Genomic DNA, 57,671 nt, shown 5'->3' with positions numbered 1-57,671 from the left:
TTTACCACAAGTACTTCAATTCAATTTTATCAGTTTGGATGTTTAACACTTTATACATTGAACCTTTTATTTCAATTAATGTACTACCTTCATCAATATCCAACTCTTTTTTAAAATCTGATTCGTTTTCTGTTTCAAATGTCCAGCGATAAAATCCGTTAATTTTTGGTTTGCTCTTTGTTGTTCTTGTAAGTACTAAATTCCGATTTTTAAGGACTCCATTTTCCCAACCAGAAACATCCCAAGTTCCATTAAAACTCTTTGCCAAGGAATCAGCAACGATTTTTCTCTTTTTCCTTAGTTCAACGAATTTGTGTTTGAAAATTTTGCTTTCTAAACTGTCATAGTCTATTCCATTCCATTGGCAATTTCCAACTATTTTTATTTCTTTTCCACTAGTTTTTATATCGTAATAATCGATTGAAGAAGAATTTAAAGAACAAGTGTCCTTAATAGATTTTGCTTTATCAATAAATTCAGTTATTAATTTTAAGTCAGATTTCCCGATTTCAGTTACCCAAGTTGAATCAGTTCCAGAGCCATAATAGTAAAACGGACTTTTTTTAATTGCTTTTATTTTTTCTCCGCTTTTAATAATGTCCATTGAGTAGAATTCAATTCTTTCATCTCCAGTTCTAAACCGAATTTCAATATCCGAAAAGTCATTTAATTTCGTTTTGTCAATTTTGTCAGAATTGCAAGAAGTTAAAATCAGAAATAAAATTATTAAATGGTTTCTCATTTTTCTCAAATGGCATACAACAATTGTATAACTACAATAAATAGTGATTCTATTGTGGTTATATCGTTTATACATGCAATGTATTACTTTTTAATAAAGCATCCAATGAACTTATAATGGTCTTATTGTTAATTTCAATAGTTTTGGTATAAATTTCTGTCGTTTTTGGCGAACTATGTCCTAGCATATTCTGTAAATGACGAATATTTATGTTGTTTTCAATACAATGCAATGTGTAGCAAACCAATGGCGCAATGTATGTACTGTTGCCCATGGGTTCAAATTAGTATCGTTCACGACTTTTCTATATATGGCTCTTATGCTAGTGGTACTGTATTTACATCTTGTTTGTCCTTCAAATAGCCCAATAGCACGGATTTTTAATCCGTGATTCATTATCTTAAACATAACCCATTATATGAAGCTTTCACCTCACTACAAAAGCCTTCTTTTATTTATTTACAGGCACGGAAAACAATTCCGCGCTAGCGGGGGAAACTGCCTTAGAAGGCAGTTATAGAAGTCTGTTTTTATAATTTATTGGCCTGTGCAACGGTTACCGGTGTTGTGCATAGTTATTTTATATTTATTTCGTTCAGATTCAGCTCAAATAGATTTCCAAACTTGTCATCGTCAATTTTACTAATTTGAATATTATCCCAAGTCAATTCTATCCGTATTTCTTTGTTTTTTCCATTCTTGATGACTGTAATTACGATAGGAATATTTTCTCTTTTGGCTTTATATAATTTGAATAAGCTTTCCGATTTTTTATAGAGATGAGAAGTCAGATGCGAACCTAATTTGATATCAATTCTGTTTTCGATTGGTTTAATTTCGATAAATCCCTTTTCCGAATTTTCTTCTTCTAATCCGTGTAGAAATTCAATTGTCGGAAGTTTTATTTTTTCAATTTTTATTGATTCTGAATTTATTTTTCCGACATATTTTATCCTGTATATTCCGCAAGCTTGTCCAAAAGAATATTGGATTGAAAGACTTAAAACTAACAGTATAAATATTCTTTTCATTCGTTCTCTCTAATTATGCACAACGTTTAGAATAAGAGCAGTAGCGGATTAAAATGCACTTATCTTTCAAATAGCAATATACTTAATAAAATGCAAAAAACGGCTCAAGTCTGTACCTGAACCGCTATTGCTTTTATACATTGTGGCTGTTGCACAACTCAAAATTTTTAGGAAATCATGTGTTTTTAATTTTTAAATAATTGTTAATCTGTTGATTATCAGTAATTATTTCTTTTGGAGTTCCCAGAAACAACCTAATTCAGTCAAAAAAAGTAGTTGTGCAACGGTTACCATTGTTATGCACTGCCTTTTTATTTTTATTTTCCACAAACTATTGATTTACAAGTTCCAATTTTTTTAATTCCGCAAGTGTTGCTTGTCCAACTCCTTCGGCTGATTGTGGATTTTGTCCTGTAATCAATCTTTGGTCAACGGTAACGTGTTTTTGCCAAAGTCCTGATTTTTCAAAAATAGCATCCCTTTCAATCAACTTACTTTCCAACAAGTAAGGAACTACTTTTTCAAGTCCGACTGCAACTTCTTCTTCATTCGTAAACGCATTTACTTTTTTACCATCCACAAGATATTTTCCATTAGTCAATTTGATATTGACAAGTCCCGCTGGCCCGTGACAAACTGCACTTACAACACCTTGGTTTTCATAAATCTTACTTGCAATTGAGGCGATTTGTTCATTTTCTGCGAAATCCCACATTGTTCCGTGTCCGCCTGCATAGTGTATAGCTACATAATCTTTTGAATTTACTTCGCTCGGTTTCATAGTATTTTCAATTTTGTTTCGGTACGTTTCGTTATCCCAAAACTTTTTGTTAATCGGGTCGTTCATATTGAAACCGTCAACAGGTGCTTTTCCACCTTTCGGGCTTACAAAGTCTATTTCATAACCTGCAGAATGTAATACTTCCCAAGGATGTGAGACCTCACTTAAATAATAACCTGTTTTTTCGCCTGTGTTACCTTTTTTGTCGTGACTCGTCACCACAAATAAAACTTTCTTTTTCATCTTATTTTGATTTTTAGTTTGTGCAGTTACTTTGTTTGAAACAGATAAAATGATGCAACCTGCAATGACCATTAAACCTGTTGTAATTGTTTTTGCTAATATTTTCATATTACTTGTTTTAAATTGATGATACAAAGTTGCTAAACCTTTACAGGTTGACACAGGACATAAATCACGAATTTTTTGTGATGTAAATCACATTTTAGGAAAGTCGGCTCAATGTTTCTCTTGAAACTCCAAGGTAGGATGCCAATATGGTTTTCGGCACTCTTTGTAGTAAAGATGGATAAAGGGAAACCAATTCTTCATATCTACCTTTGGCGTCTTGGTCAAGAAGCGACAAAATCCTTCGTTGTAGTGCTATATAGCCAAAATTAGATTTTACTCTAAAGAAATGTTCGATTTTTTGAAGTTCTGCACAAAGTTTATCTCTATTGTGAAGCGATAGACAAAGTACTTCGCAGTCTTCCAAACAATCTATGTTCGTTGTTGCTTTAATTTTTTTGAAATACGCTTGATAATCGGTAATCCACCAATCTTCCTTTGCGAATTGTAAAATGTGTTCTTTTCCTTCGTCATTTGTATAGTAGGCTTTTAAAAGTCCGTTTACTACAAAATGGTCATCCTTGACCAAATTCCCATTTTGAATTAGGAATTGATGTTTTTTTAATTTCTTTACCTTGAAATGAGAAAGGACATATTCAAATTCCGAATCGGAAATTGGTGTAATCTCTTCAATATGTTCTCTTAACTTAATACTCAATTGTAGTTACGCTTTTTTTTAAGGTTTTGCATAACGTTTAATGTAAAAAGGCGTTTTAATGCTTTTTACATAGTGTTATGTACTTTAATAAATTATTAATTCCCAATCTTCAAATGGTTCTGAAGGTTCATAGCCTCCAAGGATTAAAGTTTTATACATTTCAATTGCCCTAGCTATCGCATGAGCTTTATTCTTGACTTTGTTGTCCTTTTTGTCAATATCTATATTACAAGCTAGAACTGCATAGATTCTTTCAATAGGTGTTCCAGTATTTAATAGGGTTGAAAAGCCCTTTTCCTCATTGATTATTTCTTTAGTTAAGTCAATTACTACTTGCTGATACGGTTGTAAATTCGCGTAACTAAAATCTGGCAATTTGAAATCCAATGAACTATTGAATCTCGCATCTATTTTTTCCGTTAACCATTGTTCATCATAGTTTTCGAACATTCTAGCATCATCACACCCCCAATTTGAGCTTGCATAATATATTATTAAGAGGTCTACGATTGTATTAGGTGACTTTATTAAAAAATCCCGATATTCCATTTCTGAATACCTTAGAATATGATTCCCATTTGCTATGGAAAACATATATTTTCCAATATCCTGAAGATCGTCTATATCAAGCTGGTTAGGTTTCATTTGTTCTATTGTACATAACGTTAAATGTAAAAAGTCGTTTTAATACTTTTTACATAGTGTTAGTAGTTTTTTTTATTTTCTTTCCAAAATATTTTTCTCTAGCGTCTTTATAATCAAGATTATCGTTCTTAATAGACCAAGCAATTTCAAACAATTCAACTAGGTTAGACATTGCAACCTCTCTTGTTGGGTCTCCAGGTGAAGCATGAAAACCCGCATTTTCAGAAACTGCATAGCCTTTACCATTATCTGTTAAGGTCACATAAACAATGGTTTTCGAGTTAGCACCCGTCTCGACTTCATCTTCCATATCCCACCTCCATCTTTCATTGTCAGTAGCTCCGACAAGAATCTCTTCTTCTTCTATTCCTATTTCGTTAATTACTAGGTGTGTTATTGGTCTATCTATCATTTCAGTTTAAATTGGTCATTGCTACTAACGGTTAATGTAAAAAGTCGTTTTAATGCTTTTTACATAGTGTTATGCATTTTTATTTAAGCGTTTGAGCAAGGAATTCTAAATGTTCCAACACTTTAACAGGTTCCATTTTAGAGATAGATTTTGAACCTCCAAGTGAAATAGAAGGAACAAATGCATAGCATTCATCCCATGTAATGGAGTTACTTTTTTCTATTACTTTCAACTCCACGCTTCCAAAGCAATCGTTTTTCCAGAAAAAGGTTGCAGGTAAATTCCATTCAAATAGCATGTCAAACTCATTTGCAATAACTTCACTTGTTCCATAGTGAACGTTTAAATGCATAATTACTTTGCCAAATGAATATTCTTCTAATATAAATAAACATCCAGTAGCAGATTTTGCAAATACCAGTGCATTATCTGAAATGTCAGGGAACTTTCTTGCTATATCATTATAATGATCTGGGTTTACTAAACTGAAAAGTCCAGATTTATATGAACAAAGTCCATCCTTTCTCCAGATAAAATTAATAATATCAACAGTATCATTGCTTCCCATAAACTTTTCTTTGTACTTATTGATGAGTGCTTTGGATGGTTTTTCATAAGAAGTGGGATTCCCCATGAATTCTAAAAAACTATTATATATTTTTTGTTCCATATTTCTTATTATGCATAACAATTGTATAACTACAATAAATAGTGATTCTATTGTGGTTATATCGTTTATACATGCAATGTATTACTTTTTAATAAAGCATCCAATCCAATGGACTTATAATGGTCTTATTGTTAATTTCAATAGTTTTGGTATAAATTTCTGTCGTTTTTGGCGAACTATGTCCTAGCATATTCTGTAAATGACGAATATTTATGTTGTTTTCAATACAATGCAATGTGTAGCAAACCAATGGCGCAATGTATGTACTGTTGCCCATGGGTTCAAATTAGTATCGTTCACGACTTTTCTATATATGACTCTTATGCTAGTGGTACTGTATTTACATCTTGTTTGTCCTTCAAATAGCCCAATAGCACGGATTTTTAATCCGTGATTCATTATCTTAAACAACCCATTATATGAAGCTTTCACCTCACTACAAAAGCCTTCTTTTATTTATTTACGGGCACGGAAAACATTTCCGCGCTAGCGGGGCATAGTGACTATTCTTTTATAAATGTTATGACTCCTTCGGGAAAAATACGGTTTACTGAAATTAATTCCTTCCTTTTAAGAATAAACTTAAAGTTTGTGAAATCTAAAAAATTAATATATCGGAAATTGAAAGAATTCACTTTTTCCTTTCTCATGGCTATATCATTTATTCTAAATTCTGATAAATTAAGAGTAATACAACCTTTTAGAGCAACTCTTTCTTTGTCGGAACAAATCATTAAATACTTACTTTGCTTAGGTAGCCTCAAGAAATAAGAGAAATAAAGATCTAGGTCTTCGTATGACATTAATTTATTGAAATCAGATATAGGTATAGTGTCATAGGGAACAATATTTGTTCTTTCATTAGCACTGTCGATAGAAAAAAAAGAAAGACTATTTACGTTAGCATAAAAATTATTACCTTTTTGATGGAATGATATTCTTAAAGAGTCTTTCTTTTTATAGTTGTTACTTGTTGGATAAAACAGTACATCTTCATTGTCTGGAAGAGGAGAAACAAAACTTATTGTATCCTTGTTTTTATAATACTTCCCCAACGACACCAAAATCGTATCCCCGGAGTTATTATCTCTATCTATTTCATATAGTTTGAATGTCATATTTTTCATCAGATACAATCTTAACTCGTTGTAGCTAATAACATCACCTCCAGAGTCAAAATGGTAATTATATATTCCCTGTGTTTTTTGACTATATCCTTTAATGGATATTATAATAAGTAATATATAGATTGGTATTCTCATGTATTTTGCATTATGCCCAACGGTTTTGTGTATGATTAGTGGCGTGTTTCAGCACCTAATTTAGCAAATAAAAACCGAATAGAAAATCCGCAAGGATTTTCGTAAGTAGGCGAGAACCAGCCATTAATTATACACGTTGTTGTAAGCTGGCTTTTCATTCAGATTCCTTTTTTTTCTTGTATTTGTCAAGTTTAGTTTTGTCGTAATAATCATTGTCAATAGACCATTTTTTTAGAACTTCTATTCGATTTATCATTACTTCGCTAAATTCTTTTTCATTGAATAGTTTAAGTAAATCATTTTGTTGTTCAAGCCACTTCTTAAATCCACAGCCTTCGATAGTCAATTTCTCAATAAACAGAACTTGTTCCTCAAGTTCTTCCTCTGTTTTGTCTGGAAAAGACTTTATTTCTTTAATAGTTTCTTGTGTTGAAATATCAGTTTCAGCAATTTTTTCGATACTCTCTAAATAGTGTTCAGGAAGAATCTTCCTGATTTTCTCGATGTTAAATGTTTCTAATCCACCAAAACTTGGGATGTCGATTCCGAATTTTCTTGAATAGTCATATTTCACTACTGCTATTGGGTATTTTAGTAAATGAAGTGAACAAACTATTGAAGCAATTTTTTCATAAGTATTCAGCCAAGAATCGATTAAGTCTGGCTCAAAAGTTTGAGAATTACTTTTTAATCGCCCAAGTTTATTTGAGTACTTATTACCTTTAGTATGAACGTAATTATGTAAAAATCCGAGTTCCTCAAATTTCTTTTTTAAATTATGCTCTTCGTTAAATTTCTGAATATTATTATTTGATAATAGTACTTTCCAAATAGCACCTGCTCTTGGTGTATTTGCATCATTGGAATCTTTTGATGAAAGCCAATCTTGTACCATTTTATGTCCCTCATCATTGATATTGTAATAGACAGATAACATTCCTAATTCGAGTGCACTTCGTAATGAGACAAAAGCTTGTTTGTAAAGTCCGAAACAAACTAAATTAAATGAGATTTGAAGTTCTTCCCAAGATTCCGAAAATGGAAATATGTGTCCAGACCAAAAATTATCCCAGTTTTGAGGAATTGTCATTCCAATTATGTGATAAAACCAACCTAATTCTTCTACCTTTTCTTTTATGTTAGGATTTTCCAATAAGTATTCAGAAGTTTTCTTGTAAACTTCAATACTTTTTTCGGGTTCAAATATGTATGGTGTTATGTTCAATGTTGGTTGGGTGTTCTGCTTGCCTATAACAATTGTATAACTACAATAAATAGTGATCCAATTGTGGTTATATCGTTTATAGATGCAATGTATTACTTTTTAATAAAGCATCCAATGGACATATAATGGTCTTATTGTTAATTTCAATAGTTGTGGTATAAATTTCTGTCGTTTTTGGCAAACTATGTCCTAGCATATTCTGTAAATGACGAATATTTATGTTGTTTTCAATACAATGTGTAGCAAACCAATGGCGCAATGTATGTACTGTTGCCCATGGGTTCAAATTAGTATCGTTCACGACTTTTCTATATATGGCTCTTATGCTAGTGGTACTGTATTTACATCTTGTTTGTCCTTCAAATAGCCCAATAGCACGGATTTTTAATCCGTGATTCATTATCTTAAACATAACCCATTATATGAAGCTTTCACCTCACTACAAAAACCTTCTTTTATTTATTTACGGGCACGGAAAACATTTCCGCGCTAGCGGGTTTCGTAAGTAGACTCGTACCTAGCAATTAATTTTATTTATCTAAAGTCAAGAATTTTTCAAATAACACTATGTCAGTTGTGTATCCTTGTTCTTTTATCTTGTCGCCATTTTTATCAATTATGACAAAATATGGTTGAAAGTTGTTTTTGAATTTATCTATTTGTAATTCTGAATGTTTTTGTCCAACGTATTTAATTAATTTTCCGTTTCTTTTAGATTTTGTCTGTTCATCTTCAGGTAAACTCTTTTTATTATCAACATATAGATTTACAAAATAAAACTCATTTTTCAGTTTTTCCATAATTGAATTGTTCGAAAGAACATATTGTTCAATTTTTCTAGCATTTACACAGGCATAGCCTGTAAAATACAAAAGCAACGGTTTTTCTAATTCAATGGATTTATTTAAAAGGTCGTTATAATTTACATTACCAGCATTTTTAAAAATTCCACCGTGCTCTTTTTCGCTTGGTTTTGGTTCTATACTCTTTGTTTTTTGAAAATCTGTAAAAACCTGTTTATATGTTTTTTCTGGATTAGAATGTTCTTTTAAATAAGTGTAGAATTTATCTATAAAATCCGATGGAACTTGTAGTTTTTGCAAAAGTACTTTGTCTTTTTCCCAATTATCTATGTCGGCTGGTCGTTTAGATAACTCATTAGAAACAAGAATAGTCGTTTTGATTAATTCGTATTGTTCTAATTCTTTGAATTTCAATATTTTATCATATAAAATTTGAAATGTCAATTTAGAATTACTTTCTTTATTTGATGTTAATTCCACTAAAATTGTTCCTAATATTGGACCATTTGAGAAAACTTCGATATCGCCATCATCAAGTCCACAGCTTTTAAGTAGCGAAAAATCTTCGATAAATTTTTTCAGGTTTTCTGTGTCATTTGGAATTAGATTTATTTCTTTCATTAGAATTTTATCACAATCTATTGTAGATTGGCTAAATCCATTAAAAGACAGAAGTAAAAATAATAGTAGCGAGGTTTTTTTCATATGTGTGGTAACAATTGTATAACTACAATAAATAGTGATCCAATTGTGGTTATATCGTTTATACATGCAATGTATTATTTTTTAATAAAGTATCCAATGAACTTATAATGGTCTTATTGTTAATTTCAATAGTTGTGGTATAAATTTCTGTTGTTTTTGGCGAACTATGTCCTAGCATATTCTGTAAATGACGAATATTTATGTTGTTTTCAATACAATGTGTAGCAAACCAATGGCGCAATGTATGTACTGTTGCCCATGGGTTCAAATTAGTATCGTTCACGACTTTTCTATATATGGCTCTTATGCTAGTGGTACTGTATTTACATCTTGTTTGTCCTTCAAATAACCCAATAGCACGGATTTTTAATCCGTGATTCATTATCTTAAACATAACCCATTATATGAAGCTTTCACCTCACTACAAAAGCCTTCTTTTATTTATTTACGGGCACGGAAAACATTTCCGCGCTAGCGGGGTTCGCAACTTCTCGACACCTCTTCAATGGTTCACTTTCGTTCATCTCCTTTATCCATACCTGCTAATCTCTTGGATTAGATTCTCCTAAACGCTCAATACCATAACTATTAATTACAGCACCTTTAGGTGGTTTAAAGCCATCGCCTGTACAACGACTTTGGTGGGCCGTCTTTCTAAAAAAAAAGATTCCACCATCTTATTTACAACATGCAATAGATAATTGTTGCCGTCTATTGCTTCTCGGCACACTATGGAAAGTTGCGTGTTTGTTTGCGAGGATTTTCCGAAGAAAAATCAGAAGCTAGCAAACGAGCAACTAACATTGGTTAAGCTAAAAATAGCAATTTTTTATATACTTTGTTGTAGCACGTTTTTTTATTCAATAACATAATATTCTCCTTCTGTAAAAAATTCATTTTCCATTTTTCTAATGGAGTCTTTATGCGGTTTTAAATATACTATCTCTTTTAATTTAAGAAAGAATTTTCCACCTCCTTTTTTGTTCGGTATAAAATTAAAGTCAATCGAAAAAGTGTCTTTCAATTTGGTTTTTTTTGATAAAATTGAATCGCATTTTGAATCGAAATTATTTTTATTGTACTGAGCTTTATCCAATGAATTAAAAGTTATGCAGCCATCTAGTAGTTTGAATCCGAGTTTTTCTTTGTCAAATGTTGAATAATCTTTGGAACTTATAAATTTAAAAGATAACTCATTTACTTCATTTAATTTTAGTGTATCAAAAGGCGTTTCTAAGTAAGCCTCTAAAACCTCACTATTAGCTGTTGTTTCTTTTTTTTTATTGCAGGAAATGAACACAATAAATAGTAATGGTAAAATGATTTTTTTTGTCATTAATTGGGATTCGGTTAATGTGCTACAACAATTGTATAACTACAATAAATAGTGATCCAATTGTGGTTATATCGTTTATACATGCAATGTATTACTTTTTAATAAAGTATCCAATGGACATATAATGGTCTTATTGTTAATTTCAATAGTTGTGGTATAAATTTCTGTCGTTTTTGGCGAACTATGTCCTAGCATATTCTGTAAATGACGAATATTTATGTTGTTTTCAATACAATGTGTAGCAAACCAATGGCGTAATGTATGTACTGTTGCCCATGGGTTCAAATTAGTATCGTTCACGACTTTTCTAAATATGGCTCTTATGCTAGTGGTACTGTATTTACATCTTGTTTGTCCTTCAAATAACCCAATAGCACGGATTTTTAATCCGTGATTCATTATCTTAAACATAACCCATTATATGAAGCTTTCACCTCACTACAAAAGCCTTCTTTTATTTATTTACGGGCACGGAAAACATTTCCGCGCTAACGGGGATTAATTATATGAGCCAGTTAAGTGTGGATACTGGACACCATGTGATTACGGGTATCAAGGCTCATCATGCGGATGGTAAAGACAGTCAGTGTTTGCCCGATATATGTAACCGCTTAGAAAAACGTTTGCACAAACAGGGACTGTTATGGCATAACTGTATTGCGGATACGGGCTATAGTAGTGGAGAGAACTATGCTTATTTAGAAGAAAAGGGACTGCGCAGTTATATCCCTCCACACGGCACTTACAAAGGCGGGCCTGATGGGTTTGAGTATCACAAAGAAAACGATTGTTACACCTGTCCACAAGGAAAGACCATTCCTTTTAAAAAGGTGTTTTTTGAGAAAAAGAACAATACTAAGAAGAAAGAATATAGGGCGTTAAAACATGTTTGTGTTGATTGCCCAATACGCTCGCAATGTCTAGGTAAATCTGCTCAGGAGAAGAAATTTACAGTCACTTTCTATAGAGAAGAGTATGAACGTAATAATGCACGAGTGAACAGCCCTAGAGGCAGCTATATGAAAGGCAAACGTCAAAGTACGGTCGAACCCGTATTTGGAACGCTTACGCAGTTTCTAGGGCTTCGAAAAATAAATACATTGGGAATAAAACAGGCAAACAAAGTCATGCATCTATCCGCCATTGCTTATAACCTGAAAAAGTACCTGAAATTCACCCAAAAAAGGGTGAAAAGTGGAGCAGGGATGCTTGCTTTATTATTTTTAATAAAAAATAGTGTGTACAAGCTCGAAAAGTTGTTTTTAAGGAGCCTTAAAATAGCTAATTATAAAGCGATCTAAAAAAAGAAACTGCCTTAGAAGGCAGTTATAGAAGTCTGTTTTTTATAATTTATTGGCTTGTGCAACGGTTACCGTTGTTGGCAGTAGTAATTATTTCCATTCTTGACTTGTTCGCAGATTAGCAATCATATCATAAATCTTTATAAGTCCAAGAGTTCCAGTTTTGCCATAGTCAGATATAACTTTGATCTTGCCTTGGTCATATGTTATTGTAAGCTTTGAACCAGGATTGTCTGTTGCAGAGACCCAATAATTTTCTTCAAGAGAGGGGAAATTCAGATAATTTAATAAATCGATTATTTCTTGATAGCTTTCTTTGTCAATAATGGTTTTAAATTTTCCCTTTAATTCCCGAGAAATCTCATATTCCCATAAATTAGGTTCTAATGAATTGAATTCAATTGCATTTAACGAGGCAGTTCGGTTATTGCCTATAGTTAATTCAAATATTGGACAACTACCATAACAAGGTTCTGTCTCATATTCAATTTTTTCAATTGAATATTTTTTAGGGTTCTCATTATATTCTACAAAAGTTCCGTTTTTATATGCTAATTCTATTTTTTTTAAGTCAGAGATTTTCTTTTTATCTCTCCAAGAATATTGTGGTGGTTCAAATATCATCAATGTAGTCCAACCTTTAATGTCTTTTATCTTTGGGATAACAGCGTCTCCAACAGAACCACGTCGCATTAAATCGATAGGGTTAATCGAGTCATTTCCAAAATTCATTAGGGCATAAACACTATAATCACAAGACCTTGTTGAATTAGGCTTAAGAGAACCTCCAGAACAACCTTTGTCATCTCCGATAATGACTAAATCTGAAAATCCGTTATTGTCAATATCTGCTTTGTAAAAGCTTTCAGTTATTTTTAAAGAGTCGGCTATTATTTTGGTTAAACTATCAATGTCATTTCTGTGACTTCTATCAAAATCCTTTATTTTTTTTAATTCAAATTTTCCTAAAGGTTTATGGATTCTTATCGAGTCATTGTGTTCCCTATATCTGACAAATGGATAATCCAATTTTTGAACGAATACCTGAACTTCTTCTTTTGTTGCTAAACTGTCAATTTTAGTAGGTTTGATTTTAGTTTTTACAAAAGTAGTTTTTGGTGAATCGTTTATAATTTCTGTCTTTTCTTTTTTACATCCAATGCAAAATAGCAATCCTAAAATTAAAAGGTATTTCATATGTTTAAATGGGTAGTTGTTATTACTGCCAACGTTTAGTATATGCGGAGTGCGACCGATAGGAAGCATTACGTATATACATTGTTCTCAGCTTTTTTCAATTTTCAATATTCTCAAACTGTTTTTCGCCATCTTTTAAATGATTATACATTTCTTCCAAAGTTTTTGGTTGTTTGAGTGTTTTGTATGCTTTCTTCTTTCTCGCAAGGCTAATTTCCTTTTCCATTTCGGTATATGATGCGTTAATTGAACCAAATAAATCTTCTGGAATTGCTGTTCCCTGTCTGAATGACATTAAAATTGCTTCCATTGAACTTAAAGCATATTGAGCATTTTTATTCAATTTAGACACTAAAATTAGAAGTGAGGCATCTTGATAATGAGGGCTGAATAATTCAATTACCGAAGAAAATCCATTGATTTCTTTTTCATAAGAATTTGAAAATTGAGTAAACCAATTCACATTTTCAGTTCTATATTTTGAGATGTTTTCTTGAGTCAGATTATGCTTTATTCTTTCCTCCTCCGTAAGAGCTAAGTAATTTTTTGAAGTATTGTTTAGTCGGTAAGCAACTTGGTTAAACTTTATCATCAAGCTTCCACCAACTTCCATTAATTCATCGATGGATTTCAAGGTTTGAGTTACCAAATGTTTATTTTTCACCCTTTTCCGAACTGATAAAACAATTGGGATTAAAATGATTGTCAGGATTATATCTAATCCGAAGAATAAAGCATTTCCTAATAAACTGTCGAAATTCATATTTCTGTTTTCTTTTTAATTGCTGAGAACGTTAAATATATGGCAATTTGGGCAGAAAATAAGCGATTACTTTCGGTTTAACCACAAGCCAAACTTTTGCATTTTGATTTATCTTTTTTATCATAAAGCCAAATCAAAAGATTTGGCGAACTCGTAAATAAACAACAACTTTTGGATTAAACACTAAATCGCCCTATTTGCTATATATAGTGTTGTAGTGCGTTTTATATTCAAAGTTCAGTTATCAATTCATCAAGATATTGCTCATTTTGATATTTTGAATTATCAGCATTATAGTTATCATTCGCAAACTTCAATATATCCTGTATATTATCAGATTCAAATACCTTTTTACCATAAATATCATCTGGTTCAACATATGAATATGAATAAATAGATTCAATTCCTTCATCACTTTCATCAAATACCAAATGGTAACTAAGTAAGAAATTAGATTTAGTTTTATTTATCTCAATCCATTCAAAAGTATCATAATTGTCATTTTTTATTTTACCTAAAAATTGTTCTATACCTTTTCCTCTATTTAATGCGCTTATGATTTCTCCTATGCTTAAAAATCTCATTTATAAAATAATTGTTTTGTAGGATAAACATTTGTCAACAATACTTTCAATTTTGGGATTATAATTATTTAAGTCGTCTTTTCTTGCATTATAATTTTCAGGATAATAGAACAAATTTGCTCCATCTGGATATGGAACATTTTTATTGAAAAGTTCATATAAATCTTTAAGCTCTTTTTCTGTTCCTTCTGCCTTTATAATTCGTTTTCCTATGTATATTAATTCCTCTCTTGTCATTTTTAGATATGCACTACAACAATTGTATAACTACAATAAATAGTGATTCTATTGTGGTTATATCGTTTATAGATGCAATGTATTACTTTTTAATAAAGTATCCAATGGACTTATAATGGTCTTATTGTTAGTTTCAATAGTTGTGGTATAAATTTCTGTCGTTTTTGGCGAACTATGTCCTAGCATATTCTGTAAATGACGAATATTTATGTTGTTTTCAATACAATGTGTAGCAAACGAATGGCGCAATGTATGTACTGTTGCCCATGGGTTCAAATTAGTATCGTTCACGACTTTTCTATATATGGCTCTTATGCTAGTGGTACTGTATTTACATCTTGTTTGTCCTTCAAATAGCCCAATAGCACGGATTTTTAATCCGTGATTCATTATCTTAAACATAACCCATTATATGAAGCTTTCACCTCACTACAAAAGCCTTCTTTTATTTATTTACGGACACGGAAAACATTTCCGCGCTAGCGGGGTTTACTTTTTTCTTTCTAACACCAAATTGAGAAAACATTATTGATAGTGAAAAAGAATATTAAAATCGTGAAAACTGCCTGTTTTAATTTTAATTTGTTCAATCAAAGATATTAATAAAAACACTTATAATTAATAAAATATAATCAGTATTGTAATGACAGTTTTATATAAGTATTTTTGGAATTATAATGACCTCAAAGTCGGGAGAATTTGCAGAACGGATTAAAAAAGAGATTTCCTAAACAGCTATCTACCATTAGATTTATCTGATAGCTTTTTATATTTATTCATATCAAAATTGAAAAGTTCATTTATTGTAACCTGCAATTCTTTTGAGATAAGTAAAAGAGTTTCATATCTTGGATTTGTATTTCCTCTTTCAATCTCACCAACAGTTTTCTTTGCATGACCAGTCCTTAGGCTTAATTCTTCTTGGGAAATATATTTGTTTGTATCTGGGTTTATAACCTTACTTCTAAGCTCTCTTATTCGGTAACCTAAAGCCTCTTTTTCTCTTTTGAAACTTTTCTTCTCCATAAGAGTAAATTTCTCATATTAAAATCAAAAAAAAGGATACTTATATGTATCCTTTTTGAAGTTATTTTCTTATGTTTGTAAAAGAATTACATTATTAATGTAGTTTTGCGATTCTTCGTATTAAAATATTTGAAGCAATTGCTTAAAGTCTCAACTTGAAAACTGGTAATTTTTAAACCGCGAGATGATAAGTAGATTGGCTCACGACCTAGGCGTGGGCTCTCTTATCGTGGTAAGGTATGCCAGTACCTCAGGTTGGTAAGTTGAGTTCCATGCCTTTTTGTTTCCACTCATTAAGGCCTTAATAGAATGCTATCTCATTTTTAAGGAAACTTCAACTTTGTAGAATATTATAAAGTAAGCATTTCTAACTTTAAATAGTGATGCGCTATTTTTTATTTAAAGTGGGCTTGTGGTAAGCAATCACAAGGATAAAGGAACATCTAAAAACCGAATCCATGGAAAAAAACAACGTTAATAATTCTCGCGAAATTTTGATTATGACACACAATGCTCTTTTTAATTCCCTAACACTTTTAATCAATCAAACATCTCTTAAAAATGACGTAAAAAAACATTGTAGACTGGGCTTGAAAGTCATTGGAATCATTTTAACCGATTTAAACTACAATACGGGAACTCATTTGTTAATGGAGAAAGAATTCGACCTATTCTTTGCTCGTTTTCCTGCCAAATACTATAACGAAATAAAAGAGAGCAGAAAATGGATTTGTGTTTATACAGTGGCTAAAAATATTGAGGCTTGTATTAAAGCTAATGCGATTGTAACCACCCCAGAAGATATAGCCGTTAAAACTATAAATATTTCAATTATTTAAAAAGTAAACAGTGTTAGAAACCTATGAGAAGTAAATGCTTTGAAATAAGTACGACACTTTTTAAAAACATCTTAACTGTAGTATTTAAAGTCTATGATATATAACAATAAAAAACTAGGTGAAAAAGCTAACAATAAGAAAATAGGTAAAGCAACTATTTCTAAAATAATTGAAATGGGGCATGGCGATATAGGAGTAGCTGCTTTCCCTGAAAAGGAGAAATTCGTATCCGTTTGTTTTACGCAAGGCAAAAAGGGTGAGATTGGTAGAAAAATATACAATATTTGTGAATTTTCAAATAATCGAGAAATACCCGATACTATGTTAATTTTTAAAGATGAAAAAAGTATAAATGTTGTAATAAAGAGATTGAAGCTTGCTAAATTCATTCTAAGAAAGCAATCGAAAAAATCTTATTAAAATATCCTTTTGGTTGTGAGCAATCAAAATTGACTATTCAATTTTATTGAGGGAAAATAGTCAAATATCAAGCCTCCCAAAAGGAGGCTTTTCATTTCTATTAATTCTATACTAGGATAAAAACCCGATTTCGATATAACAAGCCTATTTTAGGTATGAAACCAATATTATAAAGTGTTTGTCTCCTTGAACTCAGTCAAAAGCTCTTTTTAACGTATGAGATTAACATTAGTTTTTCTTCCCAAATGTAAAATTACAATCTAAAACAGATAATAACTATTAAAATAATACAGTACTCTTTTTTCTGTTTGACGAGTGGTGTTGACCAATCACTTTGATAAGGGCTAGATATAAAAATTAACTAAAATTGACCAATTTGTGCGGTCGATTGACCAATTTGTGATGTTTTGGTTTGGTAGTTTTGCACATTAACATAACAAAAAGAAAGACAACGAAACAAATGAAAATTAAAAACCTACTATTCACTTTACTTATCGCATGTCTGGCACATCCAACTATGGCTCAGATACAGTTTTCTACAGACTTATTTTAAACCAAAAACATATCAAACCCAAATACTATATCAAACCCAAACACTGTTAGCAACTCGTCTTGAGTAAAAGATGATTGCTGACGCTATTAAATTTAATAAAAAATAAAACAAGGTTAAACTTATAAAAACATAAAATATGAGAATTCTAGTATTAATTATTATGATTATTGCTTTTTTAATTGGAGGAGGACTTTCTTTTCTCATTAAAAGTAATATTGATTCACGCACAAAAAACATTGATTACAATGAGATAGCTGCGGCTCATAAATTTATAGCCAAACTAAAAAAAGAAGGCGTAGATTTAGAGAAAACGGAAGATTCAGAGATTAAAAATACATTAGAAATATTAAAAAATGCTCCAGCAAAGTGGAGAGTAACCGCTTCAGGAATTCTAGGTATAATCCTTGGTCTTTCAGCTTTAGGTATGGTTGTAATTGCGTTCATGAAAAAAGAACTTGTAAAAAAAGTAAGTATTGCAGTAGCTTCAATGGCTGCTGTATTATGGCTTTTAGCCCCAAGTATTAAAGCCGGTATGCTTTCTGGTTCAGACCCTAAAACCATTGCACTTGTTATACTTGTTTCTTTGGTGATATCATCTGCCTGTGCATTTGTTAGCTATACCATGCATATAAAAAAATCTGTTACTAATTAGTAACAGATTTTTTTATATGTAAATTTCGGGTTTGATATCCATGAATCCCAACCTTACAAGGTTGGGGTTTTTTGTTTAAGCCAAATTAGATGGTGTCTCTTCAATTCTACACTGGAAGCTGGAGCTCTTCAACTTTTCCGAGAAGTATGCTTTCACCCACTTTATCAGGTTTATAAGGCTAGATATAAATATGGGTATGGATAACAAGCTCATAAAAGATCTATAGCGCAGTATAGATGTAGCTGTCTTTCATCAACATTAAATTTTAACACCTTGCAAAACAAACAGTTAGAGTCAATCACGAAGAATATTTACGGTCTTTTACTTAATTTAAGTAAATTCATTGTGGTATACTTAACCAGTATTTTATATTACACTGTTTTCAGTATTTTATATCACTATTTTAAAACATGCACACCTATTTGTACACTAAAACCATAAAAAGAACTCTAAAATATAATTTGCTCTTCTTTAGTACAATAAAGGTACAAATTATATAAATATTAATGAACTTTATTCAGCATAAGGAGCAATTTCCAATACAGTAAATTAACTTAAATTGATTTTCAATTAGTTACATCTTTTAAGTACAAATAGGGTACATACTTAAACCCTACAACTGTTTTTGTATTAGATGAAGAGTAAAAATTGCATTAAAGCCAAAAACAAAATTCCCATCATCAGTATTGAAATTATTTGGTGTTTGCAGAATAAAACCATCTTCAACCATACTACGTGCATTTGTCATCTGGAATTGCAATAATAAAAAGCGAACATCCCAATTAACACCTATTGCAAACGCACCGTATGTATCACGAGATTTTAATGGATTGGCAACATAATAATATTCTGAAGTAAGAGATACATGATTTGCTATTCTGTACCTTCCTCCAAAACCAACGGCAAAATGATTACTAGGATCCACTTCATTAAAAGAAAAGCTTCTATGAATAAATGTTGGTGAAACTTGTAATGAAAACTTTGGTGTAAATTTATGTGCTATTAAAACTTGACTTGTAAAGGCTAAACGATTTTTAAACCCAATATCAGAATTAGGCTCCGACCTATCTCCTCTATAAGAAGCGTTTTGAAATAATGATATACTTAATGGCGCTTTTTTTGCATCCTTACGCTGGCGCAAAAGCGTATATTTTAAATTCACATCTGAAACTTCCTCTAAGCTTGTCCACCCTGCTCCTATAGTTAAATTATCACTTATTCCATATTCAAAGGCTAATCGAGCACTTAATTTATCGGCAACAAAACTTTGAATTTTAGCATTTGGAAGATTCCAATACCTATTTAAAGCAGCAAGTTGCAATACGCCTTTTTTTCGATTTTCTATAGATTGACCTATAGCTATACGTGTTCCTTTAAATGTTGATAATTCGTATTGAGGAATATTTGGGTACTCTTTATCTACTGCCTCTAGCAAATCTTGTGCGTTTAAAGACATAGTGGTTACTAACAACACACATAAACTCAGAATGTAAAACAGATTATTTTTCATAGGACTGATATTCAAATCTAAAACTAGTTGATATAATTTTAGCAATATTAGGAGCTACAATTGGCGGAATTTTGATATCAAAATCTTCAACAACAAGTTCAAAATCACCTGTTAAAATATAATTCCCATTAATATTCTCAATTTTTGTTTTAATATTAATTTCCTTAGATATGTTTCTTATAGTGAGTGTTCCTTTAATAATTCTTGTTTGAACGGTTGTAGCTAATGGATCAAAATCAACAATAACACCTTTAAAAGTAGCTTTAGGATACAAATCTGATTCTATATAACTAGCATTGAAATGTTCATACATTAAAGATTTTTTAAAAACAAAAGCATTCATAAGCATACTTATAGCAATTTCATTATTAGAAACATCTATAATACTTAATACTTGATTGTTTTTTGCTTCAATATTTTCTGCAGTAGTATAAGAAAAAAAAGAAACCTGACCTTGACGTGCTATAAATTGTTTAGGTTCTAATTTAGAATTAATTAAGTTTATCAATAAAAATATAAGAACACCTATTTTAGTCATTATTTTGGGTATTTATAAACATACAATTTAAAAGTATAACATCATGTAAAAATCCTTTGCAAACACCTTTTATGGTTACCTTTTGACTAGGTTTTAGTTGTTTAAATACGTCTAACGAGTCTACTTGCATGTCGCAAATTACATTATAATCATTGTAATCGCTTTGCAATATTATAGTATTTGTTTTATTTACAAAAGTAGTTCCTTTAATTATTCCAAAAACTTCAACAACCTTATCCTTATACAACTCATTAGCAGCACTTTCGTCCTTAATAAAAGAAGCTGTTAGTTTTTCAGCATTAACCGTTATTTCTACAGGTGCATTTTGGATATCTACATTAGAGGTGCTAAAATAACGTAAGCCTACATAAAAGCTTATCAATAAAATAAAAGCAAACAGAAAATAAAAATAGTATTTCTTTTTATTCATTCTTAAATTTATACTATTACAAATAAACTAATACAAATTAAATAATTAAACTAGAAATAGTTTGTTTTAAAATAAAAAACGATACTAAAAATACACTATTTTGGCAGCAAACTATAATTTAACATTGGAGTAATTTATTATTTATTGTTTAAAACTACTTCAAAATCTAATATAATGAGAAAAGACAAACTATACTTACTTACTTTTATTTCTATCTCTGTTATTTTTTTAATTATTGCATCAGTTGGAGTTAAATATTTTATTAAAGTTAGCGCTAATCAATTAATTGAATTGCAATTAGAATCTAGCAAAAGAGAATCTAACGAGATATCTAAACTAATAAATTATCAACTAGGTAAGGATTTAGATAAAGAAAATGTTATTAAAAATATACAGTTAACTATTGAAAACACTCAAAAAGAAGCTTCATTTATTAGTGTATTTAATTGGTCTGGAAAAGCAGTTTGCCACCCAAACATTACCCAAGTAGGTCAAAAAGTAAACTCAAATCAATCTTTATTAAATTCTTTAAAAGAAGAAAACAGCTCTGATCAATTATATGATTTATTAATAAATCAAAAAAAACCCTCCAAAGATTCTAATACAAACCTTTCTTCGGAAATTATACATATATCTCCTGTTCTTAACTCAGACTTAATTATAGCAGCTCATATTAATTTAGACAAATTGTCTATTGAGATTAGTAAATTAAAAAAGAGTTTCTATACCATTTTTATTTTAATGGGCGTACTCATAATATTTTCTTCTTTTTTGGCAGTACGTATTATTGGTAGTTATTATGAAAAACAGCTAGAGTTAAAAAACAGCAATTTAGAAAGTGAATTAATTAATCTATCTAAACTTAACGCAGATTTAGTTGATTATCAGCAAAAAGTAGTTGAAAATAACACACAACCTTCAATAAAAGAAAGCATCGAAGAAAACAATGAGGAAGCAATCTCAGATTCGGGTAAAAAAAGAATTCTTACCTATATAAGAAACGAATTAGTTCCTATTCATATTAGCGAAATATCATATATCTATACAGAAGATACGATTACTTATGTAATAACATCAAATGATAAAAAATCTACAACTAATGCTAGTTTAGATGAATTGCTAGCTAATCTAGATGCATCTTTATTTTTTAGAGCTAATAGACAGTTTATAATTAGCATTACTTCAATTAAAAAAATAATTAAATACGGTAATAGTCAACTTAAAATTTTAATTCAGGATACCGATGTTGAAATTATCATTAGTAAAAATAAAGCATCCGAGTTTAGACAATGGCTAAATATTTAATCCGTTTTTCTTAATTAGTAAACACTTATTTTCTAGTTCGTTCTAAGATTTTCACTCTTAAGAAAAACAAAAAACTAATAATTCATCTTTTTTATTGTTTTGAAACTCTGTTTAAACAACATGTTTAATTCAATTTCAAAAAACGCTTAAAATTTCAAGGCTTTTTTTTCCTTTTCAGGCTCATTTTTTCCCTTTCACACACTTTATGTTGTTTGCAACCGCTGTATTGGCGGTTATTTGCAGAACAATCAATAAATTATATAAAAATGAAAAAAGGAAAATTATTAGCTCTACTATTAGTCGCTTTAATATTTAGTTGTAATACAGAAGATGATACAACTGATCCTATTGAAAGCGTAAATTCAGTAAAATCATCTACCAATTCTACTTTTGGTAACATCTTAACAGACTCAAATGGTATGTCTCTTTATTTCTTTTCTAAAGACGTTAATGGAAATTCGGAATGTGTAAACGGCTGTATAGCTGCATGGCCAGTTTTCTATAGTGAAGATCCTACTTTAGATAATGATTTAGCAGCTTCAGACTTTGGCGTATTAACACGTGAAGATGGTGAAAAACAGACAACCTATAAAGGTTGGCCTTTGTACTATTTTGCAAACGATAGTGCTGCAGGAGACACCAATGGAGATGGTGCTGGTGACAATTGGTTTATTGCCAAACCAGATTACTCTTTAATGTATGCTCAAGCTGATATTCTTAACGTTAGCACGTTCTACATGACAAATGCTACTGGAAGAACCATATATCTTTTTGGAAATGATACTAAAGACGATAACAACTTCACTCAAGAAGATTTCTCTAATAATGGTGCGTGGCCTGTAATTAGTTTAGATATTAATCTAATACCAAGTATTTTAGATATTAATGACTTTGGTACTATAGATGTTTTTGGCACCACACAAGTTACCTACAAGGGATGGCCTTTATATTACTTTGGTAATGATGTAGAAAGAGGCGATGCTAATGGAGTAAGTGGCGTTTGGCCAATTGTAAATGTGGATACTGCACCTGCATTATAAAACTAATTTAATAATAAACACTAGAGAAACAAGCCCAAATTATTAATACCATTCTTTATAAACAGGCTCTATAAAACATATTCCACCCTGTTAATAGATTGTTTTTAGTGTTGATTAAAGGGGAAGTAAACAAAGTATTCTTGCTTCCCCTTTTTAAAAAAATAATCATTATGAATCGAATTCTAAAAATTACAGGCATAAAATTATTACTTATTATATCTGCTTTGTTTTTCTCATGCGAAGCAAGTGTAGAAGAAGATGACGAACAATTAACGAATATACCTGAAAACGAGGTTTGTGATTCAAATATATCCTTTGTATCACAAATAAAACCAATTATAGATAATAACTGTATAAGCTGCCATGGTGGAAATCAACCTCCAAATTTAAGTAGTTACTCTGGTATAAGTAATAGCGCAAACAACGTAAAAACACAAGTTGTAAGCCGAAGAATGCCTCAAGGAGGCTCTTTAAGCAGTACAGAAATAGAACTAATTAGTTGCTGGGTAGATAATGGCGCTTTAAACAATTAAATATTTAGCATGAACAAAAAAACAAAATTCATAGTTCTAGGTAGTGTCCTTATTCTAACATTTATTATGGTTCTATTGGTAGTTATTTATAACAAACCACATACAAATGTTGCCAACTCTAAAGCAGATATAACACTTACGGCACAAACTATTCTGAATGACTTTGAAAATGATGAGAACAATGCAAATGCTAAATATCTAGAGCAAATTGTTGAAATTTCTGGAACCATTTCTACGCTATCTATAAATGATAATAAGGGAATAATAGCACTTAAAAATGAAGGTTCATTAGGAACAGTTATGTGTCATTTAACGCCAGAAGAAACAATAAAATTTAAAAATCTATATACAGGGAAACCTGTAATAATTAAAGGCATTTGCACGGGCTACTTAATGGACGTTATTCTTGTAAAATGTATAATAAAATAAATATAATTATGAAATCAATATATATAACAATATGTCTTTTTTTGTGTGTAACCTTTACTTATGGACAAGAAAAATTTTTAACTAAACAAGGAGAAGTATCTTTTTTTTCTAGCACACCTATTGAAGATATTAAAGCAGAAAACCATCAGGTTTTAAGCATTATAGATACAAAAGACGGAAGTCTTGCTATAGCCATATTAATGAAGTCGTTTATGTTCGAAAAATCATTAATGCAAGAACATTTTAACGAAAACTATGTAGAATCAGATACTTACCCTAAAGCTATATTTAAAGGTAAAATAAAAGATTTCAACTCACTAAATTTAAATACAAATGAAGTTGTTATAACCGGAGATATTACAATCCACGGGGTTACAAAAAGTATAGAAACTAAGGCTAAATTAATAAAGACAGCAGATAGTTTATTACTTAATGGCACATTTACTATACAAATAGCAGATTTTGATATTAGCATTCCTTCTGTTGTAGCAAATAATATTGCTGAAAATCTGAATATTGACTTTAAATTAAACCATAATCCATATAACAAATAGTATGAGAAATTTATTAACTCTTTTTGTTTTATTTACTATAACTAGTAAAACAATGGCGCAAGACCTTCTAAATATTTTAGAAAGCGAGGCTCCAAAAACGAAAAATTATACCTCTGCCACTTTTAAAGGAACACGAATATTAAATGGTCACTCTATAGAACTCCGAAAAAAAGGTGTTACTGAATTTGTGATTTCTCACCGCTTTGGTAGAGTTAATTTAGGTATAGATGAACTTTATGGATTAGATCAATCCAATATCCGTTTTGCATTAGAAAAAGGTATTACCGATAATTTAATGGTAGGTTTAGGACGAAGTAGTTTTGAAAAAACTTATGATGGATTTCTAAAGTATAAACTCATTAAGCAAAGATCTAATAAAAACTCTACTCCTATTTCTGCTACTGTATTTGGTAGTGTAGCTTACAGGTCTATTAAGGATTTTGACCCTCTAGACAAACCTACATTTAACCAAAAACTAACCTACTTTACACAACTTATGATTGCACGGAAATTTAGCCCTGAATTGTCTTTACAAATCATGCCTAGTTATACGTATAGAAACTTAGTAAAAACTAACGATGACCCACACGGTATAGCAGCCATTGGTTTTGGTGGTAGAGCAAAAATCTCAAAACGTATGGCATTAAATGCCGAGTATCATTATACAATAAACCCGCTAAAATCTATTGATACAACAAATTCATTAGCCTTAGGACTTGAAATTGAAACTGGAGGCCATGTTTTTCAAATAATTCTATCCAATTCTATTACAATGATTGAAAAGAGCTTCATTACTGAAAGTACAGACAACTTTTTTGAAGGTGATATACATTTAGGGTTTAATATTTCAAGAGCATTTCAAGGAAAGAAAAAAAATAAAAATCATAATTAACTAATAGCTGTAGATTAAAACCTCTCATTTTTTTATAGCTACCATACATTATATAAAAATGTTTAGACAACAATATCGAGTAAAAGGAGAAGATGTAAATGATTTTATGGAAATGGAAAAATTTGCCTATCGCCTATATACCATATCATTAATAAAAACATTTTTGAGCAAAAAAGGATATAGTAAAAAAGCTGTTGAAAATTTTAAAACCATTTTAGAAGAATGTAGTATCCAATTAGCCTTTCAAAAAAATTTAATATTCACACAAGACTTTTTTATGTATTTGGATAACTTTAAAGTAGCCAAAAACGAAAAGGAATTAATTTTAAATACTAGATTTTTTAATGCAAAGAATGAATTGTGTGCAACATTAACTATGCAGAATTGTGATTAAATAGCAAGTAATTACTCTATTAAAACGAAAATAAAATATGGTTTTTGAATCATTTCACACAACACAAAAATCAAGACTACTATTAAATGTTATGCTTTGCTTATCAGTGTAATATTTAACAATCACCCAACACTCAAAATAACAATGCAAACCTATTTTTCAAGTGGATATAAGTTACAATTAATATTTTGAAAAACTCTAATAATGTATTTTGATAGTAGGCTAATAAGAAAAGTATTCCCAATAATAAATTACTAATTAATAGAAAAGGTGTCATCCATAAATCTCTATGAAAACTATTAATATGAAACTAAGGAGGGGAATAGCGAGAGGGTAACATGCAGAGCGATGTTACTTATTTTTCATTTAATTTAAAATCAAAGATTTCTAACTTTAAATAGTGATGCGCTATTTTTTATTTAAAGTGGACTTGTGATGAGTAACCACAAGGATAAAGGAACATCTAAAAAAGCGAATCCATGGAAAAAAACAACGTTAATAATTCACACAAAATTTTGATTATGACACACAATGCTCTTTTTAATTCCCTAGCACTTTTAATCAATCAAGCCTCCCTTAAAAATGACGTAAAAAAACATTGTAGACTGGGCTTGAAAGTCATTGGAATCATTTTAACCGATTTAAACTACAATACGGGAACTCATTTGTTAATGGAGAAAGAATTCGACCTATTCTTTGCTCGTTTTCCTGCCAAATACTATAACGAAAAAAAAGAGAACAGAAAATGGATTTGTCTTTATACAGTGGCTAAAAATATTGAGGCTTGTATTAAAGCTAATGCGATTGTAACACCCCAGAAGATATAGCCGTTAAAATATAAATATCTCAATTATTTAAAAAGTAAACAGTGTTAGAAACCTATGAGAAGTAAATGCTTTGAAATAAGTACGACACTTTTTAAAACATCTTAACTGTAGTATTTAAAGTCTATGATATATAACTAATGAAAAACTAGGTGAAAAGCTAACAATAAGAAAATAGGTAAAGCAACTATTTCTAAAATAATTGAAATGGGACATGGCGATATAAGAGTAGCTACTTTCCCTTAAAAGGAGAAATTCGTATCTGTTTATTTTACGCAAGGTAAAAAAGGTAAGATTGGAAAAGAAGTATACAACATCTGTGAACTTTCAAATAATCGAGAAATACCCGATACTATGTTGATTTTTAAAGACATAAAAAATATAAATGTTGTGATAAAGAGATTGAAGCTTGCTAAATTCATTCTAAGAAAGCAATCGAAAAAACCTTATTAAAATATCCTTTTGATTGTGAGTAATCAAAATTGACTATTCAATTTTATTGAGGGAAAATAGTCAAATATCAAGCCTCCAAAAAAAAGGGCTTTTCACTTCTATATAAATAAAAGCTTTTTGATTGTTTAACGGCTAATAATTGTTTTGGTAACAATCAGAAATAGATATTAAATAACCCGATAGCTCGGATTTATACCTTAAATCCGAGATTCTTTATCTCAAACATAGCCCCTTATATGAAGCTATCACCTCTTTACAAAAGCCTTCTTTTATTTTATTACGGGCACGGAAAACATTTCCGAGCTAGCGGAGTTGACAGCCTTGCTAAGACCGTTAAGCTTAAAAGTATTTAAACTAAAAAACCACACTATATCGCTATAATGTGGTTTATCTTTTTATTGCTTACTCAATACGGTACTCGTCAAAGACGAAGCACTAGCGCATACGAGGACTAGCTAGGAAATCCTCATTTTCACATAATTACCAATAAATATTGGAAAATTGAAAAATGGTGGAATTATTGGCTAGCACTTCAGAAAAAAAATGGAGTACTGCCAAGAAATAAAGATTTTAAACCCTAATCTGCTTTTGATGTAAAACAATTAAATGCCAAGTATGGAATTGCTCAAGAAAAGTATCGGAACTATATACCGATTTTTATACAACTCCCGAGTTTACAGACCAATTTAAACACCTTAAAGCTGTTTCAAAAGAAAATAATAGACAAAGACCGCAATAACCATGTAATTAACATTAAAATGATTGATTTAAACAGACACACTTTACCACTTTATAAAAGACTTGACGATAAAAACATAAACACTTAAAAAAATAAATAATAAAATTATTGAAAACATATCATTTGACACAAAAGTAACGGATAAATTCTATCTTATTACTGACAAAAAAAATTAGAGAAAAATTCAACATTTATCAAAAACAACTTTGAATTTATAACATCTGATGAAGGCTATAATTACGGATATGTTCATTTAGAGTTTGAAAATAATATTTACCTATCATTTACTAATGAATATGGTTTTATGCTTGATTTTTTATTATTAAATATCACGACAAGACTAGTCAAGAGATTATAAAATATTTATCAAACAATGTTGAAGATGAAATTCATAGAGCAATCATAGAGGTTTATAAAAATTCAAATGATTTTTAAGATTGAAAAATGAAAGAATAAAATAAACGTTAATTCCAAAATAAAATTTCTGTAACTATTTGTTAATTTCTTTGACTAACATAGTATATTTACTTACAATAAATTTCAAATCTTTATTTAATTCTTATTTGGATGAACTTTAAAATAACAAGCAACATGATAGGTTGGATAATATTTATAGCGGGTGGGATAGCTTTAATAGGAAGTCAGGTACTTCGTCTACGGGGTGAAAAAAAAACTAAGCTACAAGACGATGGAATTGAAAAAAATATGGATGGAGTAGCGGAAAACAAAATTGGCATTCGAAAATTAGCTGATGATTTTAGAGCGTTTCAACAATTAAATATTTCAGATAAATTTGAAAGCTATGTAGACCAAGAATATGGACTTACGAAGGTCGGTTTAGCCAAATTACTTTCTGATAACATCTTAAACTCAAAATCACAATTAAATAAAGGCTTAGCATATTATTTAAGCAACGATACTTTAAATGCTATCCCCATTTTTACCGAATTAATTAAAGAGACTAACCCCTTTGAAGTACGTGCAATAAGTAATTCATATTTAGGACGAATGGAATTTTATATAGGGAATTTAACTAAAGAATCTTCAGACTATTTATTAGAGGCAGAAAATTTATTTAAGAAATTCACTACAGAAGATGAAGATGTCAAAAAGGTAAGAGCAACAAATTATTACGATTTAGCGTACTATTTTAAAACGCATTCACATGATTTTAAACTTTCACAAACTTATTATTTAAACTCAATAGAGATTTATGAAAGCATAAATGAAGACACCTCTGCTTTATATAGTTCAAAATTAGGAGCCGTGTATAATGACTTATATTTATTAACAAATCAGGGCAAACTTGAAGGAGATACTAGTTTGTTTTTGCAAAGAGCGAAGTATTATAAACTCAAAAGCTTAAATAAGAAATATGATGATGATACTTTTTTTAAGTATATAAACTCATTAGAAATATCAGGCACTGACTACTCTGAAAAAGAAGATTATACAAATTCTTTTAAAGAATTTGAAAAAGCTTTTAAATTACTAAATGATAAAATCTTAAAAAACCCATCCAGTAAAGAATTTAAGCTAAGAAAAGCAGAAACTTTCACAAAAGTTAGTAAAACTTATTTAGGAAAATATGAAAAAGATTTATTAGAAAAAGATTTGATTCAGGCGCAAAAAGGATTGGCTTCTGCAAGCCAAATATTTCAACAAAACCTAACATCCACAGTCTCTAAAAATGAAATAATTATTTTAAAGAGTTTTCACCAAGTTCAAGGCAGGTTCCATAGAATAACAAATCAATATCCAGAAGCAATAAGTGAATTTAATGAAAGCCTTAAATACATAAAGCACCTAATCTCTTTTGACGATTCCAACCTTGATTATATTAATTACGAAGCAAATATTAATTACGAATTAGCATTGACCTATGTAGTATTCCCAAATAATAGAGGTTGCATTAAAGCAAAAGATTATGCTGAAAAAGCATTATACTCATATAATAAAACAGGTGAATCAAGAAAACTGAATAAGCCCTTCATTGAAATTTGTAATAATATTATTAAAAAGTGTAATTAAAAATGATTTTATTCATCCCCTCAATCGTCCCCTATAAATAAAAAAGCCTTATAAACTCAACGTTTAAAAGGCTTTACAATCTCTAAAAGTGGTCCCACTTGGGCTCGAACCAAGGACCACCTGATTATGAGTCAGGTGCTCTAACCAACTGAGCTATGGGACCCAAATTGGAGTGCAATATTACTACTTATTTTATTTTCTAGCAAGAAAAATTATCCCTTTATCTCCTGACACAACTCAATTAAAACACCATTTGAAGATTTTGGGTGTAAAAAAGCCACTAACTTATTATCTGCACCCTTCTTTGGATTTTCATTTAAAACTTTAAAACCTTCTTTTTTAAGACGTTTAATTTCTGCTTCTATGTCGTTAACATCAAAAGCAATATGATGAATCCCTTCTCCTTTTTTACTTATAAATTTTGCTATCGGACTATCTTCGTTAGTAGCTTCCAATAATTCAATCTTATTATCACCAATTTTAAAAAAAGACGTATTAACACCTTCGCTTTTTACTTCTTCTATTTTATAATGGGGTTTCCCAAATAGTTTAGAAAACAAGTCATTAGAATCTTTAAGGTTTTTTACGGCAATTCCTATATGTTCAATTTTGTTCATTTGTAATGTTATTTTTGTCATTCCCTTGAAAAAGAGAATCTACATTTATAGTTAAGATGCAAATTATATAAATCAAAAGTAAGATAATCTTTAAATATCCGTTATTTTTGCACTATGGAAGAAAGTCAAAGACAAAAAAAGATAGGATCTGTTTTACAACGTGATTTAGTCGAAGTACTACAAGGCGCTGCAACACAAGGTGGTATGCATGGTATATTAATATCGGTGTCTAAAGTAAAAGTAACGGTAGATTTATCGGTAGCTAAAGTCTATTTAAGTATTTTTCCAAATAATAAAGCTAAAGAACTTCTTGAAGGTATAAAATCCAATACCCCTTTAATTAGACATGAATTAGCACAACGTACCAAGCATCAATTAAGACGCATGCCTAATTTAGAATTTTTTGTGGACGACTCTTTAGAGTACATCGACCAAATAGAAAAATCTCTAAAAGGAGAAGAAAACCCTATTAAAGACCCTAAAATTTTAGATAAAAGAAAAAAGTCCTGATCGGTTTTTTAAAAAGTCTTCAAATTATGTGCTCTAAATCAAAACTTATTTTTCTTTACTTAACATAAACATGCATTTCCCTTTATATATAGCAAAACGTTATTTACGCTCTAAAAGCAGTAACAATGCTATTAATTTTATAACTATAATTGCTGTTATTGGTGTTATATTAGGTGCTGCATCATTATTTATTGTATTATCTGGTTTTGCAGGTTTAAAAGATTTTACACTTGAATTTTCTAGTATTGTCGATCCCGATTTAAAAGCTGAAGCTTCAATTGGTAAATCTTTTATTTTAACTAAAGATGATATTTCTAAATTACACGATCTAGAAGACATAGCCTTATTTTCTAAAATTATTGAAGAGCGTGTTGCTATTGCCTCCAATGATAAAAACTATTTAGCAGTTATTAAAGGGGTAGACGAGCACTATCAAAACGTAGTTAATATAGACTCTAAAATAGATCAAGGTAATTGGTTAGACCAAAAATCCAATCAAATTGTAGTAGGCTGGGGTGTTTCAAGAAACTTATCTCTTGGTATTTTAGATTTTACAAAAACGGTAAGTATTTATGTGCCAAAACCAGGAAAGGGGCAAATAACTTCTGTTGAGAATGCATTTAACACTGTTAAAGCTGTTAATGTAGGTGTGTTTTATATAAATGAAAAATTAAACGATACCTATGTATATGCCTCCATAGATTTAGCTAAAAACCTTTTAAATTATAAACCAAATCAAGTATCTGCTTTAGAATTTAAACTTAACGAAGGCGTTGATGAGGATGCAGCTAAGCAAAAAATTCAAGCTGTTTTAGGCGATAAAGTTATTTTAAAAAACAGAGCACAGCTTAATGATGCGCTTTACAAAATGTTAAATACCGAAAACCTTGCTGTATACTTAATATTCACTTTGGTATTAATCATTGCCTTTTTTAATGTTATTGGCTCATTAATTATGATGATGCTTGATAAAAAGAGAAGTTTAAGCACGCTTTTTAATATGGGGGCCACCATAAAAGATATTCGTAAAATTTTCTTTTTTCAAGGTAGTTTAATGAGTATTATAGGCGGTTTTATAGGTTTAGGTGCTGCATTAATAATCGCTGTGCTTCAAAAAACATTTGATTTGGTCATGATCACAGCTTCACTAGCTTATCCAGTAGCCATTAAGGTCGAAAACTTTTTCATTGTATTTATTACCATTTCGGTTTTAGGTATTATTGCTTCCAAAATTGCGTCAGTAAGAATTTCAAAATCATTAGTACGAAACTATTAATTAGAGTTAGTTGCTATAAAGAGGGATGCTTGCTTTGAGCTGAGAAGAAGAGCCTCTACCCTTCTGGAAAAAAAACCTCCTCGTCTTTAGTTTTTTTATGAAAACTAAATCCACTCCTCCTTAAAAAAAGGAGGAGAGCTAACTTCGATTTATAATTTGAATTTGTATTCAAAATCATTACTCCAAACATGATCTCTAAGCAGTTCCTTCCCTTGACAAGGGAAGGTAGATTTCAATTCCATAAAATTGAAAGACGGAAGGGTTGATACCTTAGTTTACTTTTTCAACTAATAAAAAACATCTGTTCTTTATTACACACATTACCAACAATAGATAATATTAAATCTTCGAGTTATAATTTTGAGTTATTTATCTAGTTTAAATCATTGCCACAAATATAATCGTAAGCAGCTCCTTCCCTTGTCAAGGGAAGGTGGATTTCAATTCCATTGAATTGAAAGACGGAAGGATTGATACCTTAGTTTACTTTTTCAACTAATAAAAAACATCTGTTCTTTATTACACACATTACCAACAATAAATAATATTAAATCTTCGAGTTATAATTTTGAGTTATTTATCTAATCTAAATCATTGCCACAAATATAATCGTAAGCAGTTCCTTCCCTTGTCAAGGGAAGGTGGATTTCAATTCCATTGAATTGAAAGACCGAAGGGTTGACACCTTAGTTTACTTTTTCAACTAATAAAAAAACACCTGTTCTTTATTACACACATTACCAACATATAGATAATATTAAATCTTCGAGTTATAATTTTGAGTTATTTATCTAGTTTAAATCATTGCCCACAAATATAATCGTAAACAGTTCCTTCCCTTGTCAAGGGAAGGTGGATTTCAATTCCATAGAATTGAAAGACGGAAGGGTCGAAAAACAGAAGGGTCAGGAAAAGCTCAAATACAACAAACCTTACTCCACAAACTGATAATCTGAGAATTTCTCCAATACCTCATCAAAAGCAGCAAATACATCTGCAGAATGATCGCTAGTTACCATTTTCATGCGATAGTCTTTAAAATGCGGAATGCCTTTAAAATAGTTGGTATAATGTCTACGCGTTTCGAAAACACCCAAAATTTCACCTTTCCAGTCAATAGACATTTGTAAATGTCTACGGGCGGCTTCAACACGTTCTGCCAAAGAAATAGGCGCTAAATGTTCACCCGTTTTAAAATAATGTTTTACCTGTTTAAAAAACCACGGATTCCCAATACTGGCACGACCAATCATAGCACCATCTAGACCATAGTCATCACGCATTTCCATAGCTTTTTCTGGGCTCACAACATCACCATTTCCAAAAACAGGAATATGCATCCTAGGGTTATTTTTTACCTCAGCAATCGGCTTCCAATCGGCATCACCTTTATACATTTGTGCGCGTGTACGTCCATGTATAGCAATAGCTTTACAACCTACATCTTGCAATCTTTCGGCTACTTCAACAATTCTTATAGAATCATGATCCCAGCCCAAACGTGTTTTTACAGTAATAGGAATATCGCTGCGTTTTACCATTTCGGCAGTGAGTTTCTCCATTAAACACACATCCTTTAAAATACCAGCACCAGCACCTTTGCTCACCACTTTTTTTACTGGGCAACCAAAATTAATATCAATAATATCTGGTTTAGAAGCCGAAACAATATCGATGGTCTGTAGCATACTGTCTAGATTAGCTCCAAAAATTTGGATTCCTACAGGGCGTTCTTTCTCGTAAATATCCAACTTCATAACACTTTTTTCAGCGTTACGAATTAAACCTTCACTAGACACAAACTCGGTGTACACAACATCTGCGCCTTGTTCCTTACATAAAGCTCGAAACGGCGGATCGCTAACATCTTCCATAGGTGCTAGAAGCAATGGGAAATCTGGAAGTTCGATATTGTCTATTTTTACCACGTTGTGAATTTTGGGCAAAATTAAGATTTTTTCACCAAACAGAAACAATCCAAAGAACAAAGTAACCCCTGGGCTTATTGCAAAAATTATCTCTTGATAATTTTTTTTATCTGTGAAGTAGCATCTTTCAAATTAATTTTAATAATATAAACACCTTCATTAAAAATACTCATATCAACACTTATAGTATTTCCTTTGTAAAGCAGAACAGATTTAGTATCATATATTTCAATAGAATCCACATTTTTACTTTCTACATACAAAAACGTGTCTACTGGATTTGGATACAGCATAATATCATTTTCTTTAGTAATACGCTCTGAAGACAAGGAAACATCATTGGTTGAAAATGAAATTAATTTAGCATAATCTGAAAAAGGAGATATATTAAATGATTCCGATGTTATAAAATACTTGTTTTCGTTAACAAATGTGATGGCTTCTGTTTGTTCAAAACCAAATGAAGAAAGTAATGTTTGTGTATTTGTGCCAGAAAAAATATCGCTCCCATTAAAATTTTCGCTAACCCATACAAAAGGCTGTAAAAGATTAGTATACCCTACTAAAAAAAGTTTTTTGGTTAATGGGTTATAAGTGCCTCCAGAAATTAATCCGCCACTATTTAAAGAGGTAATCAACATTGGTAAAGCATATACACCTTGCATTTTCGGAACCAAATATGCTTTTGTTATCCCATCAACCCAATTTTTACTAAATAATAACAAGTTTGTTTCATCAAAAGAAACAAGCGCTTCAGAATCCCATTCAGTATTATTTGGATTAGCTGTAAAATCTATTTGAGAAGCATAACTAAAGGCAATCGTTTCGGCAGTTACATTGGTGGTATTTACAAAATCAGTCTTATTAATTTTATAAATTTTTAAATCTGTTCTATGGCCACTATTATTTCCTATATCTCCAATATAAATACTCGTATCATCTTGAGTGAGATCTTCCCAATCTACATTTGTAGCATTTGAAATGGTAACTGTTCTTGTAACTAAACCAGAAATAGTATCTAATTCGAAAAGCTTGTTTTCACCCCCAGAATCATTATGAGTAATGAGTTTATTATTAAAAAAAATAGCTCCCGAAGACTCCATTAAATTATCAGGTAATGCAAATTTCTCAATAGCAGCACTTATCTGACTTGTGACATTAAATGTACCTAAAACAAAAACTAGTATTGAAATTATAATTTTCATGAATTGCAGATCCTATAAGCATCAAAGTTAACTATATTTATAAAAAATTCATCCTTTGCAAATTCCTTTTGAGCCTCAATTATTCGGTTATAACATAAACATACATCTGGTTTTAGAATACTTGGCGTTTTTTATAGCCTTTCGGTATTACATACTTTTAAAAAGAAAAAGTAATGATGTTATTTCATCAAACAATAGGCTTTCTATTATTTTAGGTGCCGCTCTCGGGGCTTTAATCGGTTCCAGGCTCGTTGGTTTTTTAGAAAACCCTTTAGTTAACATCTCCCAAGAAAACATCATTCAATTACTCAATACAAAAACGATAATGGGTGGTTTATTTGGCGGTCTGCTTGGTGTCGAAATTGCTAAAAAATGCATCGGCGAAACACAATCATCTGGCGATTTATTTGTATTCCCTATCATTTTAGGCATTTTTATAGGACGAATAGGATGTTTTCTATCTGGTATAAACGAATTTACTTATGGCATAGAAACAACTTCTGTTTTTGGTATGGATTTAGGCGATAGGATATTACGCCACCCTCTAGCATTATATGAATTGGTCTTTTTAATTATACTTTTTTTATGTTTAAAACAAATCAAAAATACAGCAGCCTTAAAAAGTGGCGTCCTGTTTAAATGGTTTATGATTCTCTATTTTACATTCAGATTTTTTATAGAGTTTTTAAAACCAAATGTATTTTATCTCTTTGGATTAAGTACGATTCAAATATTATGTCTAATTTGTTTGCTTTATTATCACAAAACTCTCTTAAATATTTTTAAAAATGCCCGTTAGAAAATATACTTACTATGATTTTACCTTAAGTCTTTGTCCAGAATGTTTAAAACGTGTGGATGCTAAAATCGTATTCGAAAACGGCCATGTTTATATGTTGAAACGCTGTAATGAGCACGGTAATTCTAAAGTATTAATTGCAGATGATATTGAATACTATAAAAACATAAGAAATTACAATAAACCTTCTGAAACACCTTATAAATTTAATACTAAAACAGATTATGGCTGCCCTTACGATTGTGGGTTGTGTCCAGACCATGAGCAGCATTCCTGTTTAACCGTAGTTGAGGTTACAGACCGTTGTAATTTAACCTGCCCAACCTGTTATGCTGGTTCCTCACCAACTTACGGCAGACACCGTACACTAGAAGAGGTAAAAACCATGTTAGATACCATTGTTTCTAACGAAAAAGAACCCGATGTGGTACAGATTAGCGGCGGCGAACCTACCATTCACCCACAGTTTTTCGAAATTTTAGATTACGCAAAATCATTACCCATTCGGCATTTAATGTTAAATACCAACGGCATTAAAATTGCAAAGGATATCGCTTTCGCGGAAAAATTAAAAACCTACGCACCAGATTTCGAAATCTATTTACAGTTCGATTCTTTCGAGAATAGCGTGCTACAAGAACTTCGTGGTGCCGATTTGAATGATATAAGAAAGCAAGCCCTTGAAAACTTAAATAAACTCAATTTATCAACCACTTTGGTTGTTACTCTCCAAAAAGGATTAAACGATCATGAAATAGGAAAAATAATAGACTTTGCTTTAAAACAAAAATGTGTTCGCGGTGTCACATTACAACCCACCCAAATAGCTGGAAGATTAAAGAATTTTAATCCAGAAAGCGATAGAATGACACTCACAGAAGTACGTCGGAAAATCATGGAACAAACCGCTATTTTTAATCCAGACGATTTACTTCCTGTACCTTGCAATCCAGATGCTTTGGTTATGGGATATGCCCTTAAATTGGGTGAAGAAGTATTTCCTTTAACCCGATATATCAATCCCAATGATTTATTAGACAATAGCAAAAACACCATTATTTATGAGCAAGATGAAAATCTTCAAGGTAAAATGGTAGAACTTTTTAGTACTGGTAATTCTGTTGAAGTTGCCGAAGAAAATCTAAAATCTATTATGTGTTGCCTACCAAATATTGATGCACCAAATTTGGGCTACGATAATTTATTTCGCGTTATTATCATGCAATTTATTGATGCCTATAATTTTGATGTACGTGCTATTAAAAAGTCCTGTGTTCATATTGTAGATAAAGACAATAAAATCATCCCTTTTGAAACTATGAATTTGTTTTATAGAGATGATAAAAAAGCAAAATTAGAAGAATTGAGAAACGAAATATCATGATACATTTATTATTAAGTCCGAATATAAATTTAGATGGTATAATCTACCTAATTATAGCCATTATGTTTGGCCCAGCTATTTTATTAGCTATTATTGGATTTGCTATTCTTAAAAAGAATAAAAAAGCCGCCAAAGTATTATTTATTCTTGCCGCAGTTTATGTTATTGTAAGCTTAGGTCTTTGTGGGAGTATGATGGCGTAGCTTCACTGTAATAAAGAATTTCTTGAAACCAACTACCCCCTGCCTTTGCTAGCTGGCAGAGCCTATAATTCTTTTCGATTAAAAACTACAAGTTTTCTCAAACATCCATCCAGTTTTTTATAGCCCCATTATAGCTTCTACCAGTTGTAATGTTCGTTTTGGTCTTATTGTTTAAACTGATTATAAATCTGCTATTAAAATACTTTTGAACCTCTTTTACATAATTAGTATTTATTATAACGCCACGATGTACTCTTAAAAAAGAGTCTGGTAATTTTTGTTCTAACTGTAATAGGGATCGATCACTTAAATAGTTCTCATTTACAGCATACACCGTAATATATTTTTCAGATGCCTCAAAATGAGAAACATCATCTAACTTTATAAAAATAAGTTTGTCTCCTTTTTTTACTGTTATAGATGTCATTTTTTTGGCTTCTCTTTGTTTTGTGACTTCTTTAAGAACTTCTAAAATATTTTGAGATCTAAAACCTCGATCAAAAAGATTTAACTTATCAATAGTTTTCTTCAAACGCTCTAACCGAACAGGTTTTACCAAATAATCAATACTATTAGTTTCAAAAGCTTTTAAAGAATATTGATCATACGCTGTACAAAACACAACAACAGGGATGGTTTCTAACTGTTCTAAAAGCTCAAACCCTGTAAGTCCTGGCATTTCTATATCTAAAAAAATAAGATCTGGTCTTAAGATCTCTATTTTCTGTTTCGCTTCTGTACCGTTTTTAGCAACATCTAAAACTTGAAACGTCTCTGGGAAATGAGCCAGCATTTTTAGCAAACGCTCTCTCGCTGGTGGCTCATCGTCTATGATTAAGGTTTTATATTGGTTTGTCATTTTTAATTATATCGTTTTATCAATTGAAATAATAATCCTTTTTCCTGGAGTATTTTGCCATTTTAAAGACGCTTTATCACCATAGCTTAATCTTAATAGATCGTAAACCGATTGTAATCCGTGACCACTAACCAATCCTTCGGGGAAATCGGGACCATTATCTAATACCTCAATATCAATACCTCGTTCGGTTTTTAAAATATTTAATATGATCTTTCCTTTTTCTTCGATCTTAGAAATGCCATGTTTTACAGCATTTTCAACTAAAGGTTGTAATATAAACATCGGAATCTCTTCATTTAAAATAATCGAATCCACATTAATGGCAAATTCTAACCGATCGCCAAAACGAGTTTCCTCAATTTCTAAATAGCTGCGCACCATGATAACCTCATCGTTTATTGTACTTCTCTTTTTTCCTTTTCTATTAATGGTGTATTTAAACAGATCGGATAACGCCAATGCCATTTTTTCTGTTTTGTCTGCATTAGTATGTGCTAAACTTGCAATAGAGTTTAAAGCATTGTATAAAAAATGAGGGTTTATTTGAGCTTGTAAAGATCTTAATTCTGCTTTAGTCTTTAATTCCCTTAATTTTGATAGTTTCATATCATTTTCGATAACTAAATTTCTTTCTTTAAAAACGAAAAAACTTATCAATGCTCGAAAAGAAGCAACACCCATTAGACCTATAAAAAATTGAGATAACACGATCTCATATTCACTGGATTCTAAATTCCCTGTAAAATATGCAATCACCATTACTATAAGGAAAGGTATAAAACCAGTTGACAAAAAGATTAAACCAGTTTTTACAGCAACATTATGAGCCCTTTTGGTTATTTTTAATTCAATAAATCGAAGACAAATTATAAACGGAAACGCAATAATTAGTGCAGGCGCAACATCTCTATCTATATGAAACGTCGCTGTTCTATATTCAATAGGAGTCGTTAAAAAGTTTAAAAAAAAGAAATACAATACCAATAAAACCCACGCAAATATTAAACCTACAACTAGAATAATAATAAATTTAAACCAATCATTTTTTATTACACCTCCAATAAATTGATTGATTCTCTTAAGAAGCATTATAAATGCCAAAAGCAAAATTAATCCAGGTACAATAAGAATAGCATTGGGGTTTTTCACCCACCAAATAGATTTACTACGTTTTAATATTTTTTTATTTTCTATTTCGTCAAATACATACTCATATTGTTCTTTAGCTTCCTCTAATCTAAATTCAAACCCAGAGCTATATACTTCTTTTATAATAGTGATATCACCCATATTTAAAGGGCTTTCTTCATTATTTAATAATCGATGCGGATTAAAAATGCTTTCTCTTTTCCCTTTACTTGCTAGTTCAAATTCGAATAGACCTCCAACTAATTCTTTAGCTATTCTTGATTCAATAGTACTATGAAATTTAGAGTTAGTTCTATCAGTATTATAAAAATAGAGCTCACTTTCGAAAACTCCTTTTAAATTAGCCGAAGATCCCCCAGTAATTCTATCATTAAAGTTACCTTTACTATACCTTATTGTATCTAAAAATAAGATTTTTAAATTTGTCTTTTCTTTTTTTGAGAACCTAACAGAAATGGTTTCTGTTAACGAATCGAGTTTGGCGATCACCTTTGCCACCTGCAAAGAATCCTGTATTGTATAATTTCCTTCTAATTCAATTTCTATATCAGAATTCCATCTTTTGAGTTTGTCATGCTTATAACTATTTATCTCAACAATCTCTTCCCAGTATTTAATGGGTGTTCTCCCCGTTTCTTGAGCAAAACATTTAGAACCTATTAATAAAAAGAATAAAAAGAATGCTGTTTTTTTCATCGTGGTAAATTTAAATATTTATACCACAAAAGAACTTTAATACCAAGTTAGATAAAACACTTTTCTGACCAACTACATATAGAGAATATAATTTACATAAGATCAATATTTATCGCTCACTTAAATCATCTATATTTGCAGAATCTTTTTTATGGAGATTTTTTGACTATGAAGCATATTAGAAACTTTTGCATTATTGCACATATAGATCACGGTAAGAGCACGCTCGCAGACCGTTTATTAGATTTTACAGGATCAGTAACTGCCAGAGAGCAACAAGCCCAACTACTAGATAGTATGGATTTAGAGCGCGAACGTGGTATTACTATTAAGTCGCATGCCATCCAGATGGAATATGAACTTAATGGTGAACAATATATTCTAAACCTAATTGATACCCCTGGTCACGTAGATTTCTCGTATGAAGTATCTCGTTCTATTGCTGCCTGCGAAGGCGCTTTACTTATTGTAGATGCTGCTCAAAGCATTCAAGCACAAACAATTTCTAATTTGTATTTAGCTTTAGAAAACGATTTGGAAATTATTCCTGTTTTAAATAAAGTAGATTTACCAAGTGCTAACCCAGAGGAAGTAACCGACGATATTGTAGATTTATTAGGTTGCGACCCAGAAGAAGTGATTCATGCCAGTGGAAAAACAGGTTTTGGAGTCGACAATATTTTAGCAGCGATTATAGATCGTGTTCCTGCTCCAAAAGGAGATCCAAACGCCCCTTTACAAGCCTTAGTTTTCGATTCTGTTTATAATACTTTTAGAGGTATTGAAACTTATTTTAGAGTTTTTAATGGTGAAATTAAAAAAGGTCAAAAAATTAAATTCGTTGCAACCGATAAAGAATACTTTGCAGACGAAGTTGGAACATTAAAACTTAACCAAGTTGCAAAACAAAGTGTGAAAACTGGTGATGTTGGTTATTTAATAACGGGTATTAAAACCGCTAAAGAAGTAAAAGTAGGAGATACGATTACCGATTTTGCAAACCCAACAACCAATATTGTTGAAGGTTTTGAAGATGTTAAACCAATGGTATTTGCAGGTATTTATCCTGTTGATACAGAAGATTACGAAGAACTTCGTAATTCGATGGAAAAACTACAACTAAACGATGCATCCTTAGTATTTGCTCCAGAAAGTTCTGCAGCTTTAGGTTTTGGTTTTCGTTGTGGTTTCTTGGGTATGCTTCATATGGAAATTATTCAAGAACGTTTAGAACGGGAGTTCGATATGACTGTTATTACTACAGTTCCCAACGTATCGTACCATGCTTTTACAAATAAAAATCCAGATGAAGCTTTTATAGTAAATAACCCATCCGATTTACCAGAGCCTTCAACAGTTAACCGTGTTGAAGAACCTTATATTAAAGCAACGATTATTACTAAATCCGATTTTGTTGGTAATGTAATGTCGCTTTGTATTGAAAAAAGAGGACTTATTTTAAATCAAACGTATTTAACAACAGAACGCGTAGAACTAACGTTTGAAATGCCTTTGGCTGAAATTGTTTTCGATTTTTACGATCGCTTAAAAACCGTTTCAAAAGGGTACGCCTCTTTCGATTACCATCCAATAGGAATGAAAACTTCTAAACTTGTACGTTTAGACATTTTATTAAATGCACTACCTGTTGATGCACTATCTGCTTTAATTCATGCCGATAACGCTCAGAATATTGGTAAAAAAATGTGCGAAAAGCTAAAAGAACTTATTCCACGTCAGCAATTCGATATTCCTATTCAGGCAGCTATTGGAGCTAAAATTATTTCAAGAGAAACTATAAAAGCACTTCGTAAAGATGTTACCGCAAAATGTTATGGTGGTGATATTTCTCGTAAACGTAAACTTCTAGAAAAGCAGAAGAAAGGTAAAAAACGTATGCGTCAAGTAGGTAATGTAGAAATACCTCAGCAAGCGTTTATGGCAGTTTTAAAGTTAAATGATTAAAAACAAACCGTCTTAAAATATTTATTAAGACGGTTTGTTTTTTTATCATTTCTACTACAATGCCGCGCAGTCTAATCCATCAATTAGAGCCTGTGTTGTTGCTTCCTCTCCCTCTTCTAAACAAGTTCCGTTATCAACTAATGCTTGTAATGCCGCTTTATAAGCATTACAGTTTTCAACAGACTGATCAGTTACATAATCAGACAAAGTATCAGTAAGCTCCTGTGCTAATGTTTCACAGCTTTTCGCTGAATCACCATCATCATCACTTCCGCATGATGTAAATCCTAAAGCTCCAATTAATAGAGCAGATAACATAAGTTTTTTCATAATTATAAGGTTATTTTGTTAAATTTTGAGCTAATATAGTTTTTCTTTAAAGCTAAAGAAAATTAACCTAATAAAAATACGAACAATATTTCATTTTGACTGATTTAATCATTATTCCATATTCCATGCAAATTCAATCACCCAAAAAACTTTTATTAAAAAATATCCTTAAGAAAAGACTATAATTCGTTTGTACTGTTTTACATTGAATGGTTAAAAAAGTTACTTTCAAAAGTGATTTTCTCGTTTATATTGTCAGAACCCAAACAGTACCAACTAGTTATTATCACTAAATTTAATTGAACAATTAAAATTAAAACAAGGTATTTAATGCGATTACTTAACAATAATTTCGATTATTTGTAAATATGCTCTTTTTTCTTCAAAAATAGAGTACGTCAAAAATTTTAGATAATAATTTTGTAAGTTTATAAGATATGCAAAATTATATATGAATGTTGTACACATAAGTGCAGAATGCTACCCCGTAGCCAAAGTAGGAGGATTAGCAGATGTTGTTGGAGCGTTACCTAAATATCAAAATAATGCGACAGTTTCATCTCAGGTTATTATGCCTTTTTATAATAACAAGTTTACCAAAACCAATACATTTAATACCATTTATAAGTCTGAATTAAGCTTAGGAGACACATCATTCCCTTTTAAAATATTAAGCTTAAAAGAACCTCTTTTAGGTTTTGACTTATTTTTTGTTGATGTTCCCGAACTTTTGTTCAAAGAATATGTGTATTCTAATGACGATACCGAGCGGTTTTTAGCCTTTCAAATTGCCGTTTTAGATTGGATGTTAACTTGGGATAAACACCCCGATTACATACACTGTCACGATCATCATACAGGACTAACACCTTTTATGCTCCAAGAAAGTTTTAAATATGAGAGTTTTAGAAAAATCCCCACTATTTTAACCATACATAATGCACAATACCAGGGGTGGTTCTCTCACAAAAAAGTAAACTTAATTCCCGCTTTTAATTTTGAAAATGTAGGGCTTTTAGATTGGGGTAACAATATAAACCCATTAGCAGCGGCAATAAAATGTGCTTGGAAAGTTACCACAGTTTCTCCCAGCTATATGGAAGAATTAAAACAATCTGCCAACGGATTAGAAGATTTACTAAATCATGAAAGTGCAAAATGTTCTGGTATTCTAAATGGTATAGATTGGAATGTATGGAATCCTGAAACCGACAACTACCTTATTTCTAATTACAATACCAAAACAGTCGTTTCGGGAAAAAAGGAAAACAAAAAACATTTATGTGATACTTTTAATTTAGATCCTAACAAACCGCTTTTTGCTTTTATTGGTAGATTAGTTGGAGAAAAAGGATCTGATCTCTTTCCTGAAACATTTAAAGAGACTCTTGAAAAAGGAGACGCCTCAATCTTATTATTAGGCTCGGGGCATGATGAGGTGGAAATTCAGCTAGAAGCTCTTAAAAAAGATTATAAAGGTACATACAATGCTTTTATAGGATACGACGAAGCATTATCACATATTATTTATGCTGGAGCAGATTTTTTACTCATGCCATCTAGAGTTGAGCCCTGTGGCTTAAACCAAATGTATGCCTTAAGATATGGCACCATACCAATTGTAAGAAGTATTGGTGGACTTAAAGATACTGTTATAGACATCTCAGAAAAAAACGGATTCGGTATTTGTCATAAAGACGTTACCATTTCAGATATAACAAACGCCATTAACAGAGGCGTTTCCCTCTACAATAACAATAACACTTATAAAAAATTAAGTGAGCAGATTATGGAAATTAACCATTCCTGGAACGCATCTGCAAAAGAGTATGTAAAATTATATAAATCCATTAAACTAAAAATATGATTAACGATAAGGTTTTAGCTATTATATTAGGTGGCGGTCAAGGTTCAAGACTATATCCATTAACAGAAAAAAGGTCTAAACCAGCAGTTCCTATTGCAGGAAAATATAGGTTGGTAGACATCCCCATTTCTAATTGTATTAACGCAGATATTAAACGTATGTTTGTTTTAACACAATTCAACTCAGCATCTTTAAACCGTCATATTAAAGATACCTATCATTTTAGTTTTTTTAGTAGTGCTTTTGTTGATGTGCTTGCTGCAGAACAAACACCAGATAATAAAGGTTGGTTTCAAGGCACAGCAGATGCCGTTCGCCAAAGTATGCATCACTTTTTAAGACATGATTTCGATTATGCATTAATCCTATCTGGAGATCAATTATATCAAATGGATTATGATAAAATGATTGATGCTCATGAAAAAAGTAAAGCTAAAATTTCAATTGCAACCATCCCTGTAAATGCAAAAGACGCAACCTCTTTCGGTATCTTAAAAGCAAATGATAAAAGTGTAGTAACCTCTTTTATAGAAAAACCAGAAGCAAATTTATTACCCGATTGGACCTCTGAAGTGAGTGATGAAATGAAAAGCGAAGGTCGAAATTATTTGGCTTCTATGGGGATTTATATTTTTAATAGAGATTTATTAATCAAATTAATGAATGATCCTAGTACCATAGATTTTGGTAAAGAAATTATTCCTCAAAATATTGAAAAACATAAAACATTAAGTTATCAATACGAAGGGTATTGGACAGATATAGGTAATATCGATTCCTTTTTTGAAGCAAATATTGGCTTAACAGACGACATCCCTAAGTTTGATTTGTATGACAAGAAAAAGCGGATATACACACACGCTAGAATGCTACCCACAACTAAAATAACAGGCACAACATTAAACAAAACAGTAATTGCTGAAGGATGCATTATTAGTGCCGCAAAAATTGAAAAATCTGTTATTGGCATTCGATCGAGAATTGGTGACGAATCTACAGTAATAAAAACCTATATGATGGGTAGCGATTATTACGAAACATTACACGAGATAAAAGAAAAGAAAATAAAAAACTTAATGGGTATTGGAGAGCGGTGTTTTATTAAAAATGCCATTCTAGATAAAAACTGTCGTATTGGTGACGATGTAAGAATAAATGGAGGTAACCACTTAAAAGATACAGAAACCGATACCTATGCCGTTAAAGAAGGCATCGTAGTAGTTAAAAATGGTGCAATTATTCCTAACGGGTTTGTAATTTAATATATGGCACAAGTAAAACCTTATAGCTTATTTACAGATTTCGACATCAATCTCTTTAAAGCAGGAACACATTATCGTCTTTATGAAAAATTTGGATCTCATATAACAATTATTGATGGTATAGAAGGAACTTATTTTGCTGTTTGGGCTCCTAGTGCTAAATCGGTATCTGTAATTGGCGATTTTAACTATTGGAAAGAAGGCGAACATCAATTAAACGTCCGCTGGGATTCAAGTGGTATCTGGGAAGGCTTTATTCCTTTAATTGGAAAAGGCTCTATTTATAAATACAAGATTGAAAGCAATAATGACGGTATAAAAACTGAAAAAGCCGATCCATATGCAAGACGTTGCGAACACCCTCCAAAAACAGCATCGATAGTTTGGGACGACTCTTATGTATGGAAAGATACAAATTGGATGAAAAAGCGTAAAAAGCATAATGCGATAGACGCTCCTTATTCTGTTTACGAAGTACATTTAGGCTCTTGGAAAAGACATTTAGAAGAAGATCGGTTTTTATCGTATTATGAATTAGCTGATGATTTAGTAAACTATGTAAAAGACATGAATTTTACACATGTAGAACTCATGCCTATTATGGAATATCCTTACGATCCTTCATGGGGATACCAACTAACAGGCTATTTTGCCCCCACTTCTCGTTTTGGGTACCCAGAAGAATTTAAATATTTAGTTGATAAACTACATCAAAACGATATTGGTATTATTCTCGATTGGGTACCATCTCACTTTCCTGAAGATGCCCATGGTCTCGGTTTTTTTGATGGCTCAAATTTATATGAACATCCAGATAAAAGAAAAGGCTATCATCAAGATTGGAAAAGTTTAATTTTCAATTACGAACGTAACGAGGTAAGGTCTTTTTTAATAAGTAATGCCATTTTTTGGATGGAGCAATATCACGCAGACGGTTTACGTGTTGATGCCGTTGCATCTATGTTATTTTTAGATTATTCTCGTGAAGATGGCGAATGGGAACCAAATATTTATGGCGGCAGAGAAAACCTGGCTGTTATAAGTTTTTTAAAGGAATTGAACAAAGAGATATACAGATCATTCCCAGACGTTCAAACCATCGCAGAAGAATCTACAGCGTTTCCTATGGTTTCTAAACCTGTTTTTTCTGGAGGATTAGGCTTTGGAATGAAATGGATGATGGGCTGGATGCATGATACGCTTGAATATTTTGCTAAAGATCCCATTTACAGAAAGCACCATCAAAACGACATAACATTTAGTCTGGCGTATGCTTTTACCGAAAATTTTATGTTACCATTATCACACGATGAAGTGGTTTATGGTAAAAATTCTATTTTAGGAAGAATGCCTGGTGATGAATGGCAGCGCTTTGCAAACCTCCGTTTATTGTATGGTTATATGTTTACACACCCAGGAACTAAATTATTATTTATGGGAAGTGAATTTGGTCAATATAACGAATGGGATTTCCAGACAAGTTTAGACTGGAATCTATTAGAGTTCGAACCACATAAAAATCTTCAAAACTATTATAAAGAATTAAACAAACTCTATAAAACAACCCCAGCCTTATATGAAAAAGGATTTAGTGGCGAAGGGTTTGAGTGGATTAGTTTTGATGATCATCAAAACTGTGTAATATCCTATATAAGAAAAGGCTATGAGTCTAAAAATGATGTGATCGTTGTTTGCAACTTAACGCCAACTATTAGAGAAAATTACAAAATTGGAGTTCCTATAAAATCAAAGATCAAAGAAATTTTTAATAGTGATGCCAAAGCATTTGGAGGAAGTGGGGTTATGAACAAAAAAATGATTGCAACAAAAAAAGACCCCTGGAATGGTAAAGACTTTTCGGCAGAAATAACACTACCACCTTTAGCCATGGTTACATTTCAACTTAAATAAGTTCTTATTTGAGGTTTTTGTAATTATCTCGTTGATTATTTGTGTTTTATCAAAAAACCGTGATGTTTTTTTAATAAAAACTGACCACTAATGCCTGCTAAATTTAGTAATTTAGGCAACTAATAAATTGCGCTATTCCCTATGATTTTAAATACCGAATTAGAATATAAAGGAGACCTATTTCCTGCTAATATAACAGATTACCAAAAAGATGTAGATGTATTACATTTTTCAACTTCTAATAACGTTATCCTTCAGCTTACTGTTTTAAGAGATAGTGTCCTTCGTTTTAGATATACAACCGTAGGCAAATTTAACAATGACTTTTCTTATGCTATAGATGAAGATGCAAGTAGAGGCTACAATCACTTAGAAATTACAGACGACGAGAAAAAATATATAATAACCACCTCAAAATTAATTTGTCACATCCATAAAACAGATTTAAGAAAATCTATTTATGATGCCAAAAACAATACCTTAATTTGTGAAGACGAGCTAGGTTTCCATTGGGAAGAAAGCTACGAATTAGGTGGCGATATTGTTAAAATGAGTAAAGCTGCTCAAAATGGAGAAAGTTATTATGGTTTAGGAGACAAACCTCAACACCTGAATTTAAAAGGAAAACGTTTTGAAAATTGGGCAACAGATTCTTATGCTTTTGGTAAAAATACCGACCCTATTTATAAAGCCATTCCATTTTATACAGGATTACATAACGGAAAATCTTATGGAATCTTTTTTGATAACACGTTTAAAACATTCTTTGATTTCTGCCAGGAAAGAAGAAACGTAACTAGTTTTTGGGCTCAAGGTGGCGAAATGAATTATTACTTCATTTACGGCCCTAAAATGCAAGATGTGGTTACAAACTATACGGATTTAACAGGAACCCCAGAACTTCCACCTTTATGGGCTTTAGGATACCATCAGTGTAAATGGAGTTACTATCCAGAATCTAACGTAAAAGAAATCACCAATAAATTTAGAGCACTAAAAATTCCTTGCGATGCTATTTATTTAGATATAGATTACATGGAAGGTTTTCGTTGTTTTACTTGGAGTAAAGACCATTTTCCAGATCCAAAAAGAATGGTTAAGGAATTAACAGACGATGGCTTTAAAACGGTCGTGATTATTGATCCAGGAATCAAAATTGATAATGCATACAGTGTTTTTAAAGAAGCACTGGATAAAGACTATTTCTGTAAGCGTGCAGACGGTCCTTATATGAAAGGTAAAGTCTGGCCTGGAGAATGTTATTTTCCCGATTTTACAAGACCAGAAGTAAGAGAATGGTGGGCTGGATTATTTAAAGAATTAATTGAAGATATTGGGGTAAAAGGTGTTTGGAATGATATGAACGAACCCGCAGTTATGGACGTTCCTGGGAAAACATTTCCTGCAGATGTACGCCATGATTATGACGGAAACCCTTGTAGCCATCAAAAAGCGCATAATATTTATGGAATGCAAATGGCTCGCGCTACCTACCACGGGTTAAAACGCTTTAACTATCCAAAACGCCCCTTTGTAATTACACGTTCGGCTTATTCTGGTACACAACGTTATACCTCAACCTGGATGGGGGATAATGTAGCATCATGGGAGCATTTACAAATTGCAAATATTCAAGCACAACGTTTAGCTTTATCGGGATTCTCTTTTGCAGGATCTGATATTGGTGGGTTTGCCGAACAACCAAACGGAGAATTATATGCACGTTGGATTCAACTAGGCGCTTTCCATCCATTCTGTAGAACACACTCTTCTGGCGATCATGGCGACCAGGAACCTTGGGCTTTCGATGAAGAAATTACAGACGTAGTCCGTAAGTTTATTGAAATTAGATATGAACTATTACCTTATTTATACACATCATTCTATCAATATTCCCATAATAATGTGCCCATGTTAAAATCGTTAGTGTTGTTTGATCAGGAAGATTCGCAAACACACTACAGAACTGATGAGTTTATTTGTGGCGATCAACTTTTAATTTGCCCAATAAACGAGCCCAATTCTAAAGGACGACGCATGTACATTCCAAGAGGTGAATGGTACAATTTCTGGACAAAAGAATTGATTTCTGGAGGAAAAGAAACATGGGTTGACGCCGATTTAGATAGTATGCCCATTTTTGTAAAAGCAGGAGCTATTATTCCTAAGTACCCTATACAACAATATGTAGGTGAAAAAGACATTGAAGAATTAACTTTAGATGCCTATTATAAAAACGGAAAAGAAGACTCTGAGCTATATGAAGATGCCAATGATGGTTACGATTATACTAAAGGGCGTTACAGCTTAAAGAAATTTAACCTAGCTGGTAATGGAAATAAACTTATTATTAGAATACATAAAAGAGGAGAATACGAAACCTCTTATAAGACCTTTAAAATTAATTTATTCGGATTGCCTTTTAAAGTAAAATCTATTAAAGTAGACAATGAATATGTTGATTTAAAAGATGTTAAATTTAATGGTGACAATTCACTTATTGTTCCTAAAGAATTTACAAACCTTCAAATAAAAGGGTAACGTTTTTTGCTCTTTGTGAATGTATGTATCATAAAAGCCTTTCTTTTTTAAAAAGAAAGGCTTTTTTATATTATTATACCAATTCTAAAATTAAAACAAACCTAAAATTGGGATTGGTATAGTCTATTATTTTTTAGAGTATTAATTTCAAAAATGCCATTCGTCGGAAAAATATTTTGAAAAATACCTTAATAAGGTTTCTTTGTAGTGTAACAAAAGGTTAAACCTCAGGGTCGAGGTATTAAAAATAGATCCCGCTAAAAATCGGAATTAACCTGCCTGTCAGCAAAGGCAGGTTCAACTTACAATTTTGAATGTGTCTTACAGACTTCTCAAAATTGAGTGTCACTAATAAATTAAAGATGAAAAAAATACTCTTAATTATAATACTAATAACCCCGTTGTTTTTGAAAATGATGAGTTCTTCTCAAGATTCATTATTAATACAGGTTGAAGATAACGGTTTTTCAAAAAAAGAGAAGGATATACCTTGGGAGTATGTAAAAGATAAGCTTTTTGAAGGAAAGATAAATAGAAGCAATGAGACTGCTAAAAAGTTTTCAGGTCCTATTTTGTTCACACTTAAAAATGCTACAGAAAAGGATAGTGTGGCTGTTAGTATAATTATAGAAGATTTAAAAAAAATAATCCCTCATAAAACAGTTGAGTACTTTTCAAGTTTTACAAAAAACGAATTTTCAGAATATAGCAAAGATCTAACCAACAGAAAAAATAAAACGCAAGGCTATTCATATTGTGATATTATTTCATCTACTATAAAAATCAACTTCGAAACAGATCCATACAGAAATAAACGAGGAACCAATGAAAGCATACAATCATTATACTTTAGTTTTAAAAAGGAAACCTCTTTAGAAGAACGAAAAAAATACATCCAATATGAAGTCTTAAGAACAATCTGTTTTGTTCATAATAGTAATGATTTCCTTTTTTTAAACATCACCTATCCTACTGAAGCACTCTTTAACAGTCCAACATATAATGTACTGGATAAAGAATTTACAGAAATAGACAAGTTTTTAATTCAAAAGTTATATTCAGATAATTTTGAACAGCAATTTTCTGACTATATGTATGAAACTTACCCTTGGAGGTATGCAAATCTTTTTATAAATAAAAATTTAGCACACTTAAAGGTTTATGCACTAATAGGCTTAGTAGGCTTGTTGTTATTTATACTCTCATTTTCGCTTTTTAATAGTCGAAAAACAACATACTTGTATTATTTTTTTCCCATGCTCGTTGTTTTATTGGGATTGATGAACTTACATTGGATATATAGCCATTTTATAGAAATTCAACAACCAGGTGGTTCATTAAAAAACACCATAAATAGCTTTCTGTATGTATTGAGCTCAGCATTAATCATATCCTTTTTATTATGGGTTGCAGAGCAAAGAATCATCAATAATTACCTAGGTTTTACATATCAATTTGTAATGAAATTAGTTTTAACATTTAGCGCATTACACATTCCTGTATTAATAGGCTATTATTTAATTAGTAAAACAAACGGAACACTTCCTGTTTATATTCCGCTATTTTTTGTGTTTCTAACCTTAACCCTTGGTCGCGGTTTGTTAATCTATTTAAATCATTTTTCAGATTCTTTAGTAAAACAAAAAGAGATAGAATTGAGTAGACTAAAAGAATTAAATGCAAAAAACGAGTTAAAATCTTTACATGCGCATATCAATCCACATTTTTTATACAATGCGTTAAACTCTATTGCTAGCTTAATGCATGAAAGCACTAGTAAAGCAGAAGAAATGATTCTTTCTTTATCAGATTTATTTCGGTATTCTATCAATCGAAAAGATAAAAAAATGAGCACCATAGAAGATGAAGTAGAAATGTTAGAAAATTATTTAAAAATTGAAAAAATTAGATTTGGAAAGCGTTTACAGTTTACAATTGATGTGGAAAACGGTTTACTAAAAAAAGAAATTCCCATGTATATTTTACAACCACTTATTGAGAATGCAGTGAAACATGGTGTTTCTAAAGTAGAAGCCTGTGGAGAAATAAATTTAGAAATAAAAGAAGAAGAAGGAAAATTATGGATTACTGTAAGCGACAATGGAATAGATTTTCCAAAGGATATGTATAGTGGCTACGGATTGCAATCTGTGTATGATTTGCTACGATTAAGCTACGGAGACAAAGCAATCTTAAACTGGACGAACACGCCTAAAAAGAAAATTACAATTTTAATTCCGTCACAATTATAATCATGAAAAAAACATATACCGTTTTAGTTGTTGATGATGAGCGTTTGGCTAGAGTGCGTCTTAAAAAATTAATTGCTAAGTTTTCGGAATTATTTACAATTATAGGAGAAGCAGAAAATGGTCATGAAGCGGAAAAATTGATTATAGATTTGCAACCCGATATTATTTTTTTAGATATAGAAATGCCAGGTTTAACAGGTTTCGAATTGTTAAAAAGATTAGAGGTGATACCAATGGTTATATTTTGTACCGCTTTTGAAGATTATTCATTAAAAGCCTTTGAAACCAATAGTATTGACTACTTGATAAAACCTGTAAAAGAAGCGCGATTACAACAAACCGTTTTAAAAATAGAACAGTTAAAAACAAATTTTTCAAAAGAGAATATTTTTAAAGCCATAAATACCATTGCTGAAACCAAAGAGAAAAAAAGAATTACATCGGTAACAGTTAAAAAAGGCGATAAAATAGTTTTTGTGAAATTAGAAGACATTAGTCATTTTGAAGCCACAGAAAAATACGTGACTTTATATACAAATAAAGGAAATGAACTTGTTGAGCAGTCTTTAACTCAATTAGAAAATAAATTGCCAGAAAACTTTTTAAGAGTACATCGAAGTTTTTTAATCAATACCGTTTATGTAAAAGATTTTCAGAAGTATTTCAATAATCGTTACATAATTAGTTTACACAATCATAAAAAAACAGTTATTACCTCTGGAAGAACTTATAAAGACACTATAAAAAATTATATAAATCAATAAAAACAGTATTATGAAAAAGATTTTATCAGTACTATTCATTTTTATTACAACTTTTGTTTGTAATGCAAAAAACCCCATAGAGCCTTGCAATAAGGTAGAGAATATTAATGATAACAAGATTCCTGAAGGCATTAAAAAGTGGTTAAAAAGTGAATTATCAAACACAACAACCGCAGTATTAGAAAACTTTGAATCACCAGCTTTTTATACCAAAAAGAAAGCAAAAATTATTGGTTATATAAAAAGATATGATAAAACATTAGGAGCAAAAACAGGAATCTTTTATTACACAAACCAACTAACAAGAGAAAACAAACCCAGAGTGTTAGAAATCCATCAAGATGGTCGTTTTGAATTGGAGTTACCACTAGAATACCCCATGCAAAACTATTTTGTTATTGAAAAACAAAGAATCTCCTTTTATATAGAACCAGGACAAAATTTGTCTATTATTTTAGATTGGGAAGACTTAAAAGCTAAACGTACTTCACTCTTTTTAAAAAAAGCCATTTATCAAGGGACTTTAGAAAATATAAATACTGATTTATTACATTTTCAACCTAAATATTCGCCTAGATCTATACAAAAAAAGCAGGAAGAAATGGAGCCAATTGCGTATAAACAAAAGATGTATCAATTTAAAGAGCACTTCTTAAATAAAATAAAAGCCTATGAAGAAAGTGGCGAAATAGACAGAAAAACAAGTGAGTTACTAGAAAACCAAATCATACTTACAGCTTATAGATATATATTTGATTATTTTTCAGTAAGTAAAGGAATTAAATTAAACCGTAAAGGGATCAATATTGAGGATCAAATCCCTGAAGGTTATTATGATTTTATAAAAGAATTACCATTACATAAACAGTCTTTATTGGTAAATCAAGATTTTGGTCTTTTTGTAAACAGACTAGAATATGCACCACCATTACAAGCTTTAGAAAAAAACAGAAGCATTAGTACAGGCATTGCTACAAAAGATTTTTTAGAGTTTTTAGAAAACAAAAACGTAACCGTAAGCGCAGAAGAGAAACAACTCTTTGATAGAATTGAAAAGGAAAAGTCTAATAGAATTAATAATATAAAATTATCAAAAGAATTAACAGAAAAAATAACTAAGTTTCGTAAAAAGCATGAAGTTCTTATTAAAGAATATTCTCAAGTTAGCAGAATAAGAATGGATAATAAGAGAAAAAAGAACTTTGTACAGAAATGGAAAAAACAAGATTCGTTAGCAACTAATTTGGGTGTAAAAAATAATTTAATCTATGAAATTATAAAATCCAGAACATTAAAATTTATAATGGAGACTGATGGTTTATACAAAGACAAGGCATGGTATTGGTCAGAATTAAAAAAAGATATTAAAAGTCCTCATTTAATAAAAGTGGGAGATGATTTATTTGAAAACGAAATATCAAAACCTGAGTTTTATAAGTTACCCTATAGCGAACCAGGAACAGCCATTTTTAATAAGATAATAGCGCCTTATAAAGGAAAGATTGTAGTGGTTCAATTTTGGAACCCCAATACTTACTACAAAGGAGAAAGCTTGGAACGCATGAAAAAAAGACGAGACTTATATAAAAACAATAAAGACATTGTATTTCTAAATATTACTAACGAGTCCAGATCTTCAATAGAAAAATACAATACTTCTGTTGAAAAAAATGGCTTTATAAATTCTATAAGAATGCCAAACGATGATTATAACTATATTAGACAGTTATTTAGGTTCAACGCTTCAGTACATGATGTTTTAGTAAAAAAGGATGGAGAGACTGTATATAATGATTTGAAAAGTTACAACATAGAATCAATTTTTATAAAAAAATTTAATATAAACCCAGATAAATAAAGAATTTCTTGAAACCAACTATCCCTGCCTTTGCTGGTTTCGGTTTCATACCCAATCAAGTTGAGCACAGGCACGGAATGACAATTTCAACGGAAACCTGGAAATTCTTTTCGATTAAAACATAGTGAAACAATCTGTTTTATAAGCTTCAATCTACATCCTTTGGACACCTCTAAAACCTAGCGTATAAAAGACGCTAGGTTTTATATATGTTTCAGATATCTAAAATTCACTTTATTAAGATAAATATCTTATAAACAGTATTTTACAAAAACCACCTCATTTTCTTTACGTCAAACTCAGGTTTAAACCCTTTGGTTTTAGGAATTGGTGTCTTTTTCAACATCAAAAGGTTTTCCTAAATACACTAATTTATAGTCTTTTTCAACTTTCTCGATAGCTTTATTATATGAAGATATTATTTCTAAAACCCCATTTTTATCTTTAACAAACAAGGGTATCGTATCACTTTCTTTACTTATCGCTTCAATTAAAGTTTCATAATGTTCCCTGTCATTAATTTCAACTTCGTTAATATTCGGGTATTTACGAGCTACTTCTGTAAGTTTGGTAAAATCATCTGTATCCGAAAACAACCCTTCTTTCGGACTATTATTAGGGTTATTCATTTCATCAACCGTTATCAATCTAAAAGATCCATTTTCTCCAAATTGTTTTTCAAATTTATCAATAGCATACTGGTTAATATCAGCACTACCCGTTAAAGCCATTAAATACCCTACATCATTAAGTTCTATATTATCTCCTAAAGTTTCAGAATAAATATCAGTGCCAATAGCCTCAAGACCTAACTCTTGCGATAATTGAATATTTGTTTGATTGCTATCTATCAAAACAACATGTCTGCTATTCTCTTTTAAGTATTTACCAATTAATCTGGATACTTGGGAAGCACCTACAATTAATATTCCTTCCGATTTTATTAAAAATACGCCCACAGTTTTCGCAAATAAGCGTGCTGTTGTTGCATTAAGTAAAACAGTTCCTAAAACAATCATAAATACCAAAGGTGTAATATATTCGGCACCTTCTATACCTTGTTTGAGTAACTTACTGCCAAAAAGAGATGCAATTCCCGCAGCAACAATTCCTCTTGGTCCTACCCAACTAATAAATAGTCTTTCATTTACTTTTAATTTAGACCCATACGTACTTAAAAACACCCCCAATGGTCTAATTGCAAATACGACAATCAAGAAAAGCACTGCTGTTTTCCAGCTATAAAGCAGCATTAAATCTTCAATATTAATATTGGCCGCTAATAGAATAAATAAAATAGATATGAGTAGAACACTTAAAGACTCTTTAAAATATAATAGTTCTTTTATATTTTCTAGTTTTCCATTACCCAAAACCATACCCATTACAACAACTGCAAGCAACCCAGATTCGTGAGCAAATATTTCGGATTCAACAAAAACTAATAAAACAGCAGAAAGAGACACTACATTTAACAGATAATGCGGAATTAGCTTTTTATTTATAGCAAATGCTAAAGCATGGGCAAACGTAAAACCAAAAGTAGTCCCAAAAAGAATAATTTTACCAAACTCAATTAAGGCTGTTTTTGTAAAACCACCACCTCCGCCAACACTAATAAACTCAAACATTAATACCGCTACTAAAGCACCAATAGGATCTATTAAAATACCTTCCCACTTTAATACTGTTGAGACATCTTTTTTTAACGGAATATTTCTAAGAATAGGTGTTATTACCGTTGGCCCTGTAACAATTATTAACCCCGAAAATAAAAATGAAATTTCCCAACTAAGATCAAAAATAATATGTGCCAATACACCTGCACCAAAAAAGGTAACGGCAGAACCTAAAGTTATTAACTTAGTAATCACTGGTCCTACATTTTTTATTTCAGAACGCTTTAATGTTAAACCTCCTTCAAAAAGAATGATACTAATAGCAAGCGATACAAAATAGTACAGACCTTCTCCTGGAAATAATCCTTTTTCACCATTCCAAATGGGCTCAATCCATTTAGCCCTATCTTCGCTTAAAAATTCTGCAGCAATAGGTCCTACTAGTAAACCAATGAGAATCAGTGGTAAAATGGCTGGTATTTTAAATTTCCATGCAACCCATTGTGCCAATATGCCTAAAATGATAATTCCTGCTAATTCTAACATCCTTTAAAAATCAATATAAAAAATACTAATTTAAGTAAAACAGATGATTTAATGTTTTTAAAAAATGTTATCTTTCACCTTTAAGTAAAAACAAAAAGTAAAGTATTGTCTCTAAAACCTTTTAAAAGTATTGGTATTGGGGTGGCATTTTCACCTAACTTAAAGGCTAATCTTTTTGAGGCCGCTAGATTGTCTGTCTTTTTCGGATCTAAGTTATTTTTAATTCATGTAGGTGAAGCCTCCGAGGATAAAAGAAATATGCTTG

Annotated in this window: 59 protein-coding genes and 1 tRNA gene (1 of these 60 cut by a window edge); 27 read left to right on the top strand and 33 right to left on the bottom strand. The window is 31.1% G+C overall.

Features of this window, described 5'->3' with window-relative positions; genetic code table 11:
- Position 1: 1 nt before the first annotated feature.
- From Q4Q40_RS14990 to Q4Q40_RS14915, 16 genes are all read right to left on the bottom strand, one after another.
- The gene (locus Q4Q40_RS14990) at positions 2-742 is read right to left on the bottom strand and encodes a hypothetical protein (RefSeq protein WP_303302711.1); all 741 of its coding nucleotides are present in this window, start codon (positions 740-742) and stop codon (positions 2-4) included.
- A gap of 67 nt (positions 743-809) precedes the next feature.
- Positions 810-1,016, bottom strand: a complete 207-nt coding sequence (locus tag Q4Q40_RS14985; RefSeq protein WP_303302709.1) for a hypothetical protein — start codon at positions 1,014-1,016, stop codon at positions 810-812.
- Between the two features lie 301 nt (positions 1,017-1,317).
- Positions 1,318-1,773: a hypothetical protein gene (locus Q4Q40_RS14980; RefSeq protein ID WP_303302708.1), complete on the bottom strand. Its 456-nt coding sequence runs from the start codon at positions 1,771-1,773 to the stop codon at positions 1,318-1,320.
- A gap of 331 nt (positions 1,774-2,104) precedes the next feature.
- Positions 2,105-2,905: a type 1 glutamine amidotransferase domain-containing protein gene (locus Q4Q40_RS14975; protein WP_303302707.1), complete on the bottom strand. Its 801-nt coding sequence runs from the start codon at positions 2,903-2,905 to the stop codon at positions 2,105-2,107.
- A 94-nt stretch (positions 2,906-2,999) separates the two neighbouring features.
- Positions 3,000-3,560: a Crp/Fnr family transcriptional regulator gene (locus Q4Q40_RS14970; RefSeq protein WP_303302706.1), complete on the bottom strand. Its 561-nt coding sequence runs from the start codon at positions 3,558-3,560 to the stop codon at positions 3,000-3,002.
- 84 nt (positions 3,561-3,644) lie between these two features.
- On the bottom strand, positions 3,645-4,205 hold the full coding sequence (locus Q4Q40_RS14965; RefSeq protein WP_303302705.1) for a DUF7677 family protein: 561 nt from the start codon (positions 4,203-4,205) through the stop codon (positions 3,645-3,647).
- Positions 4,206-4,254: 49 nt separating this feature from the next.
- Positions 4,255-4,617, bottom strand: a complete 363-nt coding sequence (locus Q4Q40_RS14960; protein ID WP_303302704.1) for a hypothetical protein — start codon at positions 4,615-4,617, stop codon at positions 4,255-4,257.
- Positions 4,618-4,696: 79 nt separating this feature from the next.
- Positions 4,697-5,287 carry a GAD-like domain-containing protein gene (locus Q4Q40_RS14955; protein ID WP_303302702.1) on the bottom strand — a complete coding sequence of 197 codons (591 nt, stop codon included), beginning with the start codon at positions 5,285-5,287 and terminating at the stop codon, positions 4,697-4,699.
- Between the two features lie 88 nt (positions 5,288-5,375).
- Positions 5,376-5,564, bottom strand: coding sequence for a hypothetical protein (locus Q4Q40_RS14950; RefSeq protein ID WP_303302701.1), 189 nt, complete (start codon positions 5,562-5,564; stop codon positions 5,376-5,378).
- Positions 5,565-5,790: 226 nt separating this feature from the next.
- On the bottom strand, positions 5,791-6,549 hold the full coding sequence (locus tag Q4Q40_RS14945; protein ID WP_303302700.1) for a hypothetical protein: 759 nt from the start codon (positions 6,547-6,549) through the stop codon (positions 5,791-5,793).
- A gap of 154 nt (positions 6,550-6,703) precedes the next feature.
- Positions 6,704-7,774, bottom strand: coding sequence for a hypothetical protein (locus Q4Q40_RS14940; RefSeq protein WP_303302699.1), 1,071 nt, complete (start codon positions 7,772-7,774; stop codon positions 6,704-6,706).
- Positions 7,775-7,850: 76 nt separating this feature from the next.
- On the bottom strand, positions 7,851-8,174 hold the full coding sequence (locus Q4Q40_RS14935; RefSeq protein ID WP_303302697.1) for a tyrosine-type recombinase/integrase: 324 nt from the start codon (positions 8,172-8,174) through the stop codon (positions 7,851-7,853).
- 130 nt (positions 8,175-8,304) lie between these two features.
- Positions 8,305-9,198: a thioredoxin family protein gene (locus tag Q4Q40_RS14930; protein WP_303302696.1), complete on the bottom strand. Its 894-nt coding sequence runs from the start codon at positions 9,196-9,198 to the stop codon at positions 8,305-8,307.
- A gap of 142 nt (positions 9,199-9,340) precedes the next feature.
- Positions 9,341-9,664 (bottom strand): tyrosine-type recombinase/integrase, encoded by a 324-nt coding sequence (locus Q4Q40_RS14925; protein ID WP_303302695.1) that lies wholly within the window; start codon positions 9,662-9,664, stop codon positions 9,341-9,343.
- A gap of 474 nt (positions 9,665-10,138) precedes the next feature.
- Complete coding sequence (locus tag Q4Q40_RS14920; RefSeq protein WP_303302694.1) at positions 10,139-10,618, bottom strand: hypothetical protein; 480 nt, start codon at positions 10,616-10,618, stop codon at positions 10,139-10,141.
- Between the two features lie 75 nt (positions 10,619-10,693).
- The gene (locus Q4Q40_RS14915; RefSeq protein ID WP_303302692.1) at positions 10,694-11,017 is read right to left on the bottom strand and encodes a tyrosine-type recombinase/integrase; all 324 of its coding nucleotides are present in this window, start codon (positions 11,015-11,017) and stop codon (positions 10,694-10,696) included.
- A 107-nt stretch (positions 11,018-11,124) separates the two neighbouring features.
- Here Q4Q40_RS14915 and Q4Q40_RS14910 point away from each other — a divergent pair, with 107 nt between their 5' ends.
- A complete protein-coding gene (locus Q4Q40_RS14910) occupies positions 11,125-11,919 on the top strand; it encodes a transposase (RefSeq protein ID WP_303302691.1) in 795 nt (264 codons plus the stop codon).
- A 90-nt stretch (positions 11,920-12,009) separates the two neighbouring features.
- Here Q4Q40_RS14910 and Q4Q40_RS14905 read toward each other — a convergent pair whose 3' ends face one another.
- The 6 genes from Q4Q40_RS14905 to Q4Q40_RS14880 all read right to left on the bottom strand — a co-directional run bounded on the left by Q4Q40_RS14905 (position 12,010) and on the right by Q4Q40_RS14880 (position 15,726).
- A complete protein-coding gene (locus Q4Q40_RS14905) occupies positions 12,010-13,116 on the bottom strand; it encodes a DUF6438 domain-containing protein (RefSeq protein ID WP_303302690.1) in 1,107 nt (368 codons plus the stop codon).
- A gap of 97 nt (positions 13,117-13,213) precedes the next feature.
- Entirely contained in the window at positions 13,214-13,879 is a 666-nt protein-coding gene (locus tag Q4Q40_RS14900) for a hypothetical protein (protein WP_303302689.1), read from the bottom strand.
- 230 nt (positions 13,880-14,109) lie between these two features.
- Positions 14,110-14,463 carry a hypothetical protein gene (locus tag Q4Q40_RS14895; protein ID WP_303302688.1) on the bottom strand — a complete coding sequence of 118 codons (354 nt, stop codon included), beginning with the start codon at positions 14,461-14,463 and terminating at the stop codon, positions 14,110-14,112.
- Positions 14,464-14,700, bottom strand: coding sequence for a bacteriocin immunity protein (locus tag Q4Q40_RS14890; protein WP_303302687.1), 237 nt, complete (start codon positions 14,698-14,700; stop codon positions 14,464-14,466). It lies immediately after the preceding gene.
- A gap of 66 nt (positions 14,701-14,766) precedes the next feature.
- Positions 14,767-15,090, bottom strand: a complete 324-nt coding sequence (locus Q4Q40_RS14885) for a tyrosine-type recombinase/integrase (protein ID WP_303302686.1) — start codon at positions 15,088-15,090, stop codon at positions 14,767-14,769.
- A gap of 345 nt (positions 15,091-15,435) precedes the next feature.
- Positions 15,436-15,726 carry a helix-turn-helix domain-containing protein gene (locus Q4Q40_RS14880; protein WP_303302685.1) on the bottom strand — a complete coding sequence of 97 codons (291 nt, stop codon included), beginning with the start codon at positions 15,724-15,726 and terminating at the stop codon, positions 15,436-15,438.
- Positions 15,727-16,184: 458 nt separating this feature from the next.
- Between Q4Q40_RS14880 and Q4Q40_RS14875 the strand changes: the two genes are divergently transcribed.
- The 3 genes from Q4Q40_RS14875 (at position 16,185) to Q4Q40_RS14865 (ending at position 18,190) form a co-directional block, all read left to right on the top strand.
- Entirely contained in the window at positions 16,185-16,565 is a 381-nt protein-coding gene (locus Q4Q40_RS14875; protein ID WP_303302684.1) for a hypothetical protein, read from the top strand.
- A gap of 93 nt (positions 16,566-16,658) precedes the next feature.
- Positions 16,659-16,985: a hypothetical protein gene (locus Q4Q40_RS14870; RefSeq protein ID WP_303302682.1), complete on the top strand. Its 327-nt coding sequence runs from the start codon at positions 16,659-16,661 to the stop codon at positions 16,983-16,985.
- Positions 16,986-17,674: 689 nt separating this feature from the next.
- Positions 17,675-18,190, top strand: coding sequence for a hypothetical protein (locus tag Q4Q40_RS14865; RefSeq protein ID WP_303302681.1), 516 nt, complete (start codon positions 17,675-17,677; stop codon positions 18,188-18,190).
- A 613-nt stretch (positions 18,191-18,803) separates the two neighbouring features.
- Here the strand turns inward: Q4Q40_RS14865 and Q4Q40_RS14860 are convergent.
- Genes Q4Q40_RS14860 through Q4Q40_RS14850 form a run of 3 tightly spaced genes read right to left on the bottom strand, consistent with a single transcriptional unit; the run spans position 18,804 to position 20,668 of the window.
- A complete protein-coding gene (locus tag Q4Q40_RS14860; protein WP_303302680.1) occupies positions 18,804-19,700 on the bottom strand; it encodes a DUF5777 family beta-barrel protein in 897 nt (298 codons plus the stop codon).
- Positions 19,690-20,238: a YceI family protein gene (locus Q4Q40_RS14855; protein ID WP_303302679.1), complete on the bottom strand. Its 549-nt coding sequence runs from the start codon at positions 20,236-20,238 to the stop codon at positions 19,690-19,692. Before Q4Q40_RS14855 ends, Q4Q40_RS14860 begins: the two co-directional genes overlap by 11 nt.
- The gene (locus Q4Q40_RS14850) at positions 20,231-20,668 is read right to left on the bottom strand and encodes an OB-fold protein (protein ID WP_303302678.1); all 438 of its coding nucleotides are present in this window, start codon (positions 20,666-20,668) and stop codon (positions 20,231-20,233) included. Before Q4Q40_RS14850 ends, Q4Q40_RS14855 begins: the two co-directional genes overlap by 8 nt.
- Before the next feature lie 174 nt (positions 20,669-20,842).
- On the opposite strand from Q4Q40_RS14850, the gene Q4Q40_RS14845 reads away from it, so the two are divergent.
- The 9 genes from Q4Q40_RS14845 to Q4Q40_RS14805 all read left to right on the top strand — a co-directional run bounded on the left by Q4Q40_RS14845 (position 20,843) and on the right by Q4Q40_RS14805 (position 29,862).
- A complete protein-coding gene (locus tag Q4Q40_RS14845; protein WP_303302677.1) occupies positions 20,843-21,973 on the top strand; it encodes a LytTR family DNA-binding domain-containing protein in 1,131 nt (376 codons plus the stop codon).
- A gap of 266 nt (positions 21,974-22,239) precedes the next feature.
- Positions 22,240-23,013 (top strand): hypothetical protein, encoded by a 774-nt coding sequence (locus tag Q4Q40_RS14840; RefSeq protein ID WP_303302676.1) that lies wholly within the window; start codon positions 22,240-22,242, stop codon positions 23,011-23,013.
- Between the two features lie 170 nt (positions 23,014-23,183).
- A complete protein-coding gene (locus Q4Q40_RS14835) occupies positions 23,184-23,546 on the top strand; it encodes a c-type cytochrome (RefSeq protein WP_303302674.1) in 363 nt (120 codons plus the stop codon).
- 9 nt (positions 23,547-23,555) lie between these two features.
- The gene (locus Q4Q40_RS14830; RefSeq protein WP_303302673.1) at positions 23,556-23,975 is read left to right on the top strand and encodes an OB-fold protein; all 420 of its coding nucleotides are present in this window, start codon (positions 23,556-23,558) and stop codon (positions 23,973-23,975) included.
- Between the two features lie 8 nt (positions 23,976-23,983).
- Positions 23,984-24,529, top strand: a complete 546-nt coding sequence (locus Q4Q40_RS14825) for a YceI family protein (protein ID WP_303302672.1) — start codon at positions 23,984-23,986, stop codon at positions 24,527-24,529.
- Between the two features lies 1 nt (position 24,530).
- On the top strand, positions 24,531-25,421 hold the full coding sequence (locus Q4Q40_RS14820; RefSeq protein ID WP_303302671.1) for a DUF5777 family beta-barrel protein: 891 nt from the start codon (positions 24,531-24,533) through the stop codon (positions 25,419-25,421).
- A 58-nt stretch (positions 25,422-25,479) separates the two neighbouring features.
- On the top strand, positions 25,480-25,815 hold the full coding sequence (locus tag Q4Q40_RS14815) for a hypothetical protein (RefSeq protein ID WP_303302670.1): 336 nt from the start codon (positions 25,480-25,482) through the stop codon (positions 25,813-25,815).
- Between the two features lie 479 nt (positions 25,816-26,294).
- Positions 26,295-26,642, top strand: a complete 348-nt coding sequence (locus tag Q4Q40_RS14810; protein ID WP_303302669.1) for a hypothetical protein — start codon at positions 26,295-26,297, stop codon at positions 26,640-26,642.
- Positions 26,643-28,398: 1,756 nt separating this feature from the next.
- Complete coding sequence (locus Q4Q40_RS14805; protein WP_303302668.1) at positions 28,399-29,862, top strand: hypothetical protein; 1,464 nt, start codon at positions 28,399-28,401, stop codon at positions 29,860-29,862.
- A gap of 89 nt (positions 29,863-29,951) precedes the next feature.
- Here Q4Q40_RS14805 and Q4Q40_RS14800 read toward each other — a convergent pair.
- Both Q4Q40_RS14800 and mce read right to left on the bottom strand, forming a co-directional pair.
- A tRNA-Ile gene (locus Q4Q40_RS14800) sits at positions 29,952-30,025 on the bottom strand.
- Between the two features lie 49 nt (positions 30,026-30,074).
- On the bottom strand, positions 30,075-30,479 hold the full coding sequence (gene mce / locus Q4Q40_RS14795; RefSeq protein WP_303302667.1) for a methylmalonyl-CoA epimerase: 405 nt from the start codon (positions 30,477-30,479) through the stop codon (positions 30,075-30,077).
- 114 nt (positions 30,480-30,593) lie between these two features.
- Here mce and rbfA point away from each other — a divergent pair, with 114 nt between their 5' ends.
- The gene (gene rbfA / locus Q4Q40_RS14790) at positions 30,594-30,989 is read left to right on the top strand and encodes a 30S ribosome-binding factor RbfA (protein ID WP_303302666.1); all 396 of its coding nucleotides are present in this window, start codon (positions 30,594-30,596) and stop codon (positions 30,987-30,989) included.
- Positions 30,990-31,059: 70 nt separating this feature from the next.
- Positions 31,060-32,265: an ABC transporter permease gene (locus Q4Q40_RS14785; RefSeq protein ID WP_303302665.1), complete on the top strand. Its 1,206-nt coding sequence runs from the start codon at positions 31,060-31,062 to the stop codon at positions 32,263-32,265.
- Between the two features lie 932 nt (positions 32,266-33,197).
- On the opposite strand, the gene dusB is transcribed toward Q4Q40_RS14785, so the two are convergent.
- Together dusB and Q4Q40_RS14775 are read right to left on the bottom strand one after the other, a co-directional pair.
- Positions 33,198-34,193 (bottom strand): tRNA dihydrouridine synthase DusB, encoded by a 996-nt coding sequence (gene dusB / locus Q4Q40_RS14780; RefSeq protein WP_303302957.1) that lies wholly within the window; start codon positions 34,191-34,193, stop codon positions 33,198-33,200.
- An 86-nt stretch (positions 34,194-34,279) separates the two neighbouring features.
- On the bottom strand, positions 34,280-35,398 hold the full coding sequence (locus Q4Q40_RS14775) for a T9SS type A sorting domain-containing protein (protein WP_303302664.1): 1,119 nt from the start codon (positions 35,396-35,398) through the stop codon (positions 34,280-34,282).
- Positions 35,399-35,453: 55 nt separating this feature from the next.
- Between Q4Q40_RS14775 and Q4Q40_RS14770 the strand changes: the two genes are divergently transcribed.
- From Q4Q40_RS14770 to Q4Q40_RS14760, 3 genes are read left to right on the top strand one after another with little or no spacing between them, the layout of a single operon-like run.
- Complete coding sequence (locus Q4Q40_RS14770) at positions 35,454-36,197, top strand: prolipoprotein diacylglyceryl transferase (protein WP_303302663.1); 744 nt, start codon at positions 35,454-35,456, stop codon at positions 36,195-36,197.
- Positions 36,187-37,581: a radical SAM protein gene (locus tag Q4Q40_RS14765; RefSeq protein ID WP_303302662.1), complete on the top strand. Its 1,395-nt coding sequence runs from the start codon at positions 36,187-36,189 to the stop codon at positions 37,579-37,581. The genes Q4Q40_RS14770 and Q4Q40_RS14765 overlap by 11 nt, the downstream gene beginning before the upstream one ends.
- On the top strand, positions 37,578-37,784 hold the full coding sequence (locus Q4Q40_RS14760; RefSeq protein ID WP_303302660.1) for a hypothetical protein: 207 nt from the start codon (positions 37,578-37,580) through the stop codon (positions 37,782-37,784). Before Q4Q40_RS14765 ends, Q4Q40_RS14760 begins: the two co-directional genes overlap by 4 nt.
- A gap of 97 nt (positions 37,785-37,881) precedes the next feature.
- Here Q4Q40_RS14760 and Q4Q40_RS14755 read toward each other — a convergent pair whose 3' ends face one another.
- Complete coding sequence (locus tag Q4Q40_RS14755) at positions 37,882-38,643, bottom strand: LytR/AlgR family response regulator transcription factor (RefSeq protein WP_303302659.1); 762 nt, start codon at positions 38,641-38,643, stop codon at positions 37,882-37,884.
- Between the two features lie 6 nt (positions 38,644-38,649).
- The gene (locus tag Q4Q40_RS14750) at positions 38,650-40,491 is read right to left on the bottom strand and encodes a sensor histidine kinase (protein WP_303302658.1); all 1,842 of its coding nucleotides are present in this window, start codon (positions 40,489-40,491) and stop codon (positions 38,650-38,652) included.
- Positions 40,492-40,659: 168 nt separating this feature from the next.
- Between Q4Q40_RS14750 and lepA the strand changes: the two genes are divergently transcribed.
- Positions 40,660-42,456 carry a translation elongation factor 4 gene (lepA, locus tag Q4Q40_RS14745; RefSeq protein WP_303302657.1) on the top strand — a complete coding sequence of 599 codons (1,797 nt, stop codon included), beginning with the start codon at positions 40,660-40,662 and terminating at the stop codon, positions 42,454-42,456.
- A 54-nt stretch (positions 42,457-42,510) separates the two neighbouring features.
- Here the strand turns inward: lepA and Q4Q40_RS14740 are convergent, their stop codons facing one another.
- Entirely contained in the window at positions 42,511-42,786 is a 276-nt protein-coding gene (locus Q4Q40_RS14740) for a hypothetical protein (RefSeq protein WP_303302656.1), read from the bottom strand.
- 451 nt (positions 42,787-43,237) lie between these two features.
- Between Q4Q40_RS14740 and Q4Q40_RS14735 the strand changes: the two genes are divergently transcribed.
- The 7 genes from Q4Q40_RS14735 to Q4Q40_RS14705 all read left to right on the top strand — a co-directional run bounded on the left by Q4Q40_RS14735 (position 43,238) and on the right by Q4Q40_RS14705 (position 55,241).
- Positions 43,238-44,653 (top strand): glycogen synthase, encoded by a 1,416-nt coding sequence (locus Q4Q40_RS14735; RefSeq protein WP_303302655.1) that lies wholly within the window; start codon positions 43,238-43,240, stop codon positions 44,651-44,653.
- On the top strand, positions 44,650-45,915 hold the full coding sequence (locus Q4Q40_RS14730) for a glucose-1-phosphate adenylyltransferase (protein ID WP_303302654.1): 1,266 nt from the start codon (positions 44,650-44,652) through the stop codon (positions 45,913-45,915). Before Q4Q40_RS14735 ends, Q4Q40_RS14730 begins: the two co-directional genes overlap by 4 nt.
- A gap of 3 nt (positions 45,916-45,918) precedes the next feature.
- The gene (gene glgB / locus Q4Q40_RS14725; protein WP_303302653.1) at positions 45,919-47,826 is read left to right on the top strand and encodes a 1,4-alpha-glucan branching protein GlgB; all 1,908 of its coding nucleotides are present in this window, start codon (positions 45,919-45,921) and stop codon (positions 47,824-47,826) included.
- A gap of 141 nt (positions 47,827-47,967) precedes the next feature.
- Positions 47,968-50,367 (top strand): glycoside hydrolase family 31 protein, encoded by a 2,400-nt coding sequence (locus Q4Q40_RS14720; protein WP_303302652.1) that lies wholly within the window; start codon positions 47,968-47,970, stop codon positions 50,365-50,367.
- Between the two features lie 362 nt (positions 50,368-50,729).
- Positions 50,730-52,619, top strand: a complete 1,890-nt coding sequence (locus tag Q4Q40_RS14715; RefSeq protein WP_303302651.1) for a sensor histidine kinase — start codon at positions 50,730-50,732, stop codon at positions 52,617-52,619.
- Positions 52,620-52,621: 2 nt separating this feature from the next.
- Positions 52,622-53,383, top strand: coding sequence for a LytR/AlgR family response regulator transcription factor (locus tag Q4Q40_RS14710; protein WP_303302650.1), 762 nt, complete (start codon positions 52,622-52,624; stop codon positions 53,381-53,383).
- A 10-nt stretch (positions 53,384-53,393) separates the two neighbouring features.
- Entirely contained in the window at positions 53,394-55,241 is a 1,848-nt protein-coding gene (locus tag Q4Q40_RS14705; protein ID WP_303302648.1) for a hypothetical protein, read from the top strand.
- Between the two features lie 320 nt (positions 55,242-55,561).
- Here Q4Q40_RS14705 and Q4Q40_RS14700 read toward each other — a convergent pair whose 3' ends face one another.
- Positions 55,562-57,406 carry a cation:proton antiporter gene (locus tag Q4Q40_RS14700; RefSeq protein ID WP_303302647.1) on the bottom strand — a complete coding sequence of 615 codons (1,845 nt, stop codon included), beginning with the start codon at positions 57,404-57,406 and terminating at the stop codon, positions 55,562-55,564.
- 105 nt (positions 57,407-57,511) lie between these two features.
- On the opposite strand from Q4Q40_RS14700, the gene Q4Q40_RS14695 reads away from it, so the two are divergent.
- Positions 57,512-57,671 carry the 5' end (the start) of a universal stress protein gene (locus Q4Q40_RS14695; protein ID WP_303302645.1) on the top strand. It continues 689 nt past the right edge of the window, so only the first 160 of its 849 coding nucleotides appear in the window; it begins with the start codon at positions 57,512-57,514; its stop codon lies off the right edge, out of view.

Source organism: Flavivirga jejuensis (genome assembly GCF_030540765.1).
GTDB classification, from domain to species: domain Bacteria; phylum Bacteroidota; class Bacteroidia; order Flavobacteriales; family Flavobacteriaceae; genus Flavivirga; species Flavivirga jejuensis.
The sequence above is the reverse complement of the archived record's forward strand: the minus strand, read 5'-3'. Positions and strand labels throughout refer to the sequence as shown.

What these genes read in the sequence shown, in the direction of transcription:
- Q4Q40_RS14990 (WP_303302711.1), bottom strand. Translation starts at nt 742, where the DNA reads ATGAGAAACCATTTAATAATTTTATTTCTGATTTTAACTTCTTGCAAT.
- Q4Q40_RS14985 (WP_303302709.1), bottom strand. Translation starts at nt 1,016, where the DNA reads ATGGGCAACAGTACATACATTGCGCCATTGGTTTGCTACACATTGCAT.
- Q4Q40_RS14980 (WP_303302708.1), bottom strand. Translation starts at nt 1,773, where the DNA reads ATGAAAAGAATATTTATACTGTTAGTTTTAAGTCTTTCAATCCAATAT.
- Q4Q40_RS14975 (WP_303302707.1), bottom strand. Translation starts at nt 2,905, where the DNA reads ATGAAAATATTAGCAAAAACAATTACAACAGGTTTAATGGTCATTGCA.
- Q4Q40_RS14965 (WP_303302705.1), bottom strand. Translation starts at nt 4,205, where the DNA reads ATGAAACCTAACCAGCTTGATATAGACGATCTTCAGGATATTGGAAAA.
- Q4Q40_RS14960 (WP_303302704.1), bottom strand. Translation starts at nt 4,617, where the DNA reads ATGATAGATAGACCAATAACACACCTAGTAATTAACGAAATAGGAATA.
- Q4Q40_RS14955 (WP_303302702.1), bottom strand. Translation starts at nt 5,287, where the DNA reads ATGGAACAAAAAATATATAATAGTTTTTTAGAATTCATGGGGAATCCC.
- Q4Q40_RS14950 (WP_303302701.1), bottom strand. Translation starts at nt 5,564, where the DNA reads ATGGGCAACAGTACATACATTGCGCCATTGGTTTGCTACACATTGCAT.
- Q4Q40_RS14945 (WP_303302700.1), bottom strand. Translation starts at nt 6,549, where the DNA reads ATGAGAATACCAATCTATATATTACTTATTATAATATCCATTAAAGGA.
- Q4Q40_RS14935 (WP_303302697.1), bottom strand. Translation starts at nt 8,174, where the DNA reads ATGAATCACGGATTAAAAATCCGTGCTATTGGGCTATTTGAAGGACAA.
- Q4Q40_RS14930 (WP_303302696.1), bottom strand. Translation starts at nt 9,198, where the DNA reads ATGAAAGAAATAAATCTAATTCCAAATGACACAGAAAACCTGAAAAAA.
- Q4Q40_RS14925 (WP_303302695.1), bottom strand. Translation starts at nt 9,664, where the DNA reads ATGAATCACGGATTAAAAATCCGTGCTATTGGGTTATTTGAAGGACAA.
- Q4Q40_RS14920 (WP_303302694.1), bottom strand. Translation starts at nt 10,618, where the DNA reads ATGACAAAAAAAATCATTTTACCATTACTATTTATTGTGTTCATTTCC.
- Q4Q40_RS14915 (WP_303302692.1), bottom strand. Translation starts at nt 11,017, where the DNA reads ATGAATCACGGATTAAAAATCCGTGCTATTGGGTTATTTGAAGGACAA.
- Q4Q40_RS14910 (WP_303302691.1), top strand. Translation starts at nt 11,125, where the DNA reads ATGAGCCAGTTAAGTGTGGATACTGGACACCATGTGATTACGGGTATC.
- Q4Q40_RS14905 (WP_303302690.1), bottom strand. Translation starts at nt 13,116, where the DNA reads ATGAAATACCTTTTAATTTTAGGATTGCTATTTTGCATTGGATGTAAA.
- Q4Q40_RS14900 (WP_303302689.1), bottom strand. Translation starts at nt 13,879, where the DNA reads ATGAATTTCGACAGTTTATTAGGAAATGCTTTATTCTTCGGATTAGAT.
- Q4Q40_RS14895 (WP_303302688.1), bottom strand. Translation starts at nt 14,463, where the DNA reads ATGAGATTTTTAAGCATAGGAGAAATCATAAGCGCATTAAATAGAGGA.
- Q4Q40_RS14890 (WP_303302687.1), bottom strand. Translation starts at nt 14,700, where the DNA reads ATGACAAGAGAGGAATTAATATACATAGGAAAACGAATTATAAAGGCA.
- Q4Q40_RS14885 (WP_303302686.1), bottom strand. Translation starts at nt 15,090, where the DNA reads ATGAATCACGGATTAAAAATCCGTGCTATTGGGCTATTTGAAGGACAA.
- Q4Q40_RS14880 (WP_303302685.1), bottom strand. Translation starts at nt 15,726, where the DNA reads ATGGAGAAGAAAAGTTTCAAAAGAGAAAAAGAGGCTTTAGGTTACCGA.
- Q4Q40_RS14875 (WP_303302684.1), top strand. Translation starts at nt 16,185, where the DNA reads ATGGAAAAAAACAACGTTAATAATTCTCGCGAAATTTTGATTATGACA.
- Q4Q40_RS14870 (WP_303302682.1), top strand. Translation starts at nt 16,659, where the DNA reads ATGATATATAACAATAAAAAACTAGGTGAAAAAGCTAACAATAAGAAA.
- Q4Q40_RS14865 (WP_303302681.1), top strand. Translation starts at nt 17,675, where the DNA reads ATGAGAATTCTAGTATTAATTATTATGATTATTGCTTTTTTAATTGGA.
- Q4Q40_RS14860 (WP_303302680.1), bottom strand. Translation starts at nt 19,700, where the DNA reads ATGAAAAATAATCTGTTTTACATTCTGAGTTTATGTGTGTTGTTAGTA.
- Q4Q40_RS14855 (WP_303302679.1), bottom strand. Translation starts at nt 20,238, where the DNA reads ATGACTAAAATAGGTGTTCTTATATTTTTATTGATAAACTTAATTAAT.
- Q4Q40_RS14850 (WP_303302678.1), bottom strand. Translation starts at nt 20,668, where the DNA reads ATGAATAAAAAGAAATACTATTTTTATTTTCTGTTTGCTTTTATTTTA.
- Q4Q40_RS14845 (WP_303302677.1), top strand. Translation starts at nt 20,843, where the DNA reads ATGAGAAAAGACAAACTATACTTACTTACTTTTATTTCTATCTCTGTT.
- Q4Q40_RS14840 (WP_303302676.1), top strand. Translation starts at nt 22,240, where the DNA reads ATGAAAAAAGGAAAATTATTAGCTCTACTATTAGTCGCTTTAATATTT.
- Q4Q40_RS14835 (WP_303302674.1), top strand. Translation starts at nt 23,184, where the DNA reads ATGAATCGAATTCTAAAAATTACAGGCATAAAATTATTACTTATTATA.
- Q4Q40_RS14830 (WP_303302673.1), top strand. Translation starts at nt 23,556, where the DNA reads ATGAACAAAAAAACAAAATTCATAGTTCTAGGTAGTGTCCTTATTCTA.
- Q4Q40_RS14825 (WP_303302672.1), top strand. Translation starts at nt 23,984, where the DNA reads ATGAAATCAATATATATAACAATATGTCTTTTTTTGTGTGTAACCTTT.
- Q4Q40_RS14820 (WP_303302671.1), top strand. Translation starts at nt 24,531, where the DNA reads ATGAGAAATTTATTAACTCTTTTTGTTTTATTTACTATAACTAGTAAA.
- Q4Q40_RS14815 (WP_303302670.1), top strand. Translation starts at nt 25,480, where the DNA reads ATGTTTAGACAACAATATCGAGTAAAAGGAGAAGATGTAAATGATTTT.
- Q4Q40_RS14810 (WP_303302669.1), top strand. Translation starts at nt 26,295, where the DNA reads ATGGAAAAAAACAACGTTAATAATTCACACAAAATTTTGATTATGACA.
- Q4Q40_RS14805 (WP_303302668.1), top strand. Translation starts at nt 28,399, where the DNA reads ATGAACTTTAAAATAACAAGCAACATGATAGGTTGGATAATATTTATA.
- mce (WP_303302667.1), bottom strand. Translation starts at nt 30,479, where the DNA reads ATGAACAAAATTGAACATATAGGAATTGCCGTAAAAAACCTTAAAGAT.
- rbfA (WP_303302666.1), top strand. Translation starts at nt 30,594, where the DNA reads ATGGAAGAAAGTCAAAGACAAAAAAAGATAGGATCTGTTTTACAACGT.
- Q4Q40_RS14785 (WP_303302665.1), top strand. Translation starts at nt 31,060, where the DNA reads ATGCATTTCCCTTTATATATAGCAAAACGTTATTTACGCTCTAAAAGC.
- Q4Q40_RS14775 (WP_303302664.1), bottom strand. Translation starts at nt 35,398, where the DNA reads ATGAAAATTATAATTTCAATACTAGTTTTTGTTTTAGGTACATTTAAT.
- Q4Q40_RS14765 (WP_303302662.1), top strand. Translation starts at nt 36,187, where the DNA reads ATGCCCGTTAGAAAATATACTTACTATGATTTTACCTTAAGTCTTTGT.
- Q4Q40_RS14760 (WP_303302660.1), top strand. Translation starts at nt 37,578, where the DNA reads ATGATACATTTATTATTAAGTCCGAATATAAATTTAGATGGTATAATC.
- Q4Q40_RS14755 (WP_303302659.1), bottom strand. Translation starts at nt 38,643, where the DNA reads ATGACAAACCAATATAAAACCTTAATCATAGACGATGAGCCACCAGCG.
- Q4Q40_RS14750 (WP_303302658.1), bottom strand. Translation starts at nt 40,491, where the DNA reads ATGAAAAAAACAGCATTCTTTTTATTCTTTTTATTAATAGGTTCTAAA.
- lepA (WP_303302657.1), top strand. Translation starts at nt 40,660, where the DNA reads ATGAAGCATATTAGAAACTTTTGCATTATTGCACATATAGATCACGGT.
- Q4Q40_RS14740 (WP_303302656.1), bottom strand. Translation starts at nt 42,786, where the DNA reads ATGAAAAAACTTATGTTATCTGCTCTATTAATTGGAGCTTTAGGATTT.
- Q4Q40_RS14735 (WP_303302655.1), top strand. Translation starts at nt 43,238, where the DNA reads ATGAATGTTGTACACATAAGTGCAGAATGCTACCCCGTAGCCAAAGTA.
- Q4Q40_RS14730 (WP_303302654.1), top strand. Translation starts at nt 44,650, where the DNA reads ATGATTAACGATAAGGTTTTAGCTATTATATTAGGTGGCGGTCAAGGT.
- glgB (WP_303302653.1), top strand. Translation starts at nt 45,919, where the DNA reads ATGGCACAAGTAAAACCTTATAGCTTATTTACAGATTTCGACATCAAT.
- Q4Q40_RS14720 (WP_303302652.1), top strand. Translation starts at nt 47,968, where the DNA reads ATGATTTTAAATACCGAATTAGAATATAAAGGAGACCTATTTCCTGCT.
- Q4Q40_RS14715 (WP_303302651.1), top strand. Translation starts at nt 50,730, where the DNA reads ATGAAAAAAATACTCTTAATTATAATACTAATAACCCCGTTGTTTTTG.
- Q4Q40_RS14710 (WP_303302650.1), top strand. Translation starts at nt 52,622, where the DNA reads ATGAAAAAAACATATACCGTTTTAGTTGTTGATGATGAGCGTTTGGCT.
- Q4Q40_RS14705 (WP_303302648.1), top strand. Translation starts at nt 53,394, where the DNA reads ATGAAAAAGATTTTATCAGTACTATTCATTTTTATTACAACTTTTGTT.
- Q4Q40_RS14700 (WP_303302647.1), bottom strand. Translation starts at nt 57,406, where the DNA reads ATGTTAGAATTAGCAGGAATTATCATTTTAGGCATATTGGCACAATGG.